49 protein-coding genes (1 of these 49 cut by a window edge) are annotated in these 57,127 nt (G+C 64.1%); 33 read left to right on the top strand and 16 right to left on the bottom strand.

What is annotated here, in order from left to right; translation table 11 throughout:
- A protein-coding gene (locus CK228_RS30940; protein ID WP_095790293.1) for an MFS transporter crosses the window boundary here: on the top strand, positions 1-1,333 show its 3' portion. The gene continues 44 nt to the left of window position 1, outside the view; 1,333 of the gene's 1,377 nt are visible here — the last part of the coding sequence; its start codon lies off the left edge, out of view; it ends in the stop codon at positions 1,331-1,333.
- 129 nt (positions 1,334-1,462) lie between these two features.
- Here the strand turns inward: CK228_RS30940 and purH are convergent, their stop codons facing one another.
- Complete coding sequence (gene purH / locus CK228_RS30935) at positions 1,463-3,079, bottom strand: bifunctional phosphoribosylaminoimidazolecarboxamide formyltransferase/IMP cyclohydrolase (RefSeq protein ID WP_095790282.1); 1,617 nt, start codon at positions 3,077-3,079, stop codon at positions 1,463-1,465.
- A gap of 148 nt (positions 3,080-3,227) precedes the next feature.
- Here purH and CK228_RS30930 point away from each other — a divergent pair, with 148 nt between their 5' ends.
- On the top strand, positions 3,228-3,536 hold the full coding sequence (locus CK228_RS30930; RefSeq protein WP_095790281.1) for an antibiotic biosynthesis monooxygenase: 309 nt from the start codon (positions 3,228-3,230) through the stop codon (positions 3,534-3,536).
- A 27-nt stretch (positions 3,537-3,563) separates the two neighbouring features.
- Here CK228_RS30930 and CK228_RS30925 read toward each other — a convergent pair whose 3' ends face one another.
- From CK228_RS30925 to htpX, 3 genes are all read right to left on the bottom strand, one after another.
- Positions 3,564-5,288, bottom strand: coding sequence for a heparinase II/III family protein (locus tag CK228_RS30925; RefSeq protein WP_095775850.1), 1,725 nt, complete (start codon positions 5,286-5,288; stop codon positions 3,564-3,566).
- A gap of 236 nt (positions 5,289-5,524) precedes the next feature.
- Positions 5,525-6,913: an RsmB/NOP family class I SAM-dependent RNA methyltransferase gene (locus CK228_RS30920; RefSeq protein ID WP_179296102.1), complete on the bottom strand. Its 1,389-nt coding sequence runs from the start codon at positions 6,911-6,913 to the stop codon at positions 5,525-5,527.
- Complete coding sequence (gene htpX, locus CK228_RS30915; RefSeq protein WP_095790279.1) at positions 6,904-7,923, bottom strand: zinc metalloprotease HtpX; 1,020 nt, start codon at positions 7,921-7,923, stop codon at positions 6,904-6,906. The genes CK228_RS30920 and htpX overlap by 10 nt, the downstream gene beginning before the upstream one ends.
- A gap of 105 nt (positions 7,924-8,028) precedes the next feature.
- Here htpX and CK228_RS30910 point away from each other — a divergent pair, with 105 nt between their 5' ends.
- Positions 8,029-8,250 carry a DUF1674 domain-containing protein gene (locus tag CK228_RS30910; protein ID WP_095775847.1) on the top strand — a complete coding sequence of 74 codons (222 nt, stop codon included), beginning with the start codon at positions 8,029-8,031 and terminating at the stop codon, positions 8,248-8,250.
- 9 nt (positions 8,251-8,259) lie between these two features.
- Here the strand turns inward: CK228_RS30910 and CK228_RS30905 are convergent, their stop codons facing one another.
- Positions 8,260-8,925 (bottom strand): HAD-IA family hydrolase, encoded by a 666-nt coding sequence (locus CK228_RS30905; RefSeq protein WP_095790278.1) that lies wholly within the window; start codon positions 8,923-8,925, stop codon positions 8,260-8,262.
- 170 nt (positions 8,926-9,095) lie between these two features.
- Here CK228_RS30905 and CK228_RS30900 point away from each other — a divergent pair, with 170 nt between their 5' ends.
- From CK228_RS30900 to CK228_RS30890, 3 genes are all read left to right on the top strand, one after another.
- On the top strand, positions 9,096-9,965 hold the full coding sequence (locus CK228_RS30900; protein WP_095790277.1) for a transglutaminase family protein: 870 nt from the start codon (positions 9,096-9,098) through the stop codon (positions 9,963-9,965).
- Positions 9,966-10,345: 380 nt separating this feature from the next.
- The gene (locus CK228_RS30895) at positions 10,346-11,779 is read left to right on the top strand and encodes a pilus assembly protein (RefSeq protein WP_095790276.1); all 1,434 of its coding nucleotides are present in this window, start codon (positions 10,346-10,348) and stop codon (positions 11,777-11,779) included.
- 393 nt (positions 11,780-12,172) lie between these two features.
- On the top strand, positions 12,173-13,441 hold the full coding sequence (locus CK228_RS30890; protein WP_095775843.1) for a cyclopropane-fatty-acyl-phospholipid synthase family protein: 1,269 nt from the start codon (positions 12,173-12,175) through the stop codon (positions 13,439-13,441).
- Here CK228_RS30890 and CK228_RS30885 read toward each other — a convergent pair whose 3' ends face one another.
- A complete protein-coding gene (locus CK228_RS30885) occupies positions 13,442-14,182 on the bottom strand; it encodes an MOSC domain-containing protein (RefSeq protein ID WP_095790275.1) in 741 nt (246 codons plus the stop codon).
- A 51-nt stretch (positions 14,183-14,233) separates the two neighbouring features.
- Positions 14,234-16,189, bottom strand: coding sequence for an acetate--CoA ligase (acs, locus tag CK228_RS30880; protein WP_095775841.1), 1,956 nt, complete (start codon positions 16,187-16,189; stop codon positions 14,234-14,236).
- Between the two features lie 315 nt (positions 16,190-16,504).
- Here acs and CK228_RS30875 point away from each other — a divergent pair, with 315 nt between their 5' ends.
- Positions 16,505-16,777 (top strand): usg protein, encoded by a 273-nt coding sequence (locus CK228_RS30875; protein WP_095790274.1) that lies wholly within the window; start codon positions 16,505-16,507, stop codon positions 16,775-16,777.
- 68 nt (positions 16,778-16,845) lie between these two features.
- Here the strand turns inward: CK228_RS30875 and CK228_RS30870 are convergent, their stop codons facing one another.
- From CK228_RS30870 to CK228_RS30860, 3 genes are all read right to left on the bottom strand, one after another.
- On the bottom strand, positions 16,846-17,358 hold the full coding sequence (locus CK228_RS30870) for an SUKH-3 domain-containing protein (protein WP_095775839.1): 513 nt from the start codon (positions 17,356-17,358) through the stop codon (positions 16,846-16,848).
- 106 nt (positions 17,359-17,464) lie between these two features.
- Entirely contained in the window at positions 17,465-18,499 is a 1,035-nt protein-coding gene (locus CK228_RS30865) for an aldo/keto reductase (protein ID WP_095790273.1), read from the bottom strand.
- A 59-nt stretch (positions 18,500-18,558) separates the two neighbouring features.
- A complete protein-coding gene (locus CK228_RS30860) occupies positions 18,559-19,740 on the bottom strand; it encodes an MFS transporter (RefSeq protein ID WP_095790292.1) in 1,182 nt (393 codons plus the stop codon).
- Positions 19,741-19,862: 122 nt separating this feature from the next.
- Here CK228_RS30860 and CK228_RS30855 point away from each other — a divergent pair, with 122 nt between their 5' ends.
- Positions 19,863-20,771 carry a LysR family transcriptional regulator gene (locus CK228_RS30855; RefSeq protein ID WP_095790272.1) on the top strand — a complete coding sequence of 303 codons (909 nt, stop codon included), beginning with the start codon at positions 19,863-19,865 and terminating at the stop codon, positions 20,769-20,771.
- A gap of 50 nt (positions 20,772-20,821) precedes the next feature.
- Here the strand turns inward: CK228_RS30855 and CK228_RS30850 are convergent, their stop codons facing one another.
- Together CK228_RS30850 and CK228_RS30845 are read right to left on the bottom strand one after the other, a co-directional pair.
- Positions 20,822-21,871, bottom strand: coding sequence for an aldo/keto reductase (locus CK228_RS30850; protein WP_095790271.1), 1,050 nt, complete (start codon positions 21,869-21,871; stop codon positions 20,822-20,824).
- Positions 21,872-21,980: 109 nt separating this feature from the next.
- The gene (locus tag CK228_RS30845) at positions 21,981-22,643 is read right to left on the bottom strand and encodes a YggS family pyridoxal phosphate-dependent enzyme (RefSeq protein ID WP_095790270.1); all 663 of its coding nucleotides are present in this window, start codon (positions 22,641-22,643) and stop codon (positions 21,981-21,983) included.
- Positions 22,644-22,799: 156 nt separating this feature from the next.
- Here CK228_RS30845 and leuS point away from each other — a divergent pair, with 156 nt between their 5' ends.
- The 3 genes from leuS (at position 22,800) to CK228_RS30830 (ending at position 28,837) form a co-directional block, all read left to right on the top strand.
- Positions 22,800-25,424 (top strand): leucine--tRNA ligase, encoded by a 2,625-nt coding sequence (gene leuS, locus CK228_RS30840; protein ID WP_095775834.1) that lies wholly within the window; start codon positions 22,800-22,802, stop codon positions 25,422-25,424.
- Positions 25,411-25,989 carry an LPS assembly lipoprotein LptE gene (gene lptE / locus CK228_RS30835; protein ID WP_095790269.1) on the top strand — a complete coding sequence of 193 codons (579 nt, stop codon included), beginning with the start codon at positions 25,411-25,413 and terminating at the stop codon, positions 25,987-25,989. The genes leuS and lptE overlap by 14 nt, the downstream gene beginning before the upstream one ends.
- 265 nt (positions 25,990-26,254) lie before the next feature.
- Positions 26,255-28,837 carry a DNA translocase FtsK gene (locus tag CK228_RS30830; protein WP_095790268.1) on the top strand — a complete coding sequence of 861 codons (2,583 nt, stop codon included), beginning with the start codon at positions 26,255-26,257 and terminating at the stop codon, positions 28,835-28,837.
- Between the two features lie 88 nt (positions 28,838-28,925).
- Here the strand turns inward: CK228_RS30830 and fsa are convergent, their stop codons facing one another.
- A complete protein-coding gene (fsa, locus tag CK228_RS30825) occupies positions 28,926-29,582 on the bottom strand; it encodes a fructose-6-phosphate aldolase (protein WP_095790267.1) in 657 nt (218 codons plus the stop codon).
- Positions 29,583-29,672: 90 nt separating this feature from the next.
- On the opposite strand from fsa, the gene CK228_RS30820 reads away from it, so the two are divergent.
- The 9 genes from CK228_RS30820 (at position 29,673) to lepB (ending at position 39,673) form a co-directional block, all read left to right on the top strand.
- Complete coding sequence (locus CK228_RS30820; RefSeq protein WP_095790266.1) at positions 29,673-31,856, top strand: primosomal protein N'; 2,184 nt, start codon at positions 29,673-29,675, stop codon at positions 31,854-31,856.
- Between the two features lie 50 nt (positions 31,857-31,906).
- Positions 31,907-32,602 carry an aspartate/glutamate racemase family protein gene (locus tag CK228_RS30815; RefSeq protein WP_095790291.1) on the top strand — a complete coding sequence of 232 codons (696 nt, stop codon included), beginning with the start codon at positions 31,907-31,909 and terminating at the stop codon, positions 32,600-32,602.
- A gap of 173 nt (positions 32,603-32,775) precedes the next feature.
- Positions 32,776-33,171, top strand: a complete 396-nt coding sequence (locus CK228_RS30810; protein ID WP_095775829.1) for a DUF4345 family protein — start codon at positions 32,776-32,778, stop codon at positions 33,169-33,171.
- Between the two features lie 246 nt (positions 33,172-33,417).
- Entirely contained in the window at positions 33,418-33,978 is a 561-nt protein-coding gene (locus CK228_RS30805) for a F0F1 ATP synthase subunit delta (RefSeq protein ID WP_095790265.1), read from the top strand.
- Positions 33,978-35,507 carry a F0F1 ATP synthase subunit alpha gene (gene atpA / locus CK228_RS30800; protein ID WP_019861845.1) on the top strand — a complete coding sequence of 510 codons (1,530 nt, stop codon included), beginning with the start codon at positions 33,978-33,980 and terminating at the stop codon, positions 35,505-35,507. The genes CK228_RS30805 and atpA overlap by 1 nt, the downstream gene beginning before the upstream one ends.
- A 32-nt stretch (positions 35,508-35,539) precedes the next feature.
- Positions 35,540-36,424, top strand: coding sequence for a F0F1 ATP synthase subunit gamma (locus CK228_RS30795; RefSeq protein ID WP_095790264.1), 885 nt, complete (start codon positions 35,540-35,542; stop codon positions 36,422-36,424).
- Positions 36,425-36,494: 70 nt separating this feature from the next.
- Positions 36,495-38,090, top strand: coding sequence for a F0F1 ATP synthase subunit beta (atpD, locus tag CK228_RS30790; protein ID WP_179296101.1), 1,596 nt, complete (start codon positions 36,495-36,497; stop codon positions 38,088-38,090).
- A 110-nt stretch (positions 38,091-38,200) separates the two neighbouring features.
- Entirely contained in the window at positions 38,201-38,608 is a 408-nt protein-coding gene (locus CK228_RS30785; RefSeq protein ID WP_095775824.1) for a F0F1 ATP synthase subunit epsilon, read from the top strand.
- A gap of 87 nt (positions 38,609-38,695) precedes the next feature.
- Positions 38,696-39,673: a signal peptidase I gene (gene lepB, locus CK228_RS30780; protein WP_245438148.1), complete on the top strand. Its 978-nt coding sequence runs from the start codon at positions 38,696-38,698 to the stop codon at positions 39,671-39,673.
- A 22-nt stretch (positions 39,674-39,695) separates the two neighbouring features.
- Here lepB and CK228_RS30775 read toward each other — a convergent pair whose 3' ends face one another.
- Entirely contained in the window at positions 39,696-41,198 is a 1,503-nt protein-coding gene (locus CK228_RS30775; protein WP_095790263.1) for a mannitol dehydrogenase family protein, read from the bottom strand.
- A 179-nt stretch (positions 41,199-41,377) separates the two neighbouring features.
- On the opposite strand from CK228_RS30775, the gene uxaC reads away from it, so the two are divergent.
- Genes uxaC through CK228_RS30735 form a run of 8 tightly spaced genes read left to right on the top strand, consistent with a single transcriptional unit; the run spans position 41,378 to position 48,453 of the window.
- Positions 41,378-42,784, top strand: coding sequence for a glucuronate isomerase (gene uxaC / locus CK228_RS30770; protein WP_095790262.1), 1,407 nt, complete (start codon positions 41,378-41,380; stop codon positions 42,782-42,784).
- A gap of 34 nt (positions 42,785-42,818) precedes the next feature.
- Positions 42,819-43,796, top strand: a complete 978-nt coding sequence (locus CK228_RS30765) for a TRAP transporter substrate-binding protein (protein ID WP_095790261.1) — start codon at positions 42,819-42,821, stop codon at positions 43,794-43,796.
- Entirely contained in the window at positions 43,793-44,380 is a 588-nt protein-coding gene (locus CK228_RS30760; RefSeq protein WP_179296100.1) for a TRAP transporter small permease, read from the top strand. Before CK228_RS30765 ends, CK228_RS30760 begins: the two co-directional genes overlap by 4 nt.
- 3 nt (positions 44,381-44,383) lie before the next feature.
- The gene (locus CK228_RS30755) at positions 44,384-45,664 is read left to right on the top strand and encodes a TRAP transporter large permease (RefSeq protein ID WP_095790260.1); all 1,281 of its coding nucleotides are present in this window, start codon (positions 44,384-44,386) and stop codon (positions 45,662-45,664) included.
- Positions 45,665-45,675: 11 nt separating this feature from the next.
- Positions 45,676-46,449 (top strand): FadR/GntR family transcriptional regulator, encoded by a 774-nt coding sequence (locus tag CK228_RS30750; RefSeq protein WP_095790259.1) that lies wholly within the window; start codon positions 45,676-45,678, stop codon positions 46,447-46,449.
- Between the two features lie 22 nt (positions 46,450-46,471).
- The gene (gene kduI / locus CK228_RS30745) at positions 46,472-47,323 is read left to right on the top strand and encodes a 5-dehydro-4-deoxy-D-glucuronate isomerase (RefSeq protein WP_095790258.1); all 852 of its coding nucleotides are present in this window, start codon (positions 46,472-46,474) and stop codon (positions 47,321-47,323) included.
- Complete coding sequence (kduD, locus tag CK228_RS30740) at positions 47,320-48,084, top strand: 2-dehydro-3-deoxy-D-gluconate 5-dehydrogenase KduD (RefSeq protein ID WP_095790257.1); 765 nt, start codon at positions 47,320-47,322, stop codon at positions 48,082-48,084. The genes kduI and kduD overlap by 4 nt, the downstream gene beginning before the upstream one ends.
- A 9-nt stretch (positions 48,085-48,093) precedes the next feature.
- Positions 48,094-48,453, top strand: a complete 360-nt coding sequence (locus CK228_RS30735) for a cupin domain-containing protein (RefSeq protein ID WP_095775816.1) — start codon at positions 48,094-48,096, stop codon at positions 48,451-48,453.
- 233 nt (positions 48,454-48,686) lie between these two features.
- Here CK228_RS30735 and CK228_RS30730 read toward each other — a convergent pair whose 3' ends face one another.
- Positions 48,687-50,108 (bottom strand): coniferyl aldehyde dehydrogenase, encoded by a 1,422-nt coding sequence (locus CK228_RS30730; protein ID WP_095790256.1) that lies wholly within the window; start codon positions 50,106-50,108, stop codon positions 48,687-48,689.
- A 253-nt stretch (positions 50,109-50,361) separates the two neighbouring features.
- Between CK228_RS30730 and recQ the strand changes: the two genes are divergently transcribed.
- Entirely contained in the window at positions 50,362-52,200 is a 1,839-nt protein-coding gene (gene recQ / locus CK228_RS30725) for a DNA helicase RecQ (RefSeq protein ID WP_095790255.1), read from the top strand.
- A gap of 29 nt (positions 52,201-52,229) precedes the next feature.
- On the opposite strand, the gene CK228_RS30720 is transcribed toward recQ, so the two are convergent.
- Complete coding sequence (locus tag CK228_RS30720; RefSeq protein WP_095775865.1) at positions 52,230-53,000, bottom strand: SDR family oxidoreductase; 771 nt, start codon at positions 52,998-53,000, stop codon at positions 52,230-52,232.
- Between the two features lie 252 nt (positions 53,001-53,252).
- On the opposite strand from CK228_RS30720, the gene CK228_RS30715 reads away from it, so the two are divergent.
- The 4 genes from CK228_RS30715 to CK228_RS30700 all read left to right on the top strand — a co-directional run bounded on the left by CK228_RS30715 (position 53,253) and on the right by CK228_RS30700 (position 56,093).
- Positions 53,253-53,504, top strand: coding sequence for a type II toxin-antitoxin system ParD family antitoxin (locus CK228_RS30715; protein ID WP_095775864.1), 252 nt, complete (start codon positions 53,253-53,255; stop codon positions 53,502-53,504).
- Positions 53,505-53,506: 2 nt separating this feature from the next.
- Positions 53,507-53,746 carry a type II toxin-antitoxin system RelE/ParE family toxin gene (locus tag CK228_RS30710; protein ID WP_095790254.1) on the top strand — a complete coding sequence of 80 codons (240 nt, stop codon included), beginning with the start codon at positions 53,507-53,509 and terminating at the stop codon, positions 53,744-53,746.
- Between the two features lie 725 nt (positions 53,747-54,471).
- Entirely contained in the window at positions 54,472-55,428 is a 957-nt protein-coding gene (locus tag CK228_RS30705) for a DUF1403 family protein (protein WP_063169437.1), read from the top strand.
- A gap of 2 nt (positions 55,429-55,430) precedes the next feature.
- A complete protein-coding gene (locus CK228_RS30700; protein ID WP_063169436.1) occupies positions 55,431-56,093 on the top strand; it encodes an SMC-Scp complex subunit ScpB in 663 nt (220 codons plus the stop codon).
- Positions 56,094-57,127 lie beyond the last annotated feature (1,034 nt).

The following is a 57,127-nucleotide window of genomic DNA, read 5'->3' as shown; positions in this document are numbered from 1 at the left end:
GGGATGGATGTTCTTCGACTGGGCGGCGCAGCCGTTCTTCACGGTCGTCACCACTTTCATCTTCGGTCCGTATTTCGTCTCGCGCATGGCCGGCGATCCCAACACCGGCCAAGCGGTCTGGGGCTACGGCATCGCCGCGGCAGGGCTGGTCATCGCCGTGCTGTCACCGATCCTCGGTTCGATCGCCGACCAGACCGGGCCGCGCAAGCCGTGGATCGCTTTCTTCGCCGCGATCAAGATCACCAGTCTCGCTTTGCTCTGGTTTGCCGCACCCGGCTCGAACCTGTTCCTGGTCGTGGCTTTGTTCTCGCTGGCGTCGGTAGCAGCGGAATTTTCTACCGTGTTCAACGATTCGATGATGCCGCGGCTGGTGCCGAAGAGCGAGATCGGCCGCATCTCCAACACGGCCTGGGGTCTCGGCTATCTCGGCGGTATGATCGCGCTGATCTTTGTCGTCACCTGCCTCGCCGGCTCGCCGGAGACCGGCAAGACGATCATCGGCATCGACCCGCTGTTCGGGCTCGATCCGAAGCTCGGCGAGGATGCGCGCGCCACCGGACCGCTGTCGGCCGGTTGGTATTTCCTGTTCATCCTGCCGATGTTCTTCTTTACGCCCGACGCCATCAAGGGCATCCCGATCGGGCCGGCGGTGCGGGAAGGCCTGTCGGAGCTGAAATCGACGCTGGCCGAGGTGCGCAGGCGCGGCGGCATCTTCCGCTTCCTCGTCGCCCGCATGATCTACCAGGACGGCGTCAACGCGCTGCTGGCGCTTGGCGGCACCTTCGCGGCGGGCATGTTCCAGTGGTCGATCACCGAGATCGGCATGTTCGGCATCATCCTCAATGTCGTCGCCATTTTCGGCTGCTGGATCGCGGCACGCCTCGACACCGCGCTCGGCTCCAAGGCCGTGGTGATGATCGCGCTGGTCATGCTGTCGATAGCAACCATAGGCGTCATCTCGACGGGGCCGGGCTTCACGCTGCTGGGCCTGATCCAGCTCCCGACCACCGATTCAGGCGGGCTGTTCGGCACGGCGGCCGAAAAGGCCTATATCCTCTACGGGCTGTTGATCGGCCTGGCTTTCGGCCCTGTGCAGGCGTCTTCGCGCTCCTACATGGCGCGCAGCGTGACAGCGGCGGAATCCGGCCGCTATTTCGGCATCTACGCGCTGGCCGGTCGGGCGACCAGTTTCCTGGCGCCGTTCCTGGTGGCGACCATCACCGCGCTCTCCGACTCGGCGCGGCTCGGCATGGCCGTGATCATCCTGTTCCTCGGCATCGGCATGGCAATACTGGTTCGCACGCCGTATCCGGCGGATCGGCCGTCGGAGTAGCGCCTTACCCTCCCCCTTGTGGGGAGGGTCGATCCGCGAAGCGGAGCGGGGTGGGGGTCAGCGCCATTACCCCGGCGCGCTCGCAAGCGAGCGCACCGACCCTCCCCATCGAGGGGAGGGTAAAAGTGCTCAGTGCCGGAAATGCCTGACCCCGGTAAACACCATCGCAATGCCATGTTCATCGGCGGCCGCAATGACGTCCTTGTCGTTCATCGAGCCGCCGGGCTGGATGACGGCGGTGGCGCCGGCGGCGACTGCGGCAAGCAGACCGTCGGCGAAGGGGAAGAAGGCATCGGAGGCCACCACCGAGCCCTTGGTTAGCGGCTCGGCCATGCCTGCAGCCTCGGCCGCGTCAAGCGCCTTGCGGGCGGCGATGCGGGAGGAATCGACGCGGCTCATCTGACCGGCGCCGATGCCGACTGTAGCGCCGTCTTTTGCATAGACGATGGCGTTGGACTTGACGTGCTTGGCGACGCGGAAGGCGAATTTGAGATCGGCCATCTCCGCCGGCGTCGGCGCGCGCCTGGTCACCACTTTCAGTTCGAGATCGTCGACCACGGCATTGTCCCGGCCCTGGACGAGCAGGCCGCCGGCAACGGATTTGACGGTCGTGCCGGGCGAGCGCGGGTCGGGCAGGCCACCGGTGACCAGCAGGCGCAGGTTTTTCTTCGCGGCAACGATCGCCGCGGCCTCGTCCGTGGCATCGGGCGCGATGATCACCTCGGTGAAGGTCTTCACGATGTCCTCCGCCGCTTCGGCGTCGAGCGTACGATTCAATGCGACGATGCCGCCGAAGGCCGAGACCGGATCGCAGGCGAGCGCCTTGGCATAGGCTGATTTCAGCGACGCGCCCTCGGCGACGCCGCACGGGTTGGCGTGCTTGATGATGGCGACGGCGGCGGAGCGGTTGGGGTCGAACTCGCCGGCCAGTTCGAAGGCGGCGTCGGTGTCGTTGATGTTGTTGTAGGAGAGCTGCTTGCCCTGCAGCTGCCGCGCCGTGGCGACACCTGGACGCTTGTCGCCATTGACGTAGAAGCCGGCGCTCTGGTGCGGGTTTTCGCCGTAGCGCATCACTTCGGTCAGCCGGCCGCCAAAGGCGCGCCAGGTCGGATGCTCGATCTCCAGCGCCTCGGCGAACCAGCTGGAAATCGCCGCGTCATAGCTGGCTGTGCGGGCAAAGGCCTTGGCCGCCAGCTTCTTGCGGAAATCCAGCGACAGCGAGCCGATGTTCATCTCCAGCGCGTTCAGCACCGAGGCATAGTCGCCCGGATCGGTGACGATGGCGACATAGGCATGATTCTTGGCCGAGGCGCGGATCATCGCCGGGCCGCCAATGTCGATGTTCTCGACGATGGCCGCATAGTCGGCGCCGGAGCGGCGGACTTCCTCGAACGGATAGAGATTGGAGACGAGGAGGTCGATCGGCTCGATGCCGTATTTGCGCATCGCCGCCGCATGCTCGGGGTCGTCGCGCACGCCAAGCAGCGCGCCATGCACGGAAGGATGCAGCGTCTTGACGCGGCCATCCATGATCTCGGGGAAGCCGGTGAGCTCGGAGACGTCGCGCACCGCCAGCCCGGCCTCGGCGATCGCCTTGGCGGTGCCGCCGGTCGAGACCAGTTCGACACCGGCCGCGGCCAAGGCCGTGGCGAAGTCGATGAGGCCGGTCTTGTCGAACACCGAAAGCAAGGCACGGCGTACGGGAACGAGGTCCGGGGCGGGAATGTTCTTGGCGGCGACGGCCATGGGCTGGCGGCCTTTCACGGCTGGAGGGGCAAGCCCGCGCCGTAGCACATGACATCAGGAAATCAAGCGCCGTGCACCATTCGACGGTTTGATATGCAATTTGCCGGCCCCGGGTATAGGCTGATCTCCTCGCGATGGAGGAATATTGATGGCATTTGTCCGTATTGGCCAGTTCACGGCATTACCGGATACGACCGAGCGGTTGCGGGCGATCTACGAAACCGAGGCGATCCCAGCCATCCGCGCCGCCAACGGCAACATCAGCGCCGTGCTGCTGCAGCAGCATCAGGCGCGCGACACTTTCATGGCAATCACCGTATGGAGCACTGTCGAGGACGCGGAGCGCTATGACCGCAGCGGTCAGGCGGCGGCGATGGTCGACAAGATCCGTTTCGCCTTCGCCGGTCCGCCGACGCTCAGCACCTATGAGGCCTTCGGCATCCCGCAGCAGGCTTGAGCGAGCGGGCCGCCTTCGCGCGGCAAATCAGTTGTTTTCCGGATAGCCGACGATGCTGGTGCGCGTCAGTTGCCAGTGGACTTCGGACATGTCGGACGCCTTGAAGGCAAGCACGATCTGCCGGCTGCGGCGCGGGCCGCCAAGACCGGCGAAATAGATCGATTCCTCGACCTCAGGCACCACTTCGCCCGAGGTGAACACCCAGCTGTCGGCCTGCTCGGCGGTCAGCACCAGGCGGTCATGTTCGTCCTGCAGCAAGTTGATGTCGGGGTGGACATGGAAGCGCACGGTGATGAAGTCACGGCCATTGTTGCGGATCGCGGCATTGCCGGGGCGCTGGAACCGGTCCCTGCCGGCCAGCACATTGCCGTTCGACGACAGTTTCAGCTCGCGCTCGTGCAGGAAGCCGAAACGCGGGACGTAGCCGTCATGGCGGGCGATGAAGCCCTGGACGCCCTTCTGGTCGATGCGCTTGCACTGCACATGCTGCGGGCCGCCGATCAGCGGCGAACCCAGCAGGTCGTTGACGCGCAGCGAATGGCTGAAGCGCGCCGACGAGGTGTCGTTGATGGTGGCGGTCGAGTGCGCGGCGGTGGCGCGGGCCAGCGGCCGGAACTCGGCGGCGCCATAGGTGTCGATGCCGGCATTGACGATGTAATGCTGGCGGCCGGACGACAATTCGAAGGCAAGGCAGCCGGCGTGCGCTGCGTTGGAAACATCGACCGGCGGCGGTAGGCCGGTGTCGGCGATGACGGTGACGCCGCCCATCGACAGCCGCTCATAGCCCGAATGCGGCGCGTGCAGCAGCGGCGCGCCGGCGGTGTCGTCATGTCGCAATATGGTGGCGATGCGGTCATGGATGGTGGCGCCCATGCCGTTGAAGCGGGCGAGGCTGCCATCCTGGTGGCGGAAGAAGCGCAGCGCCGGCAGCATGCGGTCGATGGCGCCGATCAGTGCCTGCGGCGGGGTCTCCGCCTGGTTGGCGTAGGTCTGGCGCAGCGGCAAAAGGTCGGCGAGGATTTCCAGCACCGACATCGGATTGCGTGAGATATGGCCGCCATCGGCGAGGATCTGGCGGTTGAGTTCCTCGGCGAGGTTGCGGGTGGCGCCGCGCAGCGCAGAAGCCGGCGCCGGCAGGGAAAGCGCAGCGAAGGCAAGTGCTATGCGGGCGCGCAGCCGGTCCTTGCCGTCGGGCATTTCGCGCGCCATCGACCTGAGGTAGCGGATCTGGACGGCCAGCGATTTCAGGAAGGCGCGATAGAAGGGGAACTCTGCGCCCTGCAGCACGACGGAGGAATGCTGCAGCCAGGCGATGACGCGCTTCGCCGTCGTCCCGGGCTCCCAGGCGATACCGGCAATGTTGTTTCCGTGCATGGCGATCCAGTCGGACACCAGGGCACGCGCATTGGCGGCGGCAAGTTCGGTGCCGGCGGCGCGCATGTGGCGCAGCCAGCGAAAGCCATGCAGCGTCTTTTGCCAGCCATGATTGGGCACGTTGATCTGGAAGGGCGACTTGCCGCCGGTTTCGACCAGGTGCCCCGACAAGGGATAGCGGCCGTAATAGATCTCGAGCGCGATCTGCGGGTCGGCCAGCCGCAGGTCCGGCGGTGCGATCAGCACGCGTTCGGGCGTGCGGCCGGAATAGCGCCAGCGATAGACCGGCCCGGCGCGCAAACGCCGGCGCGTCTTGCGCCAGAACTCCTTCGCGACAAGCGTCCACAGACGCGTCGTGTTGCTGGCAGCCAGTGCCAAAAGCCCTCCTGGTCCGTCCTCTACCCCGGCGCAGAGTTTACATGAATGAACGAGTCGTGCGAAGGCGAATTCCTGGGTATAGGTCCGGGGGCCTATACTCTCGCTAAAAAAGTCAGCAAATCCTGTGAGTTAAGTCAAATAGCGCCGCACCCGCCGGCCCGGACGCGACGCGACTTGCTTTTTGTTCCATGCATGTCGTTATCCCAAAACCGCTACGCACTTTTGGGCGACATGCATTAGCCGGCGCGGCGCATGCGCGCGGCGAAGAAACCGTCCAGCCCCGAGCGCTCCGGGGCGCCGAGGTCGAGATCGGCGGGCGTGGTGCGCAGCGTGCCTTGCGCCGTCAGGAACGAATCGATGCCGGCGATCTCGCCTTGCCGCAGCGGATCATCGACGACCACTGGCGTTTCCTTCAGAAACGCCAGATGCAGGTCTTCGCCTTCGAGCGGGTCGAGCGAACAATTGGAAAAGACGATCCGGCCACCGGGCCTGACCAGCGTGACGGCGCGGGCGAGCAACCGCCTTTGCAGGTCGGCGAGCTTTTCGACATCGGCCGCCGTCTTGGTCCATGGCACGTCGGGATGCCGGCGCACCGTGCCGGTCGACGAGCACGGCGCGTCGAGCAGCACGGCGTCGAACAGCTCCGTGGGCTCATATTTGAGCAAGTCGGCCTGGACGATTTCGGCCGAGAGGCCGAGGCGGTCGAGATTCTGCGCCAGCCGCGCAAGCCGGTTTTTCGAGGTGTCGACGGCGGTGACCGTGGCGCCGGCCAGGATCAGCTGCGCGGTCTTGCCGCCGGGCGCGGCGCAGAGGTCGGCGACGCGCAATCCGCCGACATCGCCGAAAAGCCGCGCCGGCAGGCTGGCCGCGGCATCCTGGACCCACCAGGCACCTTCGGCGAAACCGGGCAGGTCGGTGACGGCACCGGCAAGATTTTGCACGCGCACCGTGCCGGTCGGCAGCACGATGCCGCCGAGTTTTTCGGCCCAGAGTTCGGGATCGGCCTTGACCGAGAAGTCGACCGGCGCCTCGTACCGGTGCGCGGCGAGAATGAGCTTCGCTTTATCGGCGCCATAGGCAGCCTTCAGCCGGTCGGAAAACCATTTTGGCGCTTCATCGGTCGCGGCAAGAGCGGCGGGCAGTTCGGTTTCCTTGGCACGCGCGAGCGTGCGCAGCACGCCGTTGACGAGGCCGGAAAAGCGTTGCGTGCGCGGATCGGACTTGGCGTGGGTGACCGCAAGGTCGACAGCGGCGCTGTCGGGAATGTCGAGGAACAGGATCTGCGCGGCCGCCACATGCAGCATATGCGACAAAGCGGTGGCGTTGGGCGGCAGCGGCTTTTCCAGGCGCCGCGCCAGCAGGCCCGTAATGGTCATGCGGAAGCGCAGCGCGGTGACCAGGATTGCCCGCACCAGGCCACGATCGCGCAAATCGAGCGCCTTGTATTGCGGATGGCCGTTTTCGTGGTCGGTCAGTCCGTCGAGCGGAGTCCTGGCATCGATGACAGCGGCAAGCAGCCGCGCCGCCGCCTTGCGGGCGGCGAGACCGGCGACGAATTCGCCGCCGTCTCTATGATCCTGATTGCCTGAGCCTGCGCGTCGAGATCCCGCCACGCTCACGACCATCGGCCTTTGGGTCCGGTCGGATTGCGCCCCCATGGGTTGGCCTTAGGCCTTTCCGGTTCCGCCGGCTGTTCCGCTTGAGGGGCCTGGCCCCACGGGCCGGACGGCTGTTGTTCCCCGGCCTGCCGAGGCGCTGGCGCCGGGCGCGGGGCGGCCTGGTTGCCGCCCGCCATCTGCCGTGCCATCTCCTGCAATGCGGTGATGCGGTTTTCAGTGCTCGGGTGGGTGGAGAACAGATTGTCCATGCGCTCGCCGTGCAGGGGATTGATGATGAAGAGATGGGCCATCGCCGGATTGCGCTCCGCATCGGGGTTGGGAATGCGTTCGGCGCCGCGGGCGATCTTGTCAAGCGCCGATGCCAGCCACAGCGGGTGTCCACAGATTTCGGCACCGCGCCGGTCGGCCTCGTATTCGCGGGTGCGGCTGACCGCCATCTGCACGATCATCGCGGCAAAGGGCGCCACGATCATCGCCGCCAGCACGCCGACAAAACCGAACGGGTTGTTGTGGTCGCGGTTGCCGCCGAGGAAGAAGGCGAAATTGCCGAGCATCGAGATGGCGCCGGCAAAGGTGGCGACGATGGTCATGGTCAGCGTGTCGCGGTGCTGGACGTGGGCGAGTTCGTGCGCCATCACGGCCGCGACCTCTTCATGGGTCAGCCGCTGCAGCAGGCCGGTGGAGGCGGCGACCGCCGCGTTCTGCGGGTTGCGGCCGGTGGCGAAGGCGTTGGGCTGCGGGTTGTCGATCAGATAGGTTCTGGGCATCGGCAGCCCTGCCTGCTTGGCCAGCCCCTGGACGATGGCGTAATATTCCGGCGCGTTCTTCTCATCGACCTCGACGGCGCGGTTCATCGACAGCACCATCTTGTCGGCGTTCCAGTAGCTGAACAGATTGGTGCCGGCGGCGATCAGCAGGGCGATCATCATGCCGCCCGAACCGCCGATCAGGAAGCCGACGCCCATGAACAGCGCCGTCATCGCGGCCAGAAGCATGGCGGTGCGAAGGGTGTTCATCGTCTGCTCCTGTCCAGAAAGCGGTGAAAGGGGGTCGATCGTCGTGGGTTCATGGCTATATGATGGGAAACACCTGCCCCCATTTCAATCTGCCGGGACTATCGCATGACCGACCAGACCAGCAAAACGCCAGCCGGCCCGAACGACGATGCGCCGCCAAGAGACCTGTCGCCCGCCGCACAGCGGGCGCTGGCCGAGGCCGAGGCGCGGCGTACGGATTATCGCAGCAAGGAAGCCGCGCTGCCGAAGGAAGTCGGCGGCCGTGGTGGCAAGGAACCCGGCCGCTATGGCGACTGGGAAGTCAAAGGGCTGACCAGCGACTTTTAGGGATTGGTCTCAAGCGGCGTTGCGCTGCGCCTCAAGCGCCAGCCAACCGCGCTCGTCGATGGTGATGCCGACATTGTCATAGCCCAGGATCGCGGCATGCAGCGTTGGCAGTGGGTGCGAATGCGTTGCGCTGATCACCATGACCGCGGCTTGCGCGGCCTCGGCCGCGGCGATGCCGGCCGGAGCATCCTCGAACACCAGGCAGTCGCGCGCATCGAAGCCGAGCCGTTGCGCGCCAAGCCGGAAACAGTCGGGGGCCGGCTTGCCACGCGAGACGTCTTCAGCCGCAACGATGACCGCGGGGACAGGAATGCCGGCAGCCTCCATGCGCGCAAGCGCCAGGGAGCGTGGCGCCGAGGTGACGATCGCCCAGCTTTCGCCCGGCAGCGCCTTGAGAAACGCCACGGCGCCGGCGATCGGGACAATGCCGTCGAGATCGGCGGCCTCGGCCTTCAGCAGCAGGTCGGCCTCATGCGCCGGGTCGACGCCTGGAAGGGCAAGGTTGGTGATGGTCTCGATCGCCCGCACGCCGTGGATCGTCGGCAGGAAGGCGGCGACGTCGAGGCCATGGCGGCGCGCCCAATCGCTCCACACCCGCTCCGCCGAGGCGATGGAATTGATGAGCGTGCCATCCATGTCGAAAAGGAAGGCCGCGAATTTTCTGCCAGCAAACATGATTTTCCTTGAAGTCGGGGGAGCGTGTCGAGGGAGGGCTGCCCAACCGTAACGTCAAGGCGCGGGCATGGAAAGGCACGAGGGCCTATTTTGCGGCGGTCCAGGGAACCACAGCCATCTCGCGACGTTGGAACGGCATTGCTTTCCATGACGATCGAAGGGGACCTGTGATGCTGATCCGGCTCGGCTACGAAATCGCCATTGAGTGCGCAGAGGCCACACCGGTGATTTCGCTGCTCGAGATCCACAAGGACAGGCAAGCCGACATCAAGCGGCAGACGCGGGTGCTGACCTCCCCTTCGGTGCCGACCAAGCTCTACCATGACCTGCATGGCAATGGCTGCCGCCGCTTCACCGCACCAGCCGGCGCCTTTCGCATCCTCTATGACGCAGTGATCGAAGACAGTGGCGAGACGGACGAGGTCAACACGCTGGCCCGGGAAGTGCCGGTGGCCGAATTACCCGACGATGTGCTCGTCTATCTCCTGGGCAGCCGCTATTGCGAGACCGATCACCTCAGTAGTCTCGCCTGGCAGCTGTTTGGCCATCTTCCCTCCGGCTGGGCACGGGTGCAGGCGATCGTCGACTATGTCCACAACCGGCTGTCGTTCGGCTATGGCTATGCGCGTTCGACCCGCACGGCGGCGCAGGCGCATGAGGAGCGGGTCGGCGTCTGCCGCGACTTCGCCCATCTGGCGATCACGCTCTGCCGCTGCATGAACATTCCGGCGCGCTATGTGAACGGCTATCTCGGCGATATCGGCGTGCCGATCGATCCGGCGCCGATGGATTTCTCGGCGTGGATGGAAGTGTTCGTCGACGGCAAATGGTACACGTTCGATCCACGCCACAACCGGCCTAGGACCGGTCGTGTCGTCATCGCGCGCGGCCGCGACGCCACCGACGTGCCTTTGCTGCACAGTTTTGGTCCACACCGGCTCAGCCTGTTCAAGGTGTGGACCTATGAGCAGGAAGGCAATCTGTTCAATCCGCCCCATCACGGTATCGACAGGACGGCCAGCGCACAGATGCTGGCCTAAGGTATGTTGATATTCAGGTGATGCCGGCTCGCAAATGGCCTGACCTGAATCTCAACACATTTTGATTCCGTTCGCGCCCCAACTTACTCGGCTATCTCGGTACAGTTGGCCCGTTGCGGCACAGAAGGCATGTGCCGCATCAGGACGGTGCGAAGCAGTCCGCGATAGCCTCGATTCAAGCATGGTAAGCAGTCCGTAAACGCGGCTGATGCCGCGACTTTTTGTTTACCAGTCATTCACCTTCGACACAGCCGAAGTCAAACAAAAACAAAAGGTTGAAGGTTAGGGGCTCGGTTCCGGCGCCTGACGAGCGGCTTCCGGCTGGAATCCTGCATTGCCCTCATTGCGGCGACGAGGCCGAGGCAAGCGGAGGCTGTTGGATGCGAAATTACGGGGGTCTTGTTCACGCGGTCGGCGGGTTCGCCAGACACAGCGGTGGAAATTTCGCGATCCTGTTCAGCTTTGCTGCCTCGGTCCTGGCGCTGGCCGCAGGCTTCTCGGTCGACATCTCGCAGCTCTACAACGCCAAATCGAGCCTGCAAGGGGTGATCGACGCCGCGGTGACATCGACGGCCCGCGACCTGACGACCGGGGTCATCAAGGAGGCCGACGCCAACAAGGCGGTGCAGAACTTTCTCGTGGCCAACAGCACGGCGGGCATTCTGCAGCCCGACCAAATAGTGCTCGACAAGCTTATCGTCGACAGGACCGCCAACACGGTGCAGGCGGACGCCCATGTCGATGTCGCCCTGTTCTTCCCAGTTTTCGGCATGGGCAATACGAAACGCGTCACCGCGTCGACGACATCGCTTTATTCGGACAAGACCATCGAAGTGGCGATGATGCTCGATGTGACAGGATCGATGGCCGCCAACTGGTGGGCAAAGACCGACAAGATCGGCGACCTGCAGGCCGCCGCTTCAACCGCCGTAGAAAATCTGCTGGACAACAACATCGACCCGAACAATCCGCGCGTGCGCGTGGCCATTGTTCCCTATGCCGAAGCGGTGAATACGGGCGGCCTCGCCGACAGCGTTTTCGTCGAGCAGGCAGGGGGCTCGAATCTGCCACCACCAGTGCCATCAGCGGGTGCACCGATCCCGGTTGGCTCATCCGTGACCCTGCGGCCCGACAAATGCGCCACCGAGCGCAAGGACAAGGATGGCTATGCCGATTACTCGTCCGACGGGCCGTCCGAGTTGCGCAGGAACAACCAGAACCAGGAGTATCTCGCCAAGGTCAACCGCGATGATCGCATGGGTACCTGCCCGACGCCGGAGCTCATTCCGCTGACAGCCGACAAACAGAAATTGCTCGACACGATTGCTGATTTCAAGGCGGCGGGCGTGACCGCCGGCGGCATCGCCGTGCAATGGGGCTATTACATGCTCTCGCCGTCCTGGCGCTCGACCATTGTCAACGCCCGGCTGGGCACCGGTCCCGCCAATTTCGACAACAGAAAGGTCGGCAAGGTCGCGATCCTGATGACGGACGGCCAGTTCAACACGGCGTTCGCCGGCGGGCGAAGCGCACCCAGATCGCAGAATGCCGGTCAGATGTCGCGAAGCAATGCCGAAAGCATTTGCGACAACATGAAGCGCGACGGCATCGAGATCTTCACCATAGGTTTCGATCTCGACGATCCGTCGATGACATCGACCGAGCGGGATCAGGCAAAGAGCGTGCTCCAGGGCTGCTCGACAGCGGACACGTCCACCCTGAAACATTATTACGAGGCGGCTACGGGTCCCGAACTGAACGAAGCGTTCAATGCCATCGTGCAGAACATCGAGCGGCTGACGATCGCCAAGTGAACCGCCGTGGCCTCCGGCGACATTGGCCCAACGGAAAAGGCCGCCGCTTCTTTCGAAGCCGGCGGCCTTCCGTGTTTCCGTCCATGGCGCGGCCTGTGGCGGCAACCCCTTCGGGCTACCTGCCGCGCATCTCGCGCCTTAACGGGAAGACTGCTTCCCGAAAGTGCAATCCGCTGAGGCCACGTTCTGGAAAACGAAATCACTCGACATCGGATCACCTCCTTTCGATTTGTTGAACACATCCTCATGATGGGGTGCGTTGCAGCAAATGACAAGATGCCGGGCTGAAAAAGGCGTCCCGCCGGAGAATGCCGCGCAGTCGGGTCCGCGTGCTTCGGCTTGCGATCCCCGGCCAAAACGGACAACATGGCGTTATCGGTCACGGGAGGGACCATGGACGCCACCGAGAGAGCCGCGCGCATCGTACGAACCGTGATCGGGGCGCTGCAGCCGGGCTTTGCCGTCAGGCTATGGACCGGGGAACGGATCGGCCCCGCCGGCGGTCCTGTGCTTGCCATCAACGACCAGGACATCGTCTGGCAACTAGCCCGTCGGCCGACTTTCTCGACGCTGGTCGAGATGTGGATTTCCAAAACCGTCGATATCGAAGAGGGATCGCTGTTCGATTTCTACGCCCTGCCTTCGCAAGGTAAGTTGAAGACAAAGCTCAGATCGCTGCCGAAGCTGGCGATTCTGCGCGACCTCCCGGCCGTGCTGCTTTCGCGAAAGCAGATGACGGCACGCACCGATCTATCGGGACACAATCCTTATGTCAGCGGTTCGAGCAAGGAGGCGATCCAGCATCACTACGACATTTCGAATGCTTTCTACCGGCTCTTCCTCGACGAACGAATGGTCTACAGCTGCGGCTATTTCAGGGATTTCGCCAACGGCATAGACCAGGCGCAGATCGACAAGCTCGACCACATCTGCCGCAAGCTCCGGCTGAAGCCGGGCGAAAGCCTGCTCGACATCGGCTGCGGCTGGGGGGCGATGCTGATCCACGCGGCGAAGCATTACGGCGTCGTCGGCCGTGGCGTGTCGCTGTCGGAAGCGCAGACGAAGCTGGCGCGCGAACGCATCCGCGCCGAGGGGCTCGAGGACCGCATCACCATCGAGATAAAATCCTACGCCGAGCTTTCCGGCACGTTCGACAAGATATCGTCGATCGGCATGTTCGAGCATCTGGGCCTCGCCAACCATGCGGCCTATTTCTCGACCGTCCACCGTCTGCTGAAGCCCGGCGGCATCTACCTGCACCACGCCATCACGCGGCGCAGCAAGGGCGACCCGAAGAAGACCCTGCGCAAAGGACCGGAATACAGGGCGCTGATCAAATACATCTTCCCGGGCGGCGAGCTCGACACCATCGGCATGACGCTCGGGAATCTCGAGGCGCACGGTTTCCTCGTCGCCGACGTCGAGAATTTGCGCGAGCATTATGCCCGCACCTGCAGGCTGTGGGCCGAGCGCCTGCAGGCCCGCTTCGATGAGGCGATCGCTGAGGTTGGCGAGCCCAAGGCACGGCTCTGGCTGCTTTATCTCACCGGCTGTTCGATCACCTTCGATCGCGGCTCGGCGCAGATTTTCCAGACAGTCGTCACCAAGCGCGCGCGGGGGCCAAGCGGCCTGCCGCCGACACGGGCCGACCTTTATCGGTAGCTACAGAAAACGCATCGCGTCGCCGACCTTGATACCGGCCGGCCGATCCACTGTGCAGTAGACGCCGAGATTGTGCGCGTTGTGGCGGACCAGATTGCGCAGGATGCCGGGATCGTGGTCGAAGCCGTCCTGGGCGATGATGGTGAAGCCGCAGCGGCGGCAAGGCTCCGAAATGGTCACCAGCAGATCGCCGATCGCGAGCTTGCGGCCGATCCATTCCGTTTCGGGGAACGAGCCTTCCACCGCCGCCATGTCGACGACGACGTTGGGGCGGAAGCGGCGCGGATCGGCGGCGCCATCCGGATGCAGCGCCTTCAGGCGCGCCAACGACGCCGTGGTCAAAAGGTGGATAGGCGCCTTGCTGTAGCGGGCGGCGGTGACCGGACCGGCATAGGCCGGCGGCGCATTCTCCCGGCCGAAGGGCCGGATCGAGGCGGCGAAGCCGAGATAGGCCGATATGGCACGGTCGCATTCGGCGCCGGGTGCGCTCACCCAGTCGCCGCCAGGGACGGCGATCTCCAGGTCGCGATCATTGGCCAGCCGGGTGCGAATGCGCGGCACCTTGTGCCATTTCGCCTCGCGGTCGGGCCTCGCGATCTCGTTGTCCGAGACATCGACGAGGCCGAACATGCGGTCGCCCGCCATGCCCGCCGGTCCGACAAGGATGGCGTCCTGGCGCTCGCCGGCGAGTGAACTCGCCGGATAGCGCCAGAGCTGCGCGACAGTGCCGATATCATTCATTCCGCTGGTCTCTCGTTGGCCGGGCTTCCCGCGACCTTCGACCAGTCGTTTTCAGCCTTTCTTGTTCTGCCGGTTGGCGATGAGATCGTCAACGACGGCCGGATCGGCGAGTGTCGAGGTGTCGCCCAGGGTGGCGAAATCGTCCTCGGCTATCTTGCGCAGGATGCGGCGCATGATCTTGCCCGAGCGTGTCTTGGGCAGGCCGGGAGCGAACTGGATCTTGTCGGGCGAAGCGATGGCGCCGATCTCCTTGCGGACGTGGGCGATGAGCTCCTTGCGCAGTTCCTCGGTCGGCCCCACCCCCTTCATCAAGGTGACGTAGCTGTAGATGCCCTGGCCCTTGATGTCGTGCGGATAGCCGACGACGGCGGCCTCGGACACCGTGTCATGGCTGACCAGCGCCGATTCGACTTCCGCCGTACCCATGCGGTGGCCGGAGACGTTGATGACGTCGTCGACACGGCCGGTGATCCAGTAGTAGCCGTCGGCGTCGCGCCTGCAGCCGTCACCAGTGAAATACTTCCCCTTGTAGGTGGAAAAATAGGTCTGCACGAAACGGTCGTGATCGCCATAGACGGTGCGCATCTGGCCCGGCCAGGAATCGGTGATGCAGAGATTGCCGTCGGCCGCCCCTTCCAGCACCTTGCCTTCGCCGTCGACCAGCTGCGGCTTGACGCCGAAGAAGGGCCGCGTCGCCGAGCCGGGCTTGAGGTCGGTGGCGCCCGGCAGCGGCGTGATCAGGATGCCGCCGGTCTCGGTCTGCCACCAGGTGTCGACGATCGGCACCTTGCCGTTGCCGACGACGTTGAAATACCACTCCCAGGCTTCCGGGTTGATCGGCTCGCCGACCGAACCGAGCACGCGCAGCGATTTGCGCGAGGTCTTCTTGACCGGATCGTTGCCGGCGCCCATCAGCGCGCGCAGCGCGGTCGGGGCGGTGTAGAAGATGTTGACCTTGTGCTTGTCGATGACTTCCCAGAAGCGCGCCTGCGAGGGGTAGTTCGGCACGCCCTCGAACATCAGCGTGGTGGCGCCGTTGGCGAGCGGGCCATAGACGATGTAGCTGTGGCCGGTGACCCAGCCGACATCGGCGGTGCACCAGTAGATGTCGCCGTCATGGTAGTCGAAGACATATTGGTGCGTCATCGAGGCATAGACGAGATAGCCGGCGGTGGTGTGCAGCACGCCCTTCGGCTTGCCGGTCGAGCCTGAGGTGTAAAGGATGAACAGCGGGTCTTCCGCTTTCATCTTCTCGGGCTTGCACTCGGCCTTCACCGTCGCGACCTCGTCGTGATACCAGAGGTCGCGGCCCGGCGCCCAGCCGATCTTGCCGCCGGTGCGGCGCACGACGAGGACGTTCTTCACCATGACGAAGTTCTTGGCGGCGATGTCGATCGCCTTGTCGGTGTTCTCCTTCAGCGGAATCGACTTGCCGCCGCGCAGGCCCTCATCTGATGTGATGACGAAGGTCGATTCGCAGTCGACGATGCGGCCGGCCAGCGCATCGGGCGAGAAGCCGCCGAAGACGATCGAATGGATGGCGCCTATACGCGTGCAGGCCAGCATCGCATAGGCGGCTTCCGGGATCATCGGCATGTAGATGGTGACGCGGTCGCCCTTCTTGACGCCGTGCTTCTTCATCACATTGGCGAGCCGGCAAACGTGCTCGTAGAGCTCGTTGTAGGTAATTTTCTTGTCGTCGTAGGGGTTGTCGCCTTCCCAGATGATGGCGGTCTGGTTGCCACGCTTCTTCAGATGGCGGTCGATGCAATTGTACGAGACATTGGTCAGCCCGTCCTCGAACCATTTGATCGCGACCTTGCCGTCGAAGGAGGTGTTCTTGACCTTGCTGAACGGCTTGAACCAGTCGATGCGCTTGCCGTGCTTGCCCCAGAACTTGTCCGGGTTCTTGATGCTGTCGGCATACCATTTCAGGTAGGTGTCGTTGTCGATCAGCGCGTTCTTCTTCCACGCCGGCTGGACGCGATGGACATGAACCTCGGACATTCCTGACTTTCCTCCCAAACCAATCCGCCGGCTTGAACCGCCGGCTGGATCGCGGCGAAGCGGCCGCGAATTCGGCGGCATTATTACCAGTTCCGGCGTTACGGCAATATTAGACGTTGGATTTGCGTGGCGGGATGCCGCAGGGGCATTGGCGGACGTTGTCAGCACTCAGCTTAGCTCGCTGCTAACTGTATGTTTTCGCGTCGAAAAGCCTGTTTCGATCAGGAAAAATCAATAGACAGTTAAGCAACGGCGCGCACAATCTGACGTTGGGAGGAAAGGAGACTCAACCAAGGGACCGCCAAGGGGGCAGCAATGCGCGACCATGCCGAAATAGACCTGATGCTCAAAGGCTATGGCCTGACCACGGCCAAGATTCTCTATCATTTCCCCGACCATCCCCACCTGCTGCAGAGCTTCATCTGGCAGGACTACGACATCGCTCCGACGTTTCCGGTGCTGATCAAATTCATCGAATTCTGGAAGGCCAAGCTCGACGGGCCGCTGCACTCGGTCGTCTACACGCACCAGAAGCTGATCGCGCCGAACGAATGGCGCAAGGTGGATGGCGAGTTCGTGCTGCATTAACACAAAGCTCGATGAACCGTCTGCCATCGATGGCCGAGATGGGATGGATAGGGCCGACCAGGTCGCCCCTATCCCGTCATCAACTCTTCGATGCTCAGGATCCGAGGGTTTCCACGTAGAAGTACCTCGCCATACCATGACACTTTGTCATGCGATGGCAGAAGAAGGGGTGACGCCCTCAGACCTAGCAGGGTGCGCTCCATTGCTTCACCAAAGGTACTGCCCATAAAACCTATGCCAGGCATACTCGGAGACACGACAAACACCCGGCCTCCTCCATCGACATACAGGCTTACGTGATAATTGTGAGCCGCTGCAAAGCAGGCCAGCTTGGTCTGAAGCAGGGCTTCAATCTCGAAAATTTCTTCGTAGCCTTCGTCTGGAGACCACCAAAAGCTGATATCGCTTCGGGCGCACTCGATCCCAGAACCGGTCTCACCGACCTTAAGGCCATCGAACTCGCTGAGAATGGCAGCTACCGGATGACCAGCCGGGACTGTTGGAGACACGGGAACTTTGCGCCCAGGAAACCACCCGGCTGCGGCAAAGATCGGCAAAACAGCAGGCGGTAGGGTCATCATTGCGCGACTATGAGCAGTGATCCTAACGTCCGCAATAGGTCGACTGCGGACGTTAGCCTAGTGGTGGGCGAATAGTCTCTTGTTGTCAGTTCCCTGTAGTCCCTTTTCACACCGCCGGCGGGTTGAGCCGGGCAAAACCTTCCTGGCGGCGATAGGGGAAATACGGATAGGGCGCTGTCACTTCGCTTGCCGCGTCGAGTTTCTTCACCTGTTCGGGCGTCAAGGCCCAGCCGACGGCGCCGAGGTTCTGGCGCAATTGTTCCTCGTTGCGGGCGCCGATGATGACGGAGGAAACGGTCGGGCGCTGCAACAGCCAGTTGATGGCGATCTGCGGCACGGTCCTCCCGGTTTCCCGCGCCACCGCGTCCAGCGCGTCCATCACCCGGTAGAGATGTTCGTCCTCGACCGGCGGGCCGAAGCTTGCGGTGTCATGCAGCCGGCTCTTTTCCGGCAGCGGCTGGCCGCGGCGGATCTTGCCGGTCAGCCGCCCCCATCCGAGCGGGCTCCACACCAGCGCGCCGACGCCCTGGTCGAGGCCGAGCGCCATCAGTTCCCACTCATAGTCGCGGCCGACCAGCGAATAGTAGACCTGGTGCGCGACGTAACGCGGATAACCGTGCTTGTCGGCCTCCGCCAGCGACTTCATCACCTGCCAGCCGGAGAAGTTGGAGACGCCGACATAGCGCAGCTTGCCGGCGCGCACGAGCTCGTCCAGGGTCGACAGCACTTCCTCGATCGGCGTGCCGGCATCGAAGGCGTGCAGTTGCAACAGGTCGATATAGTCGGTGCCGAGGCGCTTCAGCGCGGCGTCCACGGATTTGATCAGTCGTGAACGGGAAGAGCCGTAGTCGGCCGGCCCATCACCCATCGGCAAGGACGTCTTGGTCGAGATCAGCACGGCATCGCGCCGGCCCTTGATGGCTTCGCCGAGCACCTCTTCCGAGGCGCCGTTCGAATAGACGTCGGCGGTGTCGAACAGATTGACGCCGGATTCCAGGCAGATGTCGACCAGCCGCCGCGCTTCCCTGGCGTCGCTGTTGCCCCAGGCGCCGAACAGCGGACCGGAGCCGCCAAAGGTTCCCGCGCCAAATGAGAGTGCGGGCACTTTCAGGCCCGATGCGCCGAGACGTCGATAGTCCATTTTCTTACTCCTGGTGGTTTGGAAAGGGGTGTCGAAAAAATCCCGTCTGTCGACGAGCGTCAGGGCCGGACGGAGACGGGCGCGCCGAGCGCGTTGGCGCGATCGAGGCGCAGGGTCAGTCCGGCCACGGCGAGTGCCGCGACCGGCAGCAAGGCGGCCACCCAGGTGAGCGAACCCAGCCCAAGGCCATCGGCGATGACCGCGCCGCCGAGCCAGGCGCCAGCGGCATTGCCGAGATTGAAGGCGGCGATGTTGAAGGAGGAGGCAAGGCTCTGGCCGGCGCCTTGCGCCTTGTCCAGCACCCACATCTGCAGCGGCGCCACGGTGCCGAAGGCGGCGGCGCCGAGCAGGCCGACATAGATGACGGCCATGACCTGGCTGTGGATGGCGAAGCTCATGGTCGCCAGCACTACGGCGAGCACCACGAGGCTGCCCAGCACCGCCGGCACCAGCCAGCGGTCGGCGACCTTGCCGCCGGCGAGGTTGCCGGCGATGAGGCCGCCGCCGAAGACGAGCAGGATCGGCGACACGGCGGCTTCCTTGAAGCCGCTGATCTCGGTCAACAGCGGAGCGATGTAGGTGAAGACGGCAAAGACGCCGGCATAGCCGAGCACGGTGGTGGCGAGGCCGAGCAGGACCGGCGTGCGGCGCAGCACGGCAAGGTCGGCGCGCAGGTCGCTCCTCTCGGGCGCGACCTCGCTGCGTGGCACCAGGGCCAGGATGACGGCGAACGCCGCCAGGCCGACCAAGGTCACCGCCCAGAAGGTCGCGCGCCAGCCGAAGGCCTGGCCGAGCCAGGTGCCGAAGGGCACGCCGAGGATATTGGCGATGGTGAGCCCGGTGAACATCAGCGCGATCGCCGACGCCTTCTTGTTGGGCGCGACCAGGCCGGTGGCGACGACAGAACCGACGCCGAAGAACGTGCCATGGGCAAAGGCGGTGATGATCCGCGCGCCCATCAGGGTCCAATAATCGGGCGCCAGCGCACAGGCGAGATTGCCCAGCGTGAAGATCGCCATCAGCGCCAGCAGCACGGTCTTGCGCGGCCAGTTGCCGGTGGCGATGGTGAGCAGCGGCGCGCCGATGACGACACCCAGCGCATAGCCCGAAATGAGCTGGCCGGCGGCCGAGATCGAGACGCCGAGGTCCTTGCTGACGTCGATGAGCAGACCCATGATGACGAATTCGGTGACGCCAATGCCAAAGGCACCGGCGGCGAGGACGTAGAGAGCAAGAGGCATGGCAGTTCCCACTTTGGCGACGAGCGCCTTGTCCAAACCGCGCTCCGAGCCAAAAGATCGTGTCGCCATGCACTGTGAACCAGACTTGCGATGGGCACATTTTCTGTGAAATAGATTCACAAATGGCCAGACCCGACATCAACCGCTCCGGCGAGGTCGAAGTGTTTGTGCGCGTGGTCGAGGCGGGTAGCTTCTCGGCGGCTGCGCGCATGTTGCGCATGACGCCATCAGCCGTCAGCAAGCTGATCGCGCGTCTGGAAGCCCGGCTCGGCGCGCGGCTGGTCAGCCGCTCGACACGCAAGCTGCAGCTGACGCCGGAGGGAACGGCGTTCTACGACAGCGGATTGCGTATCCTGGCCGACATGGCCGCGGCCGAGCGCGAGGCGGCGGCGGGTGCCGCACCGCGCGGGCGGCTGCGCGTCAACACCTACGTGCCCTTCGGCGTGCACCGGCTGATCCCGCTGTTGCCGCGCTTCCTCGAACGCTATCCCGAAATTTCGGTCGATCTGGTGCTGACCGACAGCGTCATCGACCTGATGGCCGAACGCGCCGATGTCGCCATCCGCGCCGGGCCGCTCGGCGAATCGCGGCTGGTGGCACGCAAGCTCGGGCAAAGCCCGGTGGTGGTGGTAGCGGCCCCGTCCTATCTCGAAGCGCATGGCAAGCCGCTGACGCCGGCCGATCTCGATGGGCATAATCGCATGGGCTTCGGCTTCGTCAGGCACATTGATGGCTGGCCGTTTGTCGACGCTGCCGGCAACGCGGTCATGGTCCCGATCACCGGCAACACGCTGGTCAGCGACGGCGAGGCGATGCGGCTGATGACGCTGGCCGGAGCGGGCATCTCCCGGCTGGCGCGCTGGCATGTCGCGGCCGATATCGCTGCCGGGCGGCTAGTGGCGCTGCTGGAGGATTTCAATCCGGGCGACGAGGAGGCGACCCACGCCGTCTATGTCGGCCAGGGCCGGCATCTGCCGGCGCGGGTGCGGGCCTTTCTCGATTTTCTGGGAGAGAGTGTGCGGCTGGCCTGACAGGACACTCGGGAGCCGCCGGGCTCCCGAGATAACTGCGCTGGCAGCTACTATGCTTTCGGCACGAACGGCGCCGGGCGACGGCCAGCCGCCTGGCGCTCCAGCATCCAGCCGGGATATTCGGATGGCAGCGCGCTGACCTCGTCGAGCCTGGCGAGATCGTCCGCGTCGAGCTTCACTTCAGCCGCGGCGAGGTTCTGTTCGAGCTGGTCCATGCGGCTGGCGCCGATGATGACGCTCATCACGAAGGGCTTGGCCAGGACATAGCCGAGCGCCACCGTGGCAACGCTGACGTCATGCTTCTTGGCGATCTCGCGCATGACGGCGACGGCCGCCCAGGCGCGGTCCTCGTTGACCGGCGGGAAGTTGAAGGACGCACGGCGGCCCTCGCCATTGCCGGGCGCGCCAGGACCGTACTTGCCGGAAAGCAGGCCGCCCGCCATCGGCGACCACACCATCAGGCCGAGTTTTTCTTCGCTGATGAGCGGCACGATCTCGCGCTCAAGGTCGCGGCCGGCGATCGAATAGTAGGACTGGATGGTCTCGAAGCGGGCGAAGTCCTTGCGGTCGGCGATGCCGAGCGCCTTGGCGATGCGCCATGCCGCCCAGTTGGAAACGCCGACATAGCGGACCTTGCCGCTGGCAACGAGGTCGTCCAGCGCCCGTAGCGTCTCGTCGATCGGCGTCACCGCGTCGGTGCCGTGCAGCTGATAGAGATCGATATGGTCGAGCTGCAGCCGTTCGAGGCTGGCATCGACCGAATCCATGATGTGGCCGCGCGAGGAGCCGCGCTCGTTCGGACCCTGGCCCATGGCGCCATGCACCTTGGTGGCGATGACGACGTCCGACCGTTTGACGCCGAGGTCCCTGAGCGACTGGCCGAGCAGGCGCTCGGACTCGCCGAAGGAGTAGACGTCGGCCGTGTCGAAGAAATTGACGCCGGCGGCGATCGAGCGGCCGACGATCTCGTTGACGCCCTTCTGGTCGAGGCTGGCGATCAGCCCCCATTGGGCATTCTGGCCGGCGGCGCCGAAGGTCATGGTGCCGAGGCACAGTTCGGAGACGAACATCCCCGTATTTCCAAGCTGGTTGTAACGCATGGCGAAGCTCCAGGAGAAATGTGTGATGACACAAAACAAATAGGAACGGTACGTTTCGTTTCAAGTGGTGGCGCAGCCGGCTTGCCGAACTGGCCCAAAGGCGTGCGTATCAGCGGCTGCCGAAGATCGCCGAGCCGACCCTGACGCTGGTGGCGCCGAAGGCGATGGCCGTCTCGTAGTCACCGGACATGCCCATCGACAGTTTGGCGACGCCGGCCTCGCGGGCAAGCTTTTCCAGCAGGGCGAAATGCGGACCGGGATTTTCGTCGGCCGGGGGGATGCACATAAGCCCTTCTATGGCGAGGCCGTGGACATCGCGGCAGCGGGCGACGAAGGCGATCGCCGCGCGCGGCTCGATGCCGGCCTTCTGCGGCTCGGAGCCGGTGTTGACCTGGACATAGAGCTTCGGTGCGCGGCCTTGCCTGGCGATTTCCTTGGCGAGTTCGGCGGCGATTTTCTCGCGGTCGATCGTTTCGATGACGTCGAACAGCGCCACCGCTTCCTTGGCCTTGTTCGATTGCAGCGGACCGATGAGATGCAACTCGATGTCAGGAAAAGCCTGCTTCAGATCGGGCCATTTGGCTTGCGCTTCCTGCACGCGGTTCTCGCCGAAGACCCGTTGGCCGGCCTCGATCACCGGCCGGATGTCGGCGGCGTCAAAGGTCTTGGAGACGGCCACCAGCGTCACCGCGCCGGCCTCGCGGCGGGCCTCCTGCTCGGCGGCGGCGATCTTCGCCTTGACCGCGAAAAACTGCTGAACGGTGTCACCCATGTGCAAATCCCGCTGTTTTGACCCGCGTTTTTAGCCGCCGCGATGCCCATATGGTTGACGGGTTTGCCAAACCATGGTGAACACCCGGACCACATTCCCTGAACCGCGGAGCCAGTCGCCCGCGGTTCGCGCCTGCTTTTAAGTGAAAAACGTCCCATGGCAACCGAACGATACAATCCGCGCGCGTCAGAACCCAAATGGCAGAAGGCCTGGGCCGAAAAGAAGCTGTTCGAAGCGCGCAATGACGACCCGAAGCCGAAATACTATGTGCTGGAGATGTTCCCCTATCCGTCGGGGCGCATCCATATCGGTCACACCCGCAATTACACGATGGGCGACGTGGTGGCGCGCTACAAGCGGGCCAAGGGGTTCAACGTGCTGCATCCGATGGGCTGGGACGCCTTCGGCATGCCGGCCGAAAACGCAGCGATGCAGAACAAGGTCCACCCCAAGGAATGGACCTACCAGAACATCGCCACCATGCGCGAGCAGCTCAAGGTCATGGGCCTGTCGCTGGACTGGGCGCGCGAATTCGCGACCTGCGACGTCGACTACTACCACCGCCAGCAGATGCTGTTCCTCGATTTCGTCGAGAAGGGGCTGGTGACGCGCAAATCCTCCAAGGTCAACTGGGACCCGGAGGATATGACGGTGCTCGCCAACGAGCAGGTCATCGACGGGCGCGGCTGGCGCTCCGGAGCGCTGGTCGAACAGCGCGAACTGACGCAGTGGTTCTTCAAGATCACCGACTTTGCGCAGGACCTGCTGGATTCGCTCGACGGCCTCGACGAATGGCCGGAAAAAGTGAAGCTGATGCAGCAGAACTGGATCGGCCGTTCGGAAGGCCTGCTGATCCGCTGGCCTTTGGCCTCTGACGTTGCCGGCGAGCATGAGCTGGAAGTCTACACGACGCGGCCCGACACCATCTTCGGTGCCTCCTTCATGGCCGTCGCCGCCGATCACCCGCTGGCCAAAAAGGCCGCCGAGACCAATCCGGCGCTGGCGAAGTTCATCGACGAGGTCCGCCATATGGGCACGTCGGTGGCCGCACTTGAGACGGCCGAGAAGAAGGGTTTCGACACCGGCATCCGCGTCGTCCATCCCTTCGACGACAGCTGGACGCTGCCCGTCTACGTCGCCAATTTCGTGCTGATGGAATACGGCACCGGCGCCATATTCGGCTGTCCGTCCGGCGACCAGCGCGACCTCGACTTCGCCAACAAATACGGCCTGCCGGTGATCCCGGTGGTGATGCCGGAAGGCGGCGATGCGAAGTCGTTCCAGATCACGGAAGAAGCGTATGTCGACGACGGGGTGATGATCAATTCACGCTTCCTCGACGGCATGAAGCCGGACCGCGCCTTCGACGAGGTGGCGAAGCTGCTGGAGCAGAAGACGATCGGCAACAGGCCGATGGCCGAGCGCAAGGTGAATTTCCGCCTGCGCGACTGGGGCATTTCGCGCCAGCGCTACTGGGGCTGCCCGATCCCGATGATCCATTGCGAGGATTGCGGCGTGGTGCCCGTGCCGAAGGCCGACCTGCCGGTCAAGCTGCCCGACGATGTCGATTTCGACCGGCCGGGCAACCCGCTCGACCGGCATCCGACCTGGCGGCATGTGAAGTGCCCGCAATGCGGCAAGGACGCGCGGCGCGAGACCGATACGATGGACACGTTCGTCGATTCGTCCTGGTATTTCGCCCGCTTCACCGCGCCCTGGGCGCATGAGCCGACCGATCCCAGGGCGGCGAACGAATGGCTGCCGGTGGACCAGTATATCGGCGGCATCGAGCATGCGATCCTGCATCTGCTCTATTCGCGCTTCTTCACCCGCGCCATGCGCGAGACCGGCCATGTCGATCTGGCCGAGCCGTTCAAGGGCCTGTTCACGCAAGGCATGGTGGTGCACGAGACCTACCGCGTCGGATCGGCTTCGAACGGCCGCTGGCTGGCGCCGACCGAAGTGCGGCTGGAGGGCGTCGACGGCGAACGCCGCGCCTTCGACATCGCCACCGGCGAGGCTGTCACCATCGGCCCGCTGGAGAAGATGTCGAAGTCGAAGAAGAACACGGTGAGCCCGGAAGACATTACCGACGGCTACGGCGCCGACACGGCGCGCTGGTTCATGCTGTCGGATTCGCCGCCCGAGCGCGATGTCGAGTGGACCGACGATGGCGCCGCCGGCGCGCACCGCTTCATGCAGCGCATCTGGCGGCTGGTGTCGACGGCGGCCGAGACGCTGGCGGGCGTCAAGCCCGCGGCGGCCGACGCCGGCGAGGCGGGAGCGGTGTCGAAGGCCACGCACAAGATCCTGAAGGCGGTCGGCGAGGACATCGAGAAGCTCGGCTTCAACCGCGCCATCGCCCGCATCTATGAACTGGCCAATGTGCTGACCACGCCGCTCAACCAGGTGGCGGAAGGCAAGGCCGATCCGGCACTGCAGAGCGCCTCCCGCCAGGCGGTTGAGATCCTGGTGCATCTGATCGCGCCAGTGATGCCGCATCTGGCAGAAGAGTGCTGGGAGACGCTCGGCGGCACCGATCTGGTCGCCGAACGGCCATGGCCGGTCTTCGATCCGGCGCTGGTCGTCGACAACGAAGTGACCTATCCGGTGCAGGTCAACGGCAAGAAGCGGGGGGATTTGACAATTGCCCGCGACGCGGACCAAGGTGCGGTCGAAAAAGCGGTATTGGCTCTCGACTTCGTGCAGAAAGCACTCGAAGGTAAGGCTCCGCGCAAGGTGATCATCGTACCGCAGAGGATCGTCAATGTCGTTGCCTGATCGGGAAAAGACAGAGCTGAGCCGTCTGCTGCGCCGCTTCGCGCTCGCCGGCCTTGTCGGCTCGCTGGCTCTGGTTTCGGCCTGCACGGTACGGCCGCTCTATTCCAACGCGCCATTGTCGACGGGCTCGACCGCCAATGCCGAGCTGGCGTCGATCGCCATCAAGCCGGTCAGGACGCGTTATGCCCAGCAGGTGCGTAACAATCTGATCTTCGGCTTCGGGCGGGGCGCCGGAGAACCGGCGTCGCCGCTTTATTCGCTTAATCTCAGCGTGGCCGAAGCTGTTGAATCCTCGGCCCTCGTGCAGGTCGGCACCGATGAGGACGAGCCGACCGCCGGCGCGGTGACGCTGACCGCCAACTATACGCTGACCGATGCGAAAACTGGCGCCGTCGTCACCGTCGGCAAGCGCTCGATTACCTCGTCCTTCGACAGGCCGCGCCAGGAATTTGCCTCGTACAGGGCGCAGATCGACGCCGAGAACCGCGCCGCGCGCGAACTGGCCGAGGCGCTGCAGCTGTCCATCGCCCAGGATCTGGTCAGGCACGGCAAGGCGGCCAGCTAGCGCCACCTTCTTTTCACGGAAACACCATCTCGATCCTGGTGTCCGGTCGCCTCGCAGCGGCCGGGCGGCATATTTTCAACTCGCCTTTGGCCCGATGCATTGGGATGCGCGGGCGACCGTTGAACGAGGATCAGCCGCTCGAATTCCGATCACCTCACATCGCCGCGAAAGATACGTTTCGACCGCTCCAAAAGCGCTGGCGGGAAGCAACTGTTAACCACTCGCTCCCTATTGCTCAGCGGACATTTCAGAGTGAGTCTTGAGAATGGAATCCAAGCGTTTTCCTCGGGTCAATTCATTGAAGCCAGCTTCGCCCGATGACCCCGAGGGAAAGCGTTTCAACGGCGTGAGCGGCAAGGTGGACAGCCAGCCGCCCGGCGCGACCGCGGGCGGCAATTTCCCGCCACCTGTCGATCTCGGCGGCAATGAAAGTCCCGCCTGGCAGGAGTATTTCTTCCTGGCGCCCAATGTGCGGTTTACCCGCACGCCGGACTACGAAGCCAGCGCACGCCATCCGCGCCAGATCACCTCCGAGCAAGGCGAATCGCCGGCGCCGCCGGCGCGGCAAGCCGTCGCACAGCCTGCCGCGGCTGCGCCGTCGTCCGTGGTCCCGTCCCCGTCATTGTCGGCGGCGATGAAAAGCCGGAACGCCGCTTTGGAAACCGCCCGGCCGCCCGCCGGCAACAAAGCTGTGATGCATGAAAGATCACCGGCCTCGGCATCCGTTCCGCCAAGGCATGCCAGCGAAAAGGCGCGGACCCTCGTGACGGCCGGTCCGGGGACCGCTGCGCCGGTACGTGCATCCGCACCGGCGGCGTCTGCCCAGGAAATGGCGGCGCCGGTCAAGACAACAGGCCGTGAAACCGTCCGCTGGCCCTACCTGTCGGATCACGTCTTCTTCGAGCTCATGGCGCCTTACATGATCGAAGGTTCGTCGCCCGCGTCGCGAGCCGTCCCGGTTCAGCGCGCCGCCGCGCCGGTCGCCGCCGGACAGGTCGATGTTCGCGCCGCGCCGACGGCCGACCCGACCGCGTTGTTCCGTGTCATCGACTGCCTTCCAGGCCAGCAGGCCTCGTCCGCCTCGTCGGATGTCCGTCCGGCCAACTCCAACGAAGCGGTGGTTCAGCCGGCGGCGGGTGGTGTGCCGAAGCGAACCCAGGCGCGGGTCGCAGTGCCCGCCGTCGCGGGCAATGCCGCTCCGGCGCAAGGCGCCGAGGACACCGTGCAGGTTCCGGCCGGGCGCGCCTCTTCGCCGCTGCCTTTGGCCGGCAAGATCGTGCCAGCCACGACGGGCGAGGCGTACGAACTTCCCTCGGAAGAGCTGCTGCAGCAGCCGCCGGAAGGGCAGGGCTTCTATATGTCGCAGGAGCGGCTCGAGCAGAATGCCGATCTCCTGGAGAGCGTGCTCGAGGATTTCGGCGTGCGCGGCGAGATCATCCACGTTCGCCCGGGTCCGGTCGTCACCCTCTATGAGTTCGAGCCGGCGCCGGGCGTCAAATCGTCTCGCGTCATCGGTCTTGCCGATGATATCGCCCGCTCCATGTCGGCGATTTCGGCGCGCGTCGCCGTCGTGCCCGGCCGCAACGTCATCGGCATCGAGCTGCCGAACGAGACGCGCGAGACCGTCTATTTCCGCGAACTGATCGAATCGCAGGGCTTCCGCAAGACCAGCTGCAAGCTGGCGCTTTGCCTCGGCAAGACGATCGGCGGCGAGCCCGTCATCGCCGAACTGGCGAAGATGCCGCATCTGCTGGTCGCCGGCACCACCGGCTCCGGCAAGTCGGTCGCCATCAACACCATGATCCTGTCGCTGCTCTACCGGCTGAAGCCGGAAGAATGCCGGCTGATCATGGTCGATCCGAAGATGCTGGAACTCTCGGTCTATGACGGCATCCCGCATCTTCTGACGCCCGTCGTCACCGATCCCAAGAAGGCCGTCACCGCGCTCAAATGGGCGGTGCGCGAGATGGAGGACCGCTATCGCAAGATGGCGCGGCTCGGCGTGCGCAACATCGACGGCTACAATGAGCGCGCCGCCCAGGCCCGCGACAAGGGCGAGGCGGTCGTCATGACCGTGCAGACCGGCTTCGAAAAGGGCACCGGCGAGCCGCTGTTCGAGCAGCAGGAAATCGATCTTGCGCCGATGCCCTACATCGTCGTCATCGTTGACGAGATGGCCGACCTGATGATGGTCGCCGGCAAGGAGATCGAAGGCGCCATCCAGCGCCTGGCGCAGATGGCACGCGCGGCCGGCATCCATCTGATCATGGCAACGCAACGCCCCTCGGTCGACGTCATCACCGGCACGATCAAGGCCAACTTCCCGACCCGCATCTCCTTCCAGGTCACCTCCAAGATCGACAGCCGCACCATCCTGGGCGAGCAGGGCGCCGAACAGCTGCTCGGCCAGGGCGACATGCTGCACATGATGGGTGGCGGGCGCATTTCGCGCGTGCATGGCCCCTTCGTCTCCGACGCCGAGGTCGAACATGTCGTGGCGCATCTGAAGGCGCAGGGCCGCCCGGAATATCTGGAGACGGTGACCGCCGACGAGGACGAGGAAGAAGTCGAGGACGACCAGGGCGCGGTCTTCGACAAGGGATCGGTCGCCGCCGAGGACGGCGATTCCAGCTATGACGAGGCGGTCAAGGTGGTGGTGCGCGACAAGAAGTGTTCGACGTCCTACATCCAGCGCCGTCTCGGCATAGGCTACAACCGGGCCGCATCCCTGGTCGAGCGCATGGAGAAGGAAGGCCTGGTCGGCGCGCCCAACCATGTCGGCAAGCGCGAAATCATCATGGGCCGGCGCCCGCCGGCAGCCGCGCCCGACGAGGACGGCACGGAATGATCGGCGGCCCTTGCGGCGGTCTGGCTTCTCCCGACACATAATAAAAAAGGCCGGTCGCCCGGCCTTTTCTCATTGAAGCAGTGCGATCTCAGCCGATCTTCTGGCCGGTCTTGGCCCAGTCTGCGAGGAAGGCGGCGAGACCCTTGTCGGTCAGCGGATGGTTGACCAGCGCCTTCAGCGTCGCCGGCGGCGCGGTGATGACGTCGGCGCCGATCAGGGCCGCTTGCTTGACGTGGTTCACCGTGCGCACCGAAGCGGTCAGGATCTCGGTCTGGAAATCGTAATTGTCGTAGATCTGGCGGATCTCCTGGATCAGCTCCATGCCGTCCGAGCCGGTGTCGTCGATGCGGCCGACGAAAGGCGAGATGAAAGAGGCGCCGGCCTTGGCGGCGAGCAGCGCCTGGTTGGCCGAGAAGCACAGCGTGACGTTGACCATGCGGTTCATCTGGGTGCGGATCGTCTTGCAGGCCTTCAGGCCGTCCAGCGTCAGCGGCACCTTGATGCAGACATTGGGCGCGATCTTGGCCAGCACCTCGGCCTCCGCCATCATGTCCTTGTATTCGGTCGCCACGACTTCGGCCGAGACCGGGCCGGCGACGATATTGCAGATCTGCTTGGTGACGTCGGCGATCTTGCCGCCGGATTTGAGAATCAGCGACGGATTGGTGGTGACGCCGTCGAGCAGCCCCAGATCATTCAGCTCACGGATTTCCTTGATGTCGGCGGTGTCGACGAAAAATTTCATGGCGGTCTCCTGACGATTTCGTCGTGCTTGGGAAGGCACGTTCAGCGTTGCTCTTTGATCTAGACCAAAGTCGGGGCAAGGTCACGCCTCATGATCGAAGATTCGCCCTTTGTCGCAGCCGCGCCGGTGCTGGTGCCGATGCCTGCCGAACGCCCCTACACCTATGCCGTGCCGGCCGGCATGCGCGTGGTGCCGGGGTCGATCGTGCGCGTGCCGCTCGGGCCGCGCCAGGTTGCCGGCATCGTCTGGGATGGCGCGGTCGAGACTGTCGACGCGAAAAAACTGCGCCCGATCGAGCAGGTCTTCGAGTGCCCGCCGATCGACCGTTCGATGCGCCGTTTCGTCGACTGGGTGGCGCAATACACGCTGTCGGCGCCGGGCATGGTGGCGCGGATGCTGCTCAGAGCGCCGGAGGCCTTCGACCCGGAACCCTGGATCGAGGGGTTGCAGCGCACGCTTATCGTTCCCGACCGGATGACGGATGCGCGGGCGCGCGTGCTGGAAACGGCCGAAGGCGGGTTGGCCTGGACACGATCCGGCCTGGCGCATGCGGCCGGCGTGTCGTCGACGGTGATCGAGGGGCTGAAGGCGCAAGGCGTGTTCGAGACGGTGATGATCCCGCCGCGCCCGGTCGTGGCAGCACCTGACCCGAGCTATGCCGTGCCCGAACTGATGCCGGACCAGAGCGACGCCGCATCGATGCTGCGCGCCAATGTCGCGGCCGGCGCCTTCAACGTCGCGCTGCTCGACGGCGTCACCGGGTCTGGCAAGACGGAGGTCTATTTCGAGGCGGTGGCGGCCGCACTCGACCGGGGCAAGCAGGTGCTGATCCTTTTGCCGGAAATCGCGCTGACCCATGCCTTCCTCGAACGCTTCCAGCAGCGCTTCGGCGCCAAGCCGGGCGAATGGCATTCCGACCTGCCGCCCAGGATGCGCGAAAAAGTCTGGCGGCAAGTGGCGGAAGGCACGGTGCGCGTCGTTGCCGGCGCGCGCTCGGCGCTGTTCCTGCCGTTCAAGGAGCTCGGCCTGATCGTCGTCGACGAGGAGCACGACCCTGCCTACAAGCAGGAGGACCGTGTCTTCTACAATGCGCGCGACATGGCGGTGGTGCGCGGCCATATTGGCGGCTTCCCGGTGGTGCTGGCATCGGCGACGCCATCGGTCGAGAGCCGCGTCAATGCGAGCCAGGGCAAGTACAACAGGGCCATTCTCTCCGCCCGCTTCGCCGAGGCGGCGCTGCCGCAGCTGAAGTCGATTGACATGCGGCGCGCGCCACCGGCGCGTGGCGGCTTCCTGTCGCCGGTGCTGATCGACCATATGCGCAAGACGCTGGAGAAGAAGGAACAGTCGCTGCTGTTCCTCAACCGGCGCGGCTATGCGCCGCTAACGCTGTGCCGCGTTTGCGGCCACCGTTTCGGCTGCCCGGTCTGTTCGGCCTGGCTGGTCGAGCATCGCTTTCGCGGCCAGCTGGTCTGCCATCATTGCGGGCACAATGAGCGCCGCCCCGAAGCCTGCCCGGAATGCGGCACGCTCGATCATCTGGTCGCCTGCGGCCCGGGCGTCGAGCGCATCGCCGAGGAGGTCGTCACGCATTTCCCCGATGCGCGCACCATTGTCTTGTCGTCCGACCTGATGGGCGGCGTGCGGCGGCTGCGGCTGGAACTGGAGGCGATCGCCGATGGCGAGGCCGACATCGTCATCGGCACACAGCTCGTCGCCAAGGGCCACAATTTTCCCAACATGACGCTGGTCGGCGTCGTCGATGCCGATCTTGGCCTTGCCAATGGCGATCCGCGCGCCGCCGAGCGCACCTTCCAGCTGCTCAGCCAGGTGACCGGCCGCGCAGGCCGCACCGGCAAGAAGAGCCTCGGCCTGCTGCAGACTTTCCAGCCCGACCATCCGGTGATGCGGGCGATAGTCTCGGGCGATGCCGAGGCTTTTTACGAACGCGAGATCGCCGAGCGCGAGCGGGCGGCGCTGCCACCGTTCGGCCGGCTGGCCGGCGTCATCGTCAGCGCGGTGACGCGGGCGGAAGCGGAAGGGCATGCACGCGGCCTGCGCCGCGCGGCGCCCGAGGCGTCAGATCTGTTCGTGCTGGGGCCGGCGGAAGCGCCGCTGTCCCTGCTCGGCGGCCGCCACCGCTTCCGCCTGCTGATCCAGGGCGAACGGCGCGCCGACATGCAGGGCTTTATCCGCGCCATGCTGGCCAACGGGCCGAAGCAGCGTGGCTCGGTCCGGGTGCAGGTCGACATCGATCCGCAGAGCTTTTTGTAAGGTCGCCATATCGGCGATAGGCTGCTGACCAGCGAGAAATGGAAGATCACATGAAAACCCTTGGCTTGCTCGGCGGCATGAGCTGGGAATCGACCGCCATCTACTATCGCCTGCTCAACGAGATCGTGCGCGAGCGCCTCGGCGGGTTGCATTCGGCCAAGCTGCTTTTGTGGTCGTTCGATTTCGTCGAGATCGCCGAGCGGCAGCATCATGGCGATTGGGACGGCGCCGGCGTGCTTCTGAATGATGCCGCGCGCAAGCTGGAGGCGGGCGGTGCGGAAGGCCTGGTTCTGTGCACCAACACCATGCACAGACTGGCTGACCAGGTGCACGCGTCGGTGTCGATCCCCTTGATCCATATCGCCGACGCCACTGCGGCCGCGGTCAAGCGCACAGGCATGCAGCGCCCGGCGCTGCTGGCGACGCGCTTCACCATGGAGCAGGATTTCTACAAGGGCCGGCTCGCCGACAAATACGGCCTGTCGCCGGTCGTGCCCGATGCGGCCGGGCGCGACATGGTGCATCGCGTCATCTATGACGAGCTCTGTCAGGGCATCGTCAGCGAAGCTTCGAAGGCGGCCTACATGGAAGAGGCCGAACGCCTTCGGCGTGACGAGGCCGCCGACAGCATCATCATGGGCTGCACCGAGATCACCATGCTCATCGGACAGGATGATTTCGACATTCCGGTTTTCGACACGACACGCATCCATGCCGAGGCGGCGGTGGAATTCGCGCTCGGTTGATGCGCCGTTTTTTTCTGACGCAATTGCCTAGGGAAAACGCTATGCGTTTTTCCCGGGAAAACGTTTCACACTTTTCCTGGCATGGCTTTGAAAGTGCCTGATGCCATCTGGCGCGGCGCTTTTCCTCGGTTAGAATGCCCGGAATTTCAAAACAGGCATTTCGAGGGGACAGCATGGATTTTGCGCTTCCATGGCCGACGAGCCAGGGCGAATGGCTGGCCTGGTCGAGCGCCGTCTTCACCGTGCTGCTCGGGTTTCTGTTTTTCCTGGCGCCTGGGCTGGCCTTCCGCATCCTGCGCCTGCAGGCGAAACCGGACAAGGCGGCGGCGATCGCAGAGGGGCGTGGCAGGATGTCGGGCTTTTATCTCGGCGTCGGCCTGTGCTGCATTCTCTTGGCGCAGCCATTGGTTTACATGGCGCTCGGCTTCTCCTGGCTGTTCACGGCCTTCGGCCGGCTGCTGTCGATGATGTCGGATGGCGCCAACACACCTTTCAATTGGGTTTCCATTGTGGTGGAGTTGGTCCTGGCGGCGTTGCCGCTCGCCTTTGCCTTCGGCTTTGTGCCCTGAATCCAAGGCTATTCCGGCGCATCAGGCGCGAGTCTTTCGCCGGATGCGACAATAGTGCCTGAAAAGCATGCGGAACGACGCATTGCGGTCTTAAAATGCCTGTGCTAGACGGCAATCGACTTTCGGCCGGGGATAGCGGAAGCCGCGCCTCCGTGCTTGAAAAAATGCAGTAAGGTCAAAGATTTAGCCAGAGTTTTTGCTCGCGCCAACAATCTGCGGCCTGTCAGACAAGAGAAAAGACGGTCCGTGGCTCAATCGTCATCGCCAATCTCAGCTGTCGCAGAACGCTATGCGGGTTCGCTGTTCGAACTCGCCCTGCAGGCAAATTCCGTGGCCAAGGTCGAGTCCGACCTCAACAGTTTCGAGGCGATGCTCGCGGGCAGTTCCGACCTGACCCGGCTGATCAACAGCCCGGTATTCTCCAGCGAGGAGCAGGCCAAGGCCATCGCGGCGATCGCCGACAAGGCCAAGATCACCGGCCTCACCGGTAATTTCCTGCGCGTCGTCGCCCGCAATCGCCGGCTGTTCGCCGTGCCCGGCATGATCAAGGCGTTCCGCCAGATCGCCGCCGAGCATCGTGGCGAGACCGCTGCTGAAGTGACGTCGGCTCACGAGCTGACGGCTGCCCAGCAGGCCGAACTCAAGGCGGCGCTTAAAGGCGTCGCCGGCAAGGACGTGGCCATCTCCGTCACCGTCGATCCGTCGCTGCTCGGCGGGCTGGTGGTCAAGATGGGCTCGCGCCAGATCGATACGTCGCTCAAAACCAAACTCAATTCGCTCAAGCTTGCACTGAAAGAGGTCGGCTGATGGACATCCGCGCCGCGGAAATTTCCGCAATTCTGAAAGACCAGATCAAGAATTTCGGCAAGGAGGCCGAGGTCTCCGAAGTTGGACAGGTGCTGTCCGTCGGTGACGGTATCGCCCGTGTCTACGGCCTCGACAATGTCCAGGCCGGCGAGATGGTCGAATTCCCCGGCGGCATCCGCGGCATGGCGCTCAACCTCGAAGCCGACAATGTCGGCGTCGTCATCTTCGGCGCCGACCGCGACATCAAGGAAGGCGACACCGTCAAGCGCACTGGCGCCATCGTTGACGTTCCGGTCGGTCCGGGCCTGCTTGGCCGCGTCGTCGACGCGCTCGGCAACCCGATCGACGGCAAGGGCCCGATCAAGGCGACCGAACGCAAGCGCGTCGACGTCAAGGCGCCCGGCATCATCCCGCGCAAGTCGGTGCATGAGCCGATGTCGACCGGCCTCAAGGCCATCGACGCGCTGATCCCGGTCGGCCGCGGCCAGCGCGAGCTGGTCATCGGCGACCGCCAGACCGGCAAGACCGCCATCATCCTCGACACGATGCTGAACCAGAAGTCGGTGCACGACAACGGCCCCGAGAAGGAAAAGCTCTACTGCGTCTACGTCGCCGTCGGCCAGAAGCGCTCGACCGTCGCGCAGTTCGTCAAGGTGCTGGAAGAGCGCGGCGCGCTCGAATATTCGATCATCGTCGCCGCCACCGCCTCCGATCCGGCGCCGATGCAGTTCCTGGCGCCGTTCGCCGGCTGCACCATGGGCGAATATTTCCGCGACAACGGCATGCATGCGCTGATCAGCTACGACGATCTGTCGAAGCAGGCCGTCGCCTATCGCCAGATGTCGCTGCTCCTGCGCCGTCCGCCGGGCCGCGAAGCCTACCCGGGCGACGTCTTCTACCTGCACTCGCGCCTGCTCGAGCGCGCCGCCAAGCTCAATGACGATCTGGGCAATGGCTCGCTGACGGCTCTGCCGGTCATCGAAACCCAGGCCAACGACGTGTCGGCCTACATCCCGACCAACGTGATCTCGATCACCGACGGCCAGATCTTCCTCGAAACCAACCTGTTCTTCCAGGGCATCCGTCCGGCCGTCAACGTCGGTCTGTCGGTGTCGCGCGTCGGTTCCTCGGCGCAGATCAAGGCGATGAAGCAGGTTGCCGGCTCGATCAAGGGCGAACTCGCGCAGTACCGCGAAATGGCGGCCTTCGCGCAGTTCGGCTCGGATCTCGACGCCGCCACGCAGCGCCTGCTCAACCGCGGATCGCGCCTGACCGAACTCCTGAAGCAGCCGCAGTTCTCGCCGCTGAAGACGGAAGAGCAGGTCGCGGTGATCTTCGCCGGCGTCAACGGCTATCTCGACAAGCTGCCGGTCAACCAGGTCGGCAAGTTCGAGCATGGCCTGCTCAGCCATATGCGTGCCGCGGGCAAGGACGTTCTCGACGCCATCCGCAAGGAAAAGGCGCTGTCGGACGATCTGCGCGCCAAGCTGAAGGCAGAGATCGACGCTTTCGCCAAGACCTTCGCCTGAGCGAAGCGACAAGACGGGATCAGGTTTGAAGCATGCCTTCATTAAAAGACCTTCGTAACCGTATCGCCTCGGTCAAGGCGACGCAGAAGATCACCAAGGCGATGCAGATGGTCGCCGCGGCGAAGCTGCGCCGTGCGCAAGAGGCAGCGGAAGCGGCGCGCCCCTATTCGGAGCGCATGGGTTCCGTGCTGGCCAACATCACCCAGGCAATCGGCGGCGGCGGCGACGCCCCGGCGCTGATGACCGGCACCGGCAAGGACAACGTGCATTTGCTCGTCGTCTGCACCGCCGAGCGCGGCCTGTGCGGCGGCTTCAATTCGCAGATCGCCCGTCTTGCCCGCGATCATATCCGGCGGCTTCTGGCCGACGGCAAGCAGGTCAAGATCATCTGCGTCGGCAAGAAGGGTTTCGACATCCTGCGCCGCGACTATGCCTCGATGATCCTCGATCGTGTCGACCTGCGCGAGGTCAAGACGCTCGGCTTCGTCAATGCCGACGCGATCGCCAAGAAAGTCATCCACCTTTTCAACGAGGGCGCCTTCGACATCTGCACGCTGTTCTATTCGCAGTTCAAGTCGGTGATCAGCCAGGTCCCGACCGCGCAGCAGATCATCCCGGCCGGCGTCGCTTCGGCTCCCGCCGAGGCGGTGGATGGCGGCAATGCCGTCTACGAGTACGAACCGGAGCCGGGCGAAATCCTCTCCGACCTCATCCCGCGCAACATTTCCGTGCAGGTTTTCCGGGCGCTGCTCGAAAACGCGGCCGGCGAAATGGGCGCCAAGATGAGCGCCATGGACAATGCGACGCGCAACGCCGGCGAGATGATCAACAAGCTGTCGATCACCTACAATCGCCAGCGGCAGGCGCAGATCACCAAGGAACTGATCGAAATCATTTCGGGCGCCGAAGCGCTCTAGGCGTGGTTCGCGGGCCATCGGCCCGCTCCAGGACCGCGTGAGAAACAAAGGACGAAAAAGGGTAAAGACGATGGCGAAAGCAGCGACCCCCAAGACGGCGGCCCCCAAGGCGGCAGCCGCGAAGACCGCAGCCCCCGCAAAGGCGGCCAAGGCTCCGGCAGCCGCCGCGAAGGCAGCTCCGGCAAAGACGGCCGCGGCGCCGGCCAAGGCCGCGGCGGCCAGGACTCCCGCAGTGGCCGCCAAGGCGACGGGCGTCGTCGGCAAGGTCCGCCAGGTCATCGGCGCCGTCGTCGACGTACAATTCGGCGATCACCTTCCGGCGATCCTGAACGCGCTCGAGACGACCAATGTCGGCAATCGCCTGGTGCTCGAAGTTGCCCAGCACCTGGGTGAAAACACCGTGCGCTGCATCGCCATGGACTCCACCGAAGGTCTGGTGCGCGGCCAGGAAGTGCGCGACACCGGTGCGCCGATCACGGTGCCGGTCGGCCCGGGCATGCTCGGCCGCATCATCAACGTCATCGGCGAGCCGGTCGACGAAGAAGGCCCGGTCGACGCGATCGAAATGCGCTCCATCCACCAGCCGGCTCCGACCTATGTCGAGCAGTCGACGGAAGCGCAGATCCTGATCACCGGCATCAAGGTGCTCGACCTGCTGGCACCTTACGCCAAGGGCGGCAAGATCGGCCTGTTCGGCGGCGCCGGCGTCGGCAAGACCGTGCTGATCCAGGAACTGATCAACAACATCGCCAAGGCGCATGGCGGCTATTCGGTGTTCGCCGGCGTCGGCGAGCGCACGCGCGAGGGTAACGATCTCTATCACGAGTTCATCGAATCCGGCGTCAACAAGAAGGGCGGCGGCGAAGGCTCCAAGGCGGCCCTCGTGTACGGCCAGATGAACGAGCCGCCGGGCGCGCGCGCCCGCGTCGGCCTGACCGGCCTGACGGTCGCTGAATATTTCCGCGACCAGGGCCAGGACGTGCTGTTCTTCGTCGACAACATCTTCCGCTTCACGCAGGCGGGTTCGGAAGTGTCGGCTCTTCTGGGCCGTATCCCGTCGGCCGTGGGCTATCAGCCGACGCTCGCCACCGACATGGGCGCGCTGCAGGAACGCATCACCACCACCACCAAGGGCTCGATCACCTCGGTGCAGGCCATCTACGTGCCCGCCGACGACTTGACCGACCCGGCGCCGGCGACCTCGTTCGCCCACCTTGACGCGACGACGACGCTGAACCGCGCCATCGCCGAAAAGGGCATCTATCCGGCGGTCGATCCGCTGGATTCGACCTCGCGCATGCTCGACCCGATGGTTGTCGGCGAAGAGCACTATGCCGTTGCCCGCCAGGTGCAGTCGATCCTCCAGCGCTACAAGTCGCTGCAGGACATCATCGCCATCCTGGGCATGGACGAGCTGTCGGAAGAGGACAAGCAGACCGTGGCCCGCGCCCGCAAGATCGAGCGCTTCCTGTCGCAGCCCTTCTTCGTCGCCGAAGTGTTCACCGGCGCGCCGGGCAAGCTCGTCGACCTCGCCGACACCATCAAGGGCTTCAAGGGCCTCTGCAACGGCGACTACGATCACCTGCCGGAAGCCGCCTTCTACATGGTCGGCGGCATCGAGGAAGCGGTCGAGAAGGCACAGCGCCTGGCGGCCGAAGCGGCTTAATCAAGGGAATAGGGAGTAGTCAGTAGTCAGTAGTGAATAGCAGCTGGGTGATCGGGACGGTTCCCTCTCTCCCTACTTCCTACTCACTATTCCCTACTCACTAAATTGACATGGCTGAAGCTTTCAAATTCGAACTGGTCTCGCCGGAGCGCCTGCTGGTTTCCGCTGAGGTCGAATCCGTCGTCATTCCGGGTGCCGAAGGCGAGATGACCGTGATGGCGCATCACGCGCCGGTCATGACCACGATCAAGCCGGGTGTCGTCACGGTGAAGACCGCTTCGGGCGGTGAAGAACGCTATGTCGTGTTCGGCGGTTTCGCCGACATCGTTCCGGCCGGCTGCACGCTGCTGGCGGAATCGGCTGTCGCCGTGAAGGATGTCGACCGCGCCGATCTCGCCCGCCGCATCCAGGAAGCCAAGGAAGATGCCGCCGACGCCAAGGACGACCAGGCGCGCAGCAAGGCCGAGCAGTTCCTTAGCCAGCTCACGACGCTGGAAGGCGCCATCCTGCCGGCCTGAAGTCCGCATCAAATGACTTGATGAAAAGCGGGGCCTTGTTCGCTTTTTTGTTTGTTGGACAGTCGGACTTGGCGAGGGGGACGGCCGATGACCAACGAAACAGCTGCGCGAGAACCAGCTTCGCGATCCCGGTGGTCGACCGCTCTGGTATCGGCGTTTGGCGGTCCCTTCGGTGGGTTCCTCTGGATCGGCAGCGGCAGACTGGCGGTCGCCAGCCTGATGGTGTTCAGCGCCATCTTTTTCGCGTGTGTCTATACAGGATTTCCGGTGTTGCCGGGCGTCGATCTTGGCCCGGTAGCCAACCTTTCCAGTATTGGTTTGATGCTCCTGTCGGTCGGGCTCGTTGTGCCCTTCACGCGTCGCTTCAAGCCCGACAAGTGGTTTGCGCACGGGCTTTGGGTGCTGGTGCTTGTCTTTTTGACCACTTACCCGTTTGCATTTTCAATACGCGCGTTCCTGTTCCAGCCGTTTTCCATGCCGTCCGGCAGCATGGTGCCGACGCTGGTGGAGGGAGACTATTTCTTTGTCTCCAAATTCGCCTACGGCTACGGTCGCTACAGTGTGCCCTTTGGGCTGTTGCCGGTCGATGGCCGCATATTCGGCGCCGAGCCAAGGCGAGGCGATATCATGGTTTTCAGGGTGCCGACTAACCCAGACATAGACTACGTCAAGAGACTCATCGGTTTGCCCGGTGACAGGATTCAGATGATCGATGGCGTGCTCCACATTAACGGTGTGGCGGTGAAGCTTGAGGCTGTCGGCGATTATTCGTCGGAAGAGGTAAAATCGGCGAAGCTACAGCGGGAAATACTGCCGGAGGGAGTTTCCTATCTGGTGATCGACCTGGCCGACAATTCGGTCGGCGACAACACACGCGAGTTTGTGGTGCCCGTGGGAGAGTATTTCACGTTGGGCGACAATCGCGACAACTCCAACGACAGCCGCTTCCAAATGGGCCTCGTTCCCTACGAAAATCTCGTCGGCAAGGCGGTGCGCCTGTTCTGGAATTCGCGAGGCGTGGAATATTCTTCCCGGCAGACGTTGGACGGTTCGGCTGCCAAATAGCCCGTATCGGGTCCCGCCTTGACTATTCAGTTCCTATTCCCAACGCGGCGAAGGCCAGTGTGGGACCGTCCCGTCGCAGGTGAACGAGATGGACGGCCACGAGTTCAATCAGCGTCTGGCGCTCGGCGTGATCCCTGGCGAAGCCGGCCAGGTCGAACACCGCCGCCACGGTTTCGTTCGCCGGCAATTGCTGGTCCAAAAGCGCCGTCAGCCCCGCATCGAGCGGGTCGGTGAAATGGTTTTCGGGCAAGGTTTTTCCGCGTGCGGCGCAGGCGGCGATCCAGGCCGCCACCACCAGCGTGAGATGCACGAACTCAGTACCGGCTTCGAGGCATTCGATGGCCGAGGCGATGATGCGCTGCGGCAGTTTCTGGCTGCCATCATTGGCGATCTGCGCCGTGCGGTGGGCGAGCGCGGTGTTTGAAAAACGCTCGGCAAGCTCGGCCGTGTAGGTCGCCGTGGCGAGCCCGGCATCTTCCGGCAATGTCGGGATGGCCTCGGCCCATAGCCCGTCGACGAACTTCCGGATCGCCGGATCGGCGAAAGCGCGGTCGACAGTGGCGTGGCCGCTGAGCAGGCCGAGATAGGCGATGCCCGAATGCGCGCCGTTGAGCAGCCTGAGCTTCATGTCCTCGAAGGGGCCGACATGGCCGACCATGGTGACGCCGAACTTTTCCCAGTCCGGCCTGCCCGCCGGAAAATTGTCCTCGACCACCCATTGGCGGAAGGGCTCGGTCATCACGGGCCAGGCATCGTCGACACCGAGTTCGCCAGCGATGCGTGCCCGGTCGGCGTCGGTGGTTGCCGGCACGATGCGATCGACCATGCTCGACGGAAAGGCGACTTCATTCGCGATGTGGTCGGCGATCCTGGTGTCGCCTGCCGTGGCAAACCTGGCATCGCGCAGCTCGGCGAATTCGGTCAGCAGCCGATGCAGTGTGGCGCCGTTGGCCGGCAGGTTGTCGCAGCACAGCACGGTGAAGGGCGCGGTGCCGGCGGCCAGTCTCCGGGCGAGCGCCTCGGCGAGGAAACCATGCGCCGTCTTCGGCATCCGCGGATTGGCCAGATCATGGATGATATCGGGATGAGCGGTGTCCAATCCGCCGCCCGCGGCCCTGAGATAGGCCTTTTCGGTGATGGTCAGCGTGACGATGCGGGTGCGCGGATCGGTCAGCGCGGCCAGCACCGCGCCCGGGTCCTCCGGTGCCACCAGCATCGACTGGATAGAGCCGATGACGCGCAGCTCCTCCTCGCCACTGCTGCGGACCGCCAGCGTGTAGAGCCCGTCCTGCGGCGACAGCGCGTCGCGCGTGTCGGGGCTGCGCAAGGAGACGCCGACGATGCCCCACTCCGTTTCGCCCGCCGCCAGGCACTCGTCGACATAGGCGGCCTGATGGGCGCGATGGAAGGCACCGACGCCGAGATGCACGATGCCCGGCGCAACCGTGCCGCGGTCATATCGAGGTGCGACGACCCCCACCGGCAACGCATGCGCCGTGCGGTTGGAAAGGCGGCGGTCTGTCATCGGTTCGCGGCGCTCGTCTGACTGGTGATCTTGCTGGGCGGATCGGCAACCGAGGTAACATCGCCGGCCTTTGCCCACAATGCTCAGCTTTGCTCAAAAGTCATCATACAACAGTCTAATGTTTGTATGTTGACATAATTTGTAGCCGACCCTACCGATAGCGCCCTGGGAGGATCGCCGTGGCGCTGACCGATGCGGATTTGCTGTTTCCCGCCGAGGGGCATCCGCGCTCGATCGCCCGCGATCTCTATGCCGGGATCAAAGACCTGCCGCTCGTCAGCCCGCACGGCCACACCGATCCGCGCTGGTACGCGCTCAACGGGCCGTTCCCGGACCCTGCGCAATTGCTTATCGTCCCGGACCACTACATCTTCCGTATGCTGTTCAGTCAGGGCGTTCGGCTCGAGGATCTCGGCGTGCCGACCCTCAAAGGCGCGCCGGTGGAGACCGACGGCAGGACGATCTGGCGACGCTTCGCCGAACACTATTATCTCTTCCGTGGCACGCCGACCCGGCTGTGGTTCGACCATGTGCTCGCCGATCTGTTCAGTATCGAAGAGCCGCTGGATGCAACGACGGCCGACCGCCATTACGACACGATCGCGACGGTGCTGCAGTGGGAGAATTTCCGCCCGCGTGCGCTGTTCGAGCGCTTCAACATCGAGGTCATCTCGACCACCGAAGGCGCGCTCGACGATCTCAGATGGCACCAGATGATCCGCGACAGCGGCTGGGAAGGCCGCGTTATCACCGCCTATCGGCCGGATGCCGTCGTCGATCCCGACTTCGAAGGGTTTTCGGCCAATCTCGACCGGCTCGGCGAAATCACAGGCTGCGATACGGGGAGCTGGGCCGGCTATCTTGAGGCGCATCGCCAGCGGCGCGCCTTCTTCAAGAGCTTCGGTGCGACCTCGTCGGATCATGGCCACCCGACGGCCGAGACCGCCAATCTTTCCGATGCGGCGGCGCAGGAGCTGTTCGACCGCATCCGCCGCGGCTCGCAGGATGAGCGCGAGCGCAAACTGTTCCGCGCCCAGATGCTGACCGAGATGGCCAAGATGAGCCGGGATGACGGGCTGGTGCTGCAGATCCATCCCGGCTCCTGGCGCAATCATTCGCCTTCCATTTTCCAGAGATTCGGCCGCGACAAGGGCTTCGATATCCCGACCCGGACCGATTATGTGACGGCGCTGAAGCCGTTGCTCGATTGCGTCGGGCTGGAGCGCGACCTGACCGTCATCCTCTTCACGCTCGACGAGACCAGCTATGCGCGCGAACTGGCGCCGCTGGCCGGCGTCTACCCGGCGCTGAAGCTCGGGCCGGCGTGGTGGTTCCATGACAGCCCCGAAGGCATGCGCCGCTTTCGCGAGATGACGACCGAGACGGCAGGCTTCTACAACACCGTCGGCTTCAACGACGACACCCGCGCCTTTCCCTCGATACCAGCGCGCCACGACGTGGCGCGGCGTGTCGATTGCGCATTCCTGGCGCGGCTCGTCGCCGAACATCGATTGCGCGAGGGCGAGGCGCATGAACTGGCCCGCGACCTTGCCTACACGCTCGCGAAGAAAGCGTACCGGCTGTGAGCCGGGCGTTTCGGTTTTCAAAGGGAGGAAAGTCATGGCGCATTTTTCGAAACTGATGGCAGCCACATTCGCCTTCGGCTCGCTGCTGGTCGGCATTGCCAACGCCGGGACCGTATTGCGATCGTCGGATACGCATCCGGACGGCTATCCGACGGTCGAGGCGGTCAAATACATGGGCGACCTGATCAAGCAGCGCACCAATGGCCGCTATTCGGTCGAGGTCTATCATTCGGCGCAACTTGGCGAGGAGAAGGACACGATCGAGCAGACGCAGGCCGGGGTCATCGACCTCGACCGCGTCTCGATGGGGCCTTTCAACGGCATCGTGCCGGAGACCGCAGTGCCGTCACTGCCCTACATGTTCCGTTCGGTCGAGCACATGCGCCACGTCATGGACGGGCCCATCGGCGACCAGATCCTGAAGGCGTTCGAAACGCATGATCTCGTCGGTCTGGCCTTCTACGATTCCGGGGCGCGTTCCTTCTACAACACCAAGAAGGACATCACCTCGATCGCCGACCTGAAAGGCATGAAGTTCCGCGTCATCCAGTCGGACGTGTTTGTCGACATGGTCAATGCGCTGGGCGCCAATGCCACGCCGATGGCCTATGGCGAGGTCTATTCGGCGTTGCAGACCGGCGTCATCGACGGTGCCGAGAACAATTGGCCGAGCTTCGAATCCGCCAAACATTACGAAGTCGCGAAGCACTATACGATGGACCAGCACCAGATCGTGCCGGAAGTGCTCGTCATGTCGAAGGCAAGCTGGGAGAAGCTCTCGCCGGAAGACCAGGGGATCGTGCGGCAAGCGGCCAAGGACAGCGTCGTCAAGATGCGCGAACTGTGGGACGCGCAGGAGAAGAAGTCGCGCGGCATCGTCGAGAAGGCCGGCGTCAAGGTCAGCGAAATCGACAAGCAGCCGCTGATCGATGCGATGAAGCCGGTCTACGACAAGTATCTGTCGACGCCCGAGCTGAAGGACCTGGCCGCGCGCATACAGGCCGAGAAATGAGCGGGACGGGCAACGGGCCGAGCAGCGCGGAAACCACCGCGCTGCCTTCGATCAACGCGGCCAAGGGATTCTGGCTCGGTGTGGAGCGCGTGCTCTCCGGGCTCGCCCGGCTGGCCCTGTGGGTCAGCGGCGCCGGATTGACGCTGATGACGATCATCATCTTCTGGCAGGTTTTCTCGCGCTATATGCTGAACCGCTCGCCGAGTTGGACGGAATCCTTTTCCGTGCTCCTGATGGGCTGGTTCATCTTCCTGGGTGCGGCCGTCGGCGTGCGTGAACGCACGCATCTCGGCTTCGATGTGCTGCTTTATGTCCTGCCCACCTCGGCCAAGGCGGTGCTGCGCAGCATTTCGGACATCGTCGTGTTCGCTTTCGGTGCCGGCATGATCGTCTACGGGGTCCAACTGGCCAAGCTGACATGGAACACGGTGATGCCTTCGCTTGCGCTGCCCGGCGGCGTCAGCTTCCTGCCGGTCATTTTGGGTGGTGCGTTGGTCTGCCTGTTTTCACTGGAGCGGCTGGCCGGGCGTTTTGCCGGCCTGCCCGTCGACGCGGATATCTATGCAACCGGCGAGGAGCTTTGAACAATGGCGCTGGCCGTCCTCTTCGGTACATTCGTGTTCCTGCTGGTCATCGGCACGCCGATCGCGTTCTGTCTCGGCGTCGCCAGCTTCGCGACGATCCTGACGCTCGGCCTGCCGCCCGTCGTGGTGTTCCAGCGGCTCAATTCCGGCGTCAGCGTCTTTTCGCTCATGGCCATCCCGTTCTTCATCTTCGCGGGCGACCTGATGGTGCGCGGTGGCATCGCCGCAAGACTGGTGGCGCTGGCAGGATCGCTGGTCGGCCATCTGCGCGGCGGCCTCGGGCAGGTCAACATAGCGGCCTCGACGATGTTTGGCGGCATTTCCGGCTCGGCGGTCGCGGATGCTTCGGCGGTCGGCGGGCTGATGATCCCGCAGATGAAGGCGCGCGGCTACGGCATCGACTACGCCGTCAACATCACCTCGGTCGGCGCAATCATCGCCCTTTTGATTCCGCCCTCGCACAATATGATCATCTATTCCATCTCTGCTGGCGGCCGCATCTCGATCGCGGACCTTTTCACGGCTGGCGTCCTGCCGGGTCTGCTGCTGGCGCTGTCGCTGATGGTAACGGCGTATTGGGTCGCAAGCCGCCGAGGGTATCCGACGGAACCCTTCGCCGGCTTCGGCCGGGCGTTGCAGTTGCTTGTCGCCGCCATTCCCGGCCTCATCCTGATAGGCATAATCTTCGGCGGCGTCAGGTCCGGCGTCTTCACCGCGACCGAAAGCTCGTGCATCGCCATCGTCTATGCTTTCCTGGTGACGTTGATCGTCTACCGCTCGATGAGTTGGGGCGATTTCGTCGCGGCCACGACGGCGGCGGTGCGTACCACCGCCATGGTGCTGATGATCATCGGGTGTGCGGCTGCCTTCGGCTGGTTGCTCGCCTATCTTCGCGTGCCGGCCGCGCTCGTCGCCTTCCTGCAATCGGTGTCCAGCGACAAGCTGGTCATTCTCCTGCTGATCAATGTCGTGCTTTTGATCCTCGGCACCTTCATGGACATGTCGCCGCTCATCATCATCACGACCCCGATCTTCCTGCCGGTCGTCATGGCCTATGGCGTCGATCCCGTCCATTTCGGCGTGATCCTCATCCTCAATCTCGGCATCGGCCTTTGCACACCGCCGGTCGGCGCGGTTCTGTTCGTCAGCTGCGCCATCGGCCGTATCCCGATCTGGACAGCGATGCGCTCGATCTGGCCATTCTATGGTGCCGCCTTCGTCGTGCTGATGCTTGTCACCTACGTGCCGGAAATTTCATTGTGGCTGCCGAGCCTGTTCCACTAGGAGATCGCCACGTGTCCGATACCGCGCGCGACCTCAGGGTCGAGAGAAAACCCAAGCTGTCGGAGACCGTCGTGGCGGCGATCCGCAGGCAGCTTCAGGCGGGCGAGATCCTGGCCGGCCACAAACTGCCCACCGAAGGCCAACTGACCGAAACCTTCGGCGTCAGCCGCACCGTCATCCGCGAGGCCTTGGCCAAGCTTGCCGCCGACGGCCTGGTCGAGCCGCGCCAGGGCGCCGGCGTCTTCGTCACCGAGCACATCTCGACGATGTTCGGTGCGCTTGCCGCCGACATGGGTAGCAAGGATTCGATCGCCCTCAACGTGCTCGAAGTGCGCCTGGCGATCGAGATCGAATCGGCCGGGCTCGCCGCCATCCGCCGCAACGCCGCTCAGGAGGCGGCGATCCAGGAAGCCTTCTTTGAATTCGAGCGGCTGCTGCTCGCCAGCGAGCCGACCGGTCCGGCCGATCTTGCCTTCCACCGCGCCATCGCCAGCGCCACCAACAATCCGTTCTACGTCGAGATGCTCGACGTGCTCGGCCGCCGCGCCATTCCGTGCGACGTGACCTCACCCTGGTCCACCGAACTGGTGCAGTCCGACAGCTATCAGCGCGGGCTGCAGCGCGAGCATCTGGTGATCCTCGATGCGATTACATCGGGCGATGCCGAAGCCGCGCGCGAGGCGATGCGCGCCCATCTGGGCGCCAGCCAGCAACGCTACCGAGAGCGTCTGCACGCGCGACAGGCTTATTACGCCAGTTCGGTCAAGGCGGCCGCCGGCGAATGATCCATCGGAAGTCAGGACGGAAATGAGCCAGAACCATACCGACTATACATCGCGCTTCGCCATTGATCCGGTTGCCGCCGCGGCCATGGGAACGGACGAACTGCGGCACAATTTCCACATCGGGGACCTGTTCCAGCCAGGCCGCATCAACCTGACCTACACTCATTATGACCGCATGGTCGTCGGTGGCGCCATGCCGGTGGCGACAGCGTTGCGGCTGGAAGCGATCAAACCGACCGGGACCAAAGGTTTTCTCGATCGTCGCGAACTGATCGCCGTCAACATCGGCGGCGCCGGCACGATCGAAGCAGGCGGCCAGTCCTTCGAATTGCAGGCGCGCGACATGCTCTATCTCAGCATGGGCACCAATGATGTGGCGTTCGCCTCGGATGACAAGGCCGCGCCGGCCAAGTTCTACCTGCTCAGCGCGCCAGCGCACCAGGCACATCCCAACCGGCTGATCCGCGTCAGTGACGCCAGGCGCCTCGACCTCGGCAGCAAGGATGCCTGCAACGAGCGCTCGATCTTCCAGTTCATCCATGCCGAAGGGGCACAGACCTGCCAGCTTGTCGTCGGCATGACGCAGCTGGCGCCCGGCTCCATCTGGAACACCATGCCGTGCCATGTGCACGACCGCCGCATGGAGGCCTATCTTTACTTCGACCTGGCCGAGGCGGCACGCGTCTTCCATTTCATGGGCGAGCCGGACGAAACGCGCCATATCGTCATGCGCAACGAGGAAGCGGTGCTGTCGCCGGGCTGGTCGATCCATTCGGGCGCGGGCACCTCCAACTATGCCTTCATCTGGGCCATGGCCGGTGACAATGTCGACTATACCGACATCGAGCCCGTGACGATGGAAGAGCTGCGGTGAGCGATCTCTCCGCCTTCAGCCTGGCCGGCAAGCGCATTCTCGTCACCGGCGCCAACACCGGCATCGGCCAAGGCATTGTCCTCTCGATCGCGCGCGCGGGCGGCACGGTGGTCGGCGTCGGCCGCTCGTCGATGGACGATACGGCGAGCAAGGTCGCGGCCATCGGCGCCAGGTTCGAAGCGGTGAGCGCCGACCTTGCCGACACGGCGGCCGCCGGACCGATGCTGGATCGGGTGTGGGACGAAAGCGGGCCGCTCGACGGGCTGGTCAACAATGCCGGCATCATCCGGCGCGCCGATGCCGTCGATCTGGCCGAGACCGACTGGGACGACGTCATGGACGTCAATTTGAAGACGGTGTTTCTGCTTTGCCAGTCCTTCGCCAGGCGCGCGCTTGCCGATGGTCGCCGGGGCAAGATCGTCAACATTGCCTCGGTGCTGAGTTTCCAGGGTGGCATCCGCGTCGCCTCCTACACCGCCTCGAAACACGGCGTGCTCGGCATCACCCGCCTGCTCGCCTGCGAATGGGCGGCCAAGGGCATCAATGTCAATGCCATCGCCCCGGGCTATGTCGAGACCAACAACACGCACGCGCTGCGGGCCGACCCCGATCGCAGCGCCGCCATTCTCGGGCGCATTCCAGCGGGGCGGTGGGGCGAGCCGTCGGACATTGGCGATGCCGCCGTCTTCCTGCTGGCACGGGCTTCCGACTATATGCATGGCGCCGCGGTTCCGGTGGATGGCGGCTGGCTGGCGCGCTGAGGAGAGGACATGACCAAGACCAAGATCTTCGCGCATGCCGGCGAGGGCGCCTGGACGCCGACGGCAGACGGCAACAGGCGGCGCGTTCTCCTCTCCACCGATGAGCTGATGCTGGTTGAGTTCGGCTTCGACAAGGGTGGCGTCGGCGCCTTGCATTCGCACCCGCATGTCCAGTCAAGCTATGTCGCCGAGGGCCGTTTCGAGGTGACCATCGACGGGCGGACGGAAATTCTCGAGGCCGGCGGCAGCTTCATCGTGCCGTCCGGTCTGGTGCATGGCGTCAAGGCGCTGGAAGCGGGACGGCTGGTCGACAGCTTTACGCCGCACCGTGCCGATTTTCTTGCTCTAAATCAAAGCGATAGAGCATGATGTCGTCCGAAAACCGCTTCACAGTTTTCGGCATCATGCTTTAGCCGAGGACTTGCCCAGCCAAATCTGGGAGATCGAGTGCGGGCACATGACCCGCGCCCCAAGAGAGGCGCGGGTTGTTGCCTGGGCGCTTGTGGCGCCGCGGTACTCAAGACATGACCGCAGGATGCGAAGCCTGCCGCATCGTGGTGAAGATAAGCTTAATGCGCCGTACAACCGACGGCTGCCTTCGGTCAGGTGATGTGCCGGAGCAGGCTGAAAATCCGCTCGAACGTCTTGCCGTAGGGCGGGCGCAGCAGGGCGCCGGCGCTCAGGCGCGACTGCAGGAAAACCGGCTTCTCCTTGCTGAAGGTGCGGAACCCCCATTCGCCGTGATAGGCGCCCATGCCGCTGGCGCCGACGCCGCCGAAAGGCTGGTTCTCCTGCACCAGATGCAGCATGCAGTCGTTGACGGTGACGCCGCCGGCGACGGTCTCGCGCAAGATACGCCGGCGGTTGGTGCTGTCGTTGCCGAACCAGTAGAGCGCGAGCGGCCGGTCGGCCTGGTTCACATGGCTGATCGCCTCGTCGACGGTGGCATATTCGACGATCGGCAGCACCGGGCCGAAAATCTCCTCGCGCATCAGCCGCAAATCCGGGCCGGCATTGCTGACCAGGGTCGGCAAAAGTTTGCGGCTCGCGGCGCCGAAGTCCTCGCCGGCCGGATTGATTTCGACGACATCGGCACCGGCATCGCGGGCTTCCGCGATCATGGCGCGCAGGCGCTGAAAATGCCGGTCGCTGATGATGGCGGTGTAGTCGGGGTTGTCGCGCAGCGTCGGGTAGAGCCGCGCCACCGCGGCAGCGAGTTTGGCGGCGACCGTGCCGGCCTGCCCCTTGGGCACCAGCAGATAGTCCGGTGCGATGCAGGTCTGCCCGGCATTGAGCAGCTTGCCATAGGCGATGCTGGCCGTTGCCGCATCGAGATCGCAGGAGGGATCGAAGATCGCCGGCGACTTGCCGCCGAGTTCGAGCGTGACGGGAGTGAGGTTGGCGGCCGCGGCGATCGCGACCTGGCGGCCGATCGCGGTCGAGCCGGTGAACAACAGATGATCGAACGGCATCGACACGAAGGCCTTGCCCATCTCGGCATCGCCGGGGATGACGCTCAACTCGTCGGGGGCGAAATGTTCGCCGGCCAGTCTGGCGAGCAGCGCCGAAAAGGCCGGCGTCAGTTCGGACGGCTTGACCAGCACGCGGTTGCCGGCGGCGAGCGCTGCCGTGACCGGCGCGACGGCAAGCTGGAACGGGTAGTTCCAGGGCGACACGATGCCGACGACGCCGAGCGGCTGTGGCACGAGGCGATTGCGGCCCGGCAGGAACGGCAAGGTGGTGGCGACACGACGTTCCCGCATCCATCCGCTCAGATGAGACAACGTATGGCGGATGCCGGCGCGCACGACAAACAGTTCGGCCAGGCGCGTCTCATGCGCCGAGCGGCCGCCAAAGTCCGCGTCGATCGCGGCGCAGATCTCCGCCTCATGCCGTTCGGTCAGCGCCAGCAGGCGCTTCAGCCGGTCCTTGCGAACGCTCAGGTCCGGAAAGGGCTGCTTCTCGAAGGCGGCGCGCTGCAGCTTGAACCGTTCGTCAAGGACGTCCTGTCTCACCTGCAGCATCGTGCCCTCCCTGGCTTTTGCCGGCCAAGCTTACATCCGAGCGCGAAGGAATCCAGCGGGGGTGCGGGTGTCGCTGGGGAAGCTGTGCCTTCGCGGGCCACGGTCAGTCAGTCCGCCGTCGACATGGATGACCGTTCCGGTTGTGTTCCAAGGATAGCTGCGCTACTCCAAAGGTTCACGCGGAGAGCATCTTGATCGATTCCCACATCCTCTCCCATCCCCGAAAAATCGCTTCCCGTCCGGTGTCCGACTGATGTCGGCACAGGCGGCGAGTGTCCGGGCGGAGGATCCCAAACGGCGCGTCCTGAAAGACGTGTTCGGCTTCGACGATTTCCGCCCCGGCCAGGCCGATGTCATGGACGCGCTGCTCGGCGGGCGCCATGTGCTGGCCGTCATGCCGACGGGCGCGGGCAAATCGCTTTGCTACCAGGTGCCGGCGCTGGTCATGGGCGGGCTCGCCCTGGTCGTGTCGCCGCTGGTGGCGCTGATGCAGGATCAGGTCGCGGCCTTGCGGCTGGCGGGCGTCGGCGCCGATACGATCAATTCCTCGCTCGACCGGGAAGCCAATGTCGCGGCCTGGCGCCGCGTGGCATCAGGCCAGACGCGGCTGCTCTACCTGGCGCCGGAACGGCTGATGACCGAGCGGATGCTCGAGGCGCTTTCCAGGCTCGAAATCAGCCTGATCGCCATCGACGAGGCACATTGCATCTCGCAATGGGGGCCGGCGTTCCGGCCTGAGTATGAGGATCTGTCGCGCCTGCGCCACATCTTCCCCAACGTGCCGATCATCGCGGTGACGGCGACGGCGGATGAAAGCACGCGCAGCGATATCGAGGCGCGGCTGTTCGCCGAGCGGGTCGAAACGCTGGTGCTGGGGTTCGACCGGCCCAACATCAAGCTCGCCATCGAATCCAAGCAGGACAGCAAGCGGCAATTGCTGCGTTTCATCGAGCGTCACCCGGGCAAGAGCGGCATCGTCTACTGCCTGTCGCGCAAGAAGACGGAGGAGATGGCGGCCTTCCTGGAAAAGAACGGCGTCACCGCGCTCGCCTATCACGCCGGCATGAGCAAGGAGGCGCGCGAGGCCAATCAAAACGCCTTCATGACGCTGTCGGGCGTCGTCATGGTGGCGACCATCGCCTTCGGCATGGGCATCGACAAGCCCGATGTCGCCTATGTCTTCCATACCGACATGCCGGGCAGCCTGGAGGCCTATTATCAGGAGATCGGCCGTGCCGGCCGTGACGGGCGCAAGGCCGAGGCGCATATGCTGTACGGCCTTGGCGACATCCGCATGCGCCGGCTGTTCATCGACGACGAGGATGCTGCGGTCGAGCACAAGAAGCGCGCGCATCGCCGGCTCGACACGCTGATCGGCTATTGCGAGACGGCGCAGTGCCGTCGCCAGGTGCTGCTCGGCTATTTCGGAGAAGAAGCCGAGCCTTGCGGCAATTGCGACAACTGCCTGGACCAGGTGCCGCGCGCCGATGGCGGCGCGGAAGCGCGCATCATCCTGGCCGCGGTCGCGCAGAGCGGCGAGCGCTTCGGCGCCGCCCATGTCATCGATATCCTGCTCGGCCACGAGACCGAGAAGATCCTGGCCCGCGGTCACCAGAAGCTCGCCAGCTTCGGCAGCGGCGCGGCGCATAGGAAGGATCTTTGGCTATCGCTGATCCGGCAGCTCGTGGCCGGCGGTTTCCTCGAGCCAGATCCGAGCGGCCATGGCGGCCTCGCCATCGCCGAGAAAGGCCATGCGCTCGGCCGCGGCGAGATGCCGTTCCATTACCGTGTCGAGATGCGCAGCCGCGCCTTGCGCAAGATGCGGGCGGAGGGTTCGGGCGCCAACGCCGATGGCGTCGATGCCTCGCTGCTGGCCACGCTCAAATCCCTGCGGCTGCGCCTGGCCAAGGAGCGCCAGGTGCCGGCCTATGTGGTGTTTTCCGACCGCACGCTGATCGACATGGCCGAACGCCGCCCGCGCGACCTCGACGCCTTCGCCGAGGTCCATGGCGTGGGAGGGGCGAAGCTCAAGGAGTTCGGGGAGATTTTTGTCAAGGCGATTGCCGGACACCGGTCCGAAGGATCGGACTGAAAACCCTCACCACATCCTGCAGGCAATCCTCACATCTGTATCGACATGCCGCCATCGACGGTCAGGACGTGCCCGTTGACGAAAGACGCCGCGTCGCTGGCGAGGAAAAGCGCGGCGCCGGCGATTTCCTGCGGCCGCCCCCAGCGCTGCAGCGGAACCCGCTGGCGGGCGAAGGCGACCAGATCGGGGTTTGCCGCCATCGCGGCATTGGTCTCGGTGGCAAACATTCCCGGCGCGATGGCGTTGCTGGTCACGCCGTGGGCGCCATATTCGACGGCAATGCTGCGCATCAAGCCGGTCAGTCCCTGCTTGGCGGCGGGATAGATGGCATCGCCGGGTCGCGCCATCTCACCGACGATCGAGGTCACCGCGATCAGCCGGCCATGACCCTGGGCCTTCATGATCTCCGCCGCATCGCGTGACAGCGAGATCGCCGACAACAGATCCGTCCTGATCAGATCGAGAATGTCGTCGTCGTTGAAGGCGGCGAGCGGCCGCCTGTCGCGAGCGCCGACATTGTTGACGAGGACGTCGAGCCGGCCTCGGGTCTTGCTGATCTCGGCAATCATCGCGCGGCCCGCCCCGATGTCGGCGACGTCGAAGACCGCCGCTTGCGCACTGCCGCCATTTGCGGTGATGGCGGCGACGGCGCTATCGAGCGTCGCTGCGGTGCGTCCAGTCATCACGACATGGGCTCCGGCTTCGACAAAGGCACGCGCAATCTCGAAACCGAGGCCGCGTCCGCCGCCGGTGATCAGGGCCACGCGCCCCTTCAGGGAAAATCGATCGAAAATGCTCACAACCGGCGGCCTCTGCACGCATGGGACGGAAACCGATCCCATGCGGCAATCGGCGGCTTGTTGCCAGCCTACCGTTCAATCGAAGCCGGTCAAATGAACTTCATTTCGTTTCGTCTCGGGAGCGTGTCTGTTTGTACTATCCGAGCCGACGGAACGCCGCGCCGAAATTGCGCGCACTGGCGGCGAAATTCGCGCAGCTAATTTGACAAACTTTGCCAAAGTATGCCATACCGTAGGTCATCGGAGGTGGCTATGGCGACAATGAACGTGTCCTTGCCCGATCCCATGAAAGACTGGGTCGAGGCGCAAACCAAGACAGGCCGCTATGCCAATGCGAGCGACTATGTGCGGGATCTGATCCGCCGGGATCAGGAGCGCAATGACAAGATCGCGGCCATGCAGCGCTTCGTCGATGACGGTCTGAAAAGCGGCATCGGCACTCGTTCCAAGGACGCGCTTTTCGCCGAGGCGCTGACGCGGGCCAATGCGCCGCGCGGCAATTGACCATGGGATTTCGCCTCTCTGTAGCGGCGGAAGAAGATATTATCGCTATCGCTGAAGAGGGTATGCGTCTGTTCGGCGCAGCGCAGACCGGACTGTATCATGAGCAGCTATTTGCGATCCCGCCGATGCGCATCCACCCGTTCAAGGCCCACCTTGTCGTCTACAGGATCGAAGCAGACGGCCATATTCTCATTGTCCGGATACGTCACGGACACGAGGATTGGTCAGGCGATGTCCCTTAGGCCGGACCAAGCCCAGGCTGCGACATCTTTCGGGGTGTCGGGCAATTTATGAAGTAGGGTGGCGGAGAGGGAGGGATTCCCTTTCACCTCTATGATACTGAAAATACTAGTCTTTTCGCGCTTTTTGTTACACAGTTTGTTACACAGCTACAACTACGATTTATAACCGCTCTAAGCTCGCAGCTTTTGGGCTCGCCTGCCCAATCCATCCGATCTGTCGAAACCGATGGCTTGTAGGACACTCCCGCGTGTGTACGTTGGGGCTTGGGTCAGAAGGTGACCCACAGCAAAGACGGGAGCGCCGCAGCGCAAAAGATCTCATCGGTCAAGGAACAGATAGTGAAGTAGCCTGTGACAATCGGCGCCAGCATCACCTCCAAAGCCGACCAGGAAAAACCCGCAAAAAACGTCGCCCTCAGATACCCCGTCGGCAATGAATATGGGACCGAAGTTGCGCGGCAGATCGGGCGTTAGATGCCTTCATGACATCTGAACCTGAGCAGGCTCCTACGCCGCGAGCCGGCACATTTCCGAACGGAGTTTCGTCCGGCTGCGCAAAAAGGTGCCCTGTCGAGACTTACTTGTTGGCCAAATGGCTTAGCAGGGACGAACTCGTGAAGAGATTGATAATGCAACACTATCAGTCGTTGTGCTGATCCGACAGGCTGTGCGTTTTGGCACGAAAATCATGGCGAAAAGCGCACCGGCACTTTACTCTCCAAATTATGATTCGCCTCGATCCCGCGACCGCCAGCTCCTCTGCGCCGCCCTCCGTTCCCGCGTGGGCGATCACAAGCGCCGGCGCGCCGAGTGACGGCGACGCCGCCTTCCGGGCCGGCGCCGCCCTGGGTGCCCTCGACACGCTCGCCCGCGCGCAGGCAGCCTGGGCCGGCGCTTGGCGGCAGCGGCTGGCGGTTCGCTGCGCCGCCTCCAGCATGCGGCTCGCCGGCCGCGCCGAGGATGCGGCCGCCTTGCGCGATGCCTGGCATTTGCGTCCCCTACGTGCTGACCCCGGTCCCGCAGGCGCCGTCTTTGGCGCCTGGCGGCAGTTGGCCAGGCAGCCGCCCGCCGCTACGCCCGGCCGGCTCGGGAAGATACTCGACCAGCTTGGCCTCCATTGGGACGGCGCCGCGCTCGCCGACCTTTGCACGCAGATCGAAAAACTCGGGGTATCCCAGCGGTCGGCGCCATTCGACGCCGCGGCGATCGCCGCTGAGGTCGTCGCCATGCGTCCCGATGCCGAAGTCTTTGGCTGGTGGCTCGCCGACCTGGTACTGGCGCAACGCCTGGGCTGGCCGCAGCCCCTGCCGCTCCTAATGGCGCAGGGTTTTGGACCATCTTTCCGCACCGAGGCCGGCGGTGGCCGGCGCATCCGGCCCGGGGACAAGAATTTTGAGCGGGCGGTTTGCATCGCGCTCGTCGCGGCCGCCGCGGACGCTTGTCGGTTGGCCGCCGAGCTGTCGCGCCGGGCCGAAAAACTCCTGGCGGTGGCGCCGAAACTGCGCGCCAAAGGCGCCGGCGACGTAATCTTTCTGCTGCTCAGTGAAGACGCCGTGTCCGGATCGCTGACGACGGACAATCTGTCGCGCTTTGCATCGCGACGGCTGTTCGAACGGCTGCAGCAACTGGAGGTCGTGCGCGAGCTCTCCGGCCGCCCCACATTCCGGCTGTTCGGGCTGTAGCGATGAGCGAAGCGTCCGCCCGCCGCAAGCCAAACGATCAGCCGGCGCTGCTCGACACCGAACTGGAACATCTGCCGCCGGAGCTGCGCTGGTGCGAATGGATGGCCCGCGTCGAAGCGGTGATCTTTGCGGCAAATGAACCGGTGACACGTAGTGTCCTCGCGCGGGTGGTGGGAAAAAACTGCAATATCGAGCTGATCATCGACGACATTCGCGCCGAACTCGCCGGCCGCCCTTACGAGCTGGTCGCGGTCGCCGGCGGCTGGCAGCACCGGACCAAAAAGGTTTTTGGCGACGCCATTCACGCAGCCTTCGGCACGGCAGCGGGCGAGGGAGCAAAAGAACTGTCGCAGGCGGAGGCGCTTGTCTTGATGTGCATTGCCTATTTCCAGCCGATCACCCGTGGCGAGCTGTCGAGCTTTTTCGGCAAGGAGGTGTCACGTGACCTGATCGGCGTGCTGCGCGCTGAGCAGCTGGTCGCCTCGGGGCCGCGCAGCCCGCAGCCGGGCGCGCCCTACACCTATGTGACGACCAAAACTTTTCTGTCGCAGTTCGGGCTCGACACGCTGCGCCAGCTGCCGGATTTCGAGGCGCTCGAGGACGCCGGGCTGCTGTCGAAGGAGAAGCTGCTGGATCATCCCAGGGTTTGCAGATATCGACGATGATGGCGCCAGCGCCGCGCTCGACGAATAGATGATCCCATCACGGCGGGACACACGCGATCTCGCCGCTCGTCACATAGAAGATTGCGCCACGCACGCCGTCTGGTCTCGCCGGCTGGGTCCTTCGCGTGACGGAAGGGAGGTGGCGGCACGCGTCCGCTTGTCGATGAAGGATAAGCGAACAGGCAATTGATCGAGCCTGGTCGCACATGTCGATCACCATTGAGAGCTCTCGAAGGGAGAAAGTTCAATTGAACCACGTCTACCTTGAGCTTCTCGCGACGATTGAGGCGTTAAGATCCAGCCCATCGGGGCGACCATTCAGACGCTGATGGACAAGGTTCGCGACCTTTCACAGACGATCAAAGCCCTGAAAGACGATCTCCACCAGACAGCCGGCTATGGCCTGCTAAGAACCTAGCCAGCCGGCGAGTGCCCATCCCGGCCATTGTCAGCGAGGCGGCCATCCCAACAAGATCGCCTTGCCGCCACCGCCAATGGCGGATGCTGACAGCAGCGCCATAAGAACGCCAACGTAGATGGGGAAGATCATCCTCGGGCTATTCGTCCTTCCAAATGACAGTCTTCCCCCGAAAATCCCAATGAAATTTGAGGTTGGCTTTCAGTACCTCGGTGGGGATCCTCGGCTCGATCGCTGTGTGGAGAGCGTTATACGTTTCTCGGCAGAAGCTCGGCGGCGGGACATTCAGCTTGTACCCCGACGGGTACCTAAAATCTTGCTGAGAATTCATCAGGTCAAGGTTGTTGGCAATCATCTTCACGTTCCCAATCGGCGGCATTCCTAGGGCCACTGCGGCTTCGTAAATGTCCTCGATCTTGTGACCGAAGCCGAGCCGGAGACCGCGTTTCGACACGCCCTTTGAAGCTAGATACGCTTTCAAGAGGAGTTCTAGGTGTGAGCTTTCGAGAGGTTGTCCATTCGGACCGGACCGAGGAGACTGGAGTTACCACGCTTCAGCATCCATCGGAGGGTCCGAATGAACATCCACAAGAATGCCCGTCTCACACCGCTGCGT

Origin of the sequence: Mesorhizobium sp. WSM4312, assembly GCF_002294875.1 — a bacterium.
GTDB lineage: Bacteria > Pseudomonadota > Alphaproteobacteria > Rhizobiales > Rhizobiaceae > Mesorhizobium.
The sequence above is the reverse complement of the archived record's forward strand: the minus strand, read 5'-3'. Positions and strand labels throughout refer to the sequence as shown.

What these genes read in the sequence shown, in the direction of transcription:
- purH (WP_095790282.1), bottom strand. Translation starts at nt 3,079, where the DNA reads ATGGCCGTCGCCGCCAAGAACATTCCCGCCCCGGACCTCGTTCCCGTA.
- CK228_RS30930 (WP_095790281.1), top strand. Translation starts at nt 3,228, where the DNA reads ATGGCATTTGTCCGTATTGGCCAGTTCACGGCATTACCGGATACGACC.
- CK228_RS30920 (WP_179296102.1), bottom strand. Translation starts at nt 6,913, where the DNA reads ATGGTCGTGAGCGTGGCGGGATCTCGACGCGCAGGCTCAGGCAATCAG.
- htpX (WP_095790279.1), bottom strand. Translation starts at nt 7,923, where the DNA reads ATGAACACCCTTCGCACCGCCATGCTTCTGGCCGCGATGACGGCGCTG.
- CK228_RS30910 (WP_095775847.1), top strand. Translation starts at nt 8,029, where the DNA reads ATGACCGACCAGACCAGCAAAACGCCAGCCGGCCCGAACGACGATGCG.
- CK228_RS30905 (WP_095790278.1), bottom strand. Translation starts at nt 8,925, where the DNA reads ATGTTTGCTGGCAGAAAATTCGCGGCCTTCCTTTTCGACATGGATGGC.
- CK228_RS30900 (WP_095790277.1), top strand. Translation starts at nt 9,096, where the DNA reads ATGCTGATCCGGCTCGGCTACGAAATCGCCATTGAGTGCGCAGAGGCC.
- CK228_RS30895 (WP_095790276.1), top strand. Translation starts at nt 10,346, where the DNA reads ATGCGAAATTACGGGGGTCTTGTTCACGCGGTCGGCGGGTTCGCCAGA.
- CK228_RS30890 (WP_095775843.1), top strand. Translation starts at nt 12,173, where the DNA reads ATGGACGCCACCGAGAGAGCCGCGCGCATCGTACGAACCGTGATCGGG.
- CK228_RS30885 (WP_095790275.1), bottom strand. Translation starts at nt 14,182, where the DNA reads ATGAATGATATCGGCACTGTCGCGCAGCTCTGGCGCTATCCGGCGAGT.
- acs (WP_095775841.1), bottom strand. Translation starts at nt 16,189, where the DNA reads ATGTCCGAGGTTCATGTCCATCGCGTCCAGCCGGCGTGGAAGAAGAAC.
- CK228_RS30875 (WP_095790274.1), top strand. Translation starts at nt 16,505, where the DNA reads ATGCGCGACCATGCCGAAATAGACCTGATGCTCAAAGGCTATGGCCTG.
- CK228_RS30870 (WP_095775839.1), bottom strand. Translation starts at nt 17,358, where the DNA reads ATGATGACCCTACCGCCTGCTGTTTTGCCGATCTTTGCCGCAGCCGGG.
- CK228_RS30865 (WP_095790273.1), bottom strand. Translation starts at nt 18,499, where the DNA reads ATGGACTATCGACGTCTCGGCGCATCGGGCCTGAAAGTGCCCGCACTC.
- CK228_RS30860 (WP_095790292.1), bottom strand. Translation starts at nt 19,740, where the DNA reads ATGCCTCTTGCTCTCTACGTCCTCGCCGCCGGTGCCTTTGGCATTGGC.
- CK228_RS30855 (WP_095790272.1), top strand. Translation starts at nt 19,863, where the DNA reads ATGGCCAGACCCGACATCAACCGCTCCGGCGAGGTCGAAGTGTTTGTG.
- CK228_RS30850 (WP_095790271.1), bottom strand. Translation starts at nt 21,871, where the DNA reads ATGCGTTACAACCAGCTTGGAAATACGGGGATGTTCGTCTCCGAACTG.
- CK228_RS30845 (WP_095790270.1), bottom strand. Translation starts at nt 22,643, where the DNA reads ATGGGTGACACCGTTCAGCAGTTTTTCGCGGTCAAGGCGAAGATCGCC.
- leuS (WP_095775834.1), top strand. Translation starts at nt 22,800, where the DNA reads ATGGCAACCGAACGATACAATCCGCGCGCGTCAGAACCCAAATGGCAG.
- lptE (WP_095790269.1), top strand. Translation starts at nt 25,411, where the DNA reads ATGTCGTTGCCTGATCGGGAAAAGACAGAGCTGAGCCGTCTGCTGCGC.
- CK228_RS30830 (WP_095790268.1), top strand. Translation starts at nt 26,255, where the DNA reads ATGGAATCCAAGCGTTTTCCTCGGGTCAATTCATTGAAGCCAGCTTCG.
- fsa (WP_095790267.1), bottom strand. Translation starts at nt 29,582, where the DNA reads ATGAAATTTTTCGTCGACACCGCCGACATCAAGGAAATCCGTGAGCTG.
- CK228_RS30820 (WP_095790266.1), top strand. Translation starts at nt 29,673, where the DNA reads ATGATCGAAGATTCGCCCTTTGTCGCAGCCGCGCCGGTGCTGGTGCCG.
- CK228_RS30815 (WP_095790291.1), top strand. Translation starts at nt 31,907, where the DNA reads ATGAAAACCCTTGGCTTGCTCGGCGGCATGAGCTGGGAATCGACCGCC.
- CK228_RS30810 (WP_095775829.1), top strand. Translation starts at nt 32,776, where the DNA reads ATGGATTTTGCGCTTCCATGGCCGACGAGCCAGGGCGAATGGCTGGCC.
- atpA (WP_019861845.1), top strand. Translation starts at nt 33,978, where the DNA reads ATGGACATCCGCGCCGCGGAAATTTCCGCAATTCTGAAAGACCAGATC.
- CK228_RS30795 (WP_095790264.1), top strand. Translation starts at nt 35,540, where the DNA reads ATGCCTTCATTAAAAGACCTTCGTAACCGTATCGCCTCGGTCAAGGCG.
- atpD (WP_179296101.1), top strand. Translation starts at nt 36,495, where the DNA reads ATGGCGAAAGCAGCGACCCCCAAGACGGCGGCCCCCAAGGCGGCAGCC.
- CK228_RS30785 (WP_095775824.1), top strand. Translation starts at nt 38,201, where the DNA reads ATGGCTGAAGCTTTCAAATTCGAACTGGTCTCGCCGGAGCGCCTGCTG.
- lepB (WP_245438148.1), top strand. Translation starts at nt 38,696, where the DNA reads ATGACCAACGAAACAGCTGCGCGAGAACCAGCTTCGCGATCCCGGTGG.
- CK228_RS30775 (WP_095790263.1), bottom strand. Translation starts at nt 41,198, where the DNA reads ATGACAGACCGCCGCCTTTCCAACCGCACGGCGCATGCGTTGCCGGTG.
- CK228_RS30765 (WP_095790261.1), top strand. Translation starts at nt 42,819, where the DNA reads ATGGCGCATTTTTCGAAACTGATGGCAGCCACATTCGCCTTCGGCTCG.
- CK228_RS30760 (WP_179296100.1), top strand. Translation starts at nt 43,793, where the DNA reads ATGAGCGGGACGGGCAACGGGCCGAGCAGCGCGGAAACCACCGCGCTG.
- CK228_RS30755 (WP_095790260.1), top strand. Translation starts at nt 44,384, where the DNA reads ATGGCGCTGGCCGTCCTCTTCGGTACATTCGTGTTCCTGCTGGTCATC.
- kduI (WP_095790258.1), top strand. Translation starts at nt 46,472, where the DNA reads ATGAGCCAGAACCATACCGACTATACATCGCGCTTCGCCATTGATCCG.
- CK228_RS30735 (WP_095775816.1), top strand. Translation starts at nt 48,094, where the DNA reads ATGACCAAGACCAAGATCTTCGCGCATGCCGGCGAGGGCGCCTGGACG.
- CK228_RS30730 (WP_095790256.1), bottom strand. Translation starts at nt 50,108, where the DNA reads ATGCTGCAGGTGAGACAGGACGTCCTTGACGAACGGTTCAAGCTGCAG.
- recQ (WP_095790255.1), top strand. Translation starts at nt 50,362, where the DNA reads ATGTCGGCACAGGCGGCGAGTGTCCGGGCGGAGGATCCCAAACGGCGC.
- CK228_RS30715 (WP_095775864.1), top strand. Translation starts at nt 53,253, where the DNA reads ATGGCGACAATGAACGTGTCCTTGCCCGATCCCATGAAAGACTGGGTC.
- CK228_RS30710 (WP_095790254.1), top strand. Translation starts at nt 53,507, where the DNA reads ATGGGATTTCGCCTCTCTGTAGCGGCGGAAGAAGATATTATCGCTATC.
- CK228_RS30705 (WP_063169437.1), top strand. Translation starts at nt 54,472, where the DNA reads ATGATTCGCCTCGATCCCGCGACCGCCAGCTCCTCTGCGCCGCCCTCC.
- CK228_RS30700 (WP_063169436.1), top strand. Translation starts at nt 55,431, where the DNA reads ATGAGCGAAGCGTCCGCCCGCCGCAAGCCAAACGATCAGCCGGCGCTG.